A 55,076-nucleotide genomic window follows, 5' to 3' on the forward strand; every position below is an offset into this window, starting at 1 on the left:
AGATCGTCCACGAGTGGAGATCATCTACCCCACCTCAACGATCTACCAAGTGAGACACGCTCTAACTCACGAGCTGGGGAAAACGGTACGTCCGGCACCGCCCCACCACAGTGGTCGAGTCGTTGTGTGCTCACCTTGGCCGTCTACCGGTCAACATCTGCTCACGTCCCCGCCGGGGACCGAACAAAAACGTGACCCTTCTCAAGTTACCAGCGAGTAATGGTGGCGCTGTCACGCCGCTAGCCTGGCATTTGTGCAGCCAGAACACCCCTCGGGTCAGGTGGCTCCGCCCCAGCCGCACCCACAGGCGCCACCGGTCGGGACCGTGCTCCCCTCGCATTACCGCCGGTGCTATGGCTGCGGCCCGGACCACGGTGCCGGGCTGCGGATGCGACTCACCGTGGGTCAACAGGCTTCGATCCACGCCCAGCTCGAGGTGACCGATGACCACCAGGGCGCCCCGGGCCTGGCCCACGGCGGGTTGCTGGCCTGTGCACTGGACGAGGCCCTGGGCACGGTGGCCTGGCTGCTCGGCACGCCCGCGGTCACCGCCCGGCTGGAGACCGAATACCTCACCCCGGTGCCGGTCGGCTCGGTACTGCACATCCACGCGCGCTGCACCGGGGTGACCGGGCGCAAGATCTCGCTGGTGGCAGAGGGCCGCCGCAACGGCCCCACCGGATCCCCCGCGGTACGCGCCACCGCACTGTTCCTCGCCGTGGACCTCGAGCACTTCACCACCCACGGGCGGGTCCACGACGTCGCCCAGGCCATGGCCGACCCCGACTTTGACACCATCCGACGAGCGTTCGGCATCAACCCCTGACACCCGAACGGCGCGCCCGGGGTACGGGTGGTGTTGCTGGCCGGTCGGCCCGACCGGGGTGCGATCATCCCGGCCCGCGTACCGATCGCGCGGATCAGCCGCCGCCACACCGTGCTCGACGTGCCCCTGTCCATGCCAGGCGCCGACCCGACGACTCGGGCCGTCCGCTCCCACCGAGCGGGCCTCGACCGGCTGTGGGCCCACCCTCTCGGGCGTTCTCGCAGCTCACGGGGATGTCGACGTCGTGGCCGGCCCCCTGGTGGGGCGCCGGGTCTCCCGGGGCGGATAGCCTGCGGCCAGAGATCACAGGGTAACGCGATGGCACCAGGATGAGACCAGCATGACCGCAACCCCCTCCTCGGCCGCACTGCGTCGGCTTCCGGTCGTGGTCGGCGTGCTCATCGTGGTGGCGGTGGTGGGTGGGCTGCTGTGGACCGGTCCCGTACGGTGCCTGGACGGCCCCGCGGACGCTGCGTCGGGAGTGGTCCTCGCAGGTGCCCTGGAGGGCGCAACGCCTCACGTCATCCAGGCGGAGCGCAGTACCGAGACCGCTGTCGTGCCGGAACCGGTCACCGATTCCCCCACACCTGACTGTTCGCCCCGCGGTGAGCACCACTCGTTCGCCACAGCGACGCGGCTGAGCAGCAGCGACAACACGGCGCCGATACGGCCGGTGGCGCACCATCGCGCCGGGCCTGTTGGCGCGGCCCGAGTCCCTCCTCCTGCCCTTGGGCCCCCGCCACAAGCCGTCGACCTCACCCTTCTGTCGGTGCTCCGGCTGTAAACGACTGTCGCCGGTCCTCGTGCGGCCGCACCGGGCTGCGTGGCGGCAGTGGTGGGGCATGGCCTTGCCTGGCCACCAGGGGAACGTATTCCCGCTCCCGCGCAGAAACGGGATTACCGGTCGTTTCTCGTCGCCCTCGTGGCCATGCCGGGTGGTGTGCCCGACCGCGGGCATGGCCGGTTCCAAGTCCCCCACATTCCCCTTCTTCGACGTTCGTCAGGGAGTTCCTCGTGACCACCATCTCCGCGATCCGCGGCCGGTGTCAGCAGACCACTCGACGCCTCCACGCCCTGGGCTGGCTGCCCAACCTCGTCCTGCGGGTCAGCATCGGGTTCATGTTCGCCAGCGGCGCGGTCGGCAAGCTTGCCGATCTCGCCGCCTTCACGCGGCTGTTCGAACAGCTTGGCGTCCCCCAGGCGTCCTGGGCCGCACCGGTCGTGGCGTTGATCGAGCTGGTGGGGGGACTGGGCCTCATGGCCGGGGCAGCCACCCGCCTGAGCGCGCTGGCCTTGGCCGCCATCATGATCGGCGCCACCCTGACCGCAGTGGCCCCGCCCCTGCACGACAAGTACCCGACCACCTGGGACTTCCTCAGCAACCTCTTCTATTCCCCAGAATGGCTCCTGGCCTGCCTGCTGGCCTGGCTGGTCTGCGCCGGCGCGGGCAAGGCCAGCGTGGACGCCCTCGTCTCCCGCCGCATCGCGACGTCCCAGCACACCGGCCACCGGAGTCCTTGATGGTTATGTCCAGTGCGCCAACCGGCACACCCACGATCTACCCAACGCTGCTGTACCGGGATGTCAGAGCAGCGATCCAGCAACTCACGGAAGCTTTCGGTTTCACCCGGGCCGCGGTGTACGAAGGCGACGACGGCACCGTCGGGTACGCCGAACTGTCCTATGGCGACGGCACCGTGATGCTGAGCCCGAAGGCCACCGGCGGCATGGCCGACGACATGACCTCAGGTGCCGGAGCGACTGTCCTTTGTGTTCTGGTCGAAGACGCCGACGCACACTTCCAACAGGCACAGCGCGCCGGCGCGGAGATCCTCAGGCCACCCGCGGAGCAGCACGGCTCCCGTTCCTACACGGCCCGTGACGTCGACGGCAACATCTGGACCTTCGGAACCTACGCACCGGGAGCGAACCGGTCGACATAGTCGACCGCTCCGCCGCGGACCAACCCGGCCGCTGCCGTGCGCGGACTCGTCGGCCCCCTGCGATTCCCAAGGCACGCCGTCGACGTCGGCACTCGGCGAGGCTGTCGGCCGTGGCGAGCGCAGGGGGCGATGTGGTCGATGTGAGGGGACGGTGACACGCAACAGGCGAAGTTCAACACCCGGCGCAACGAAAGGGTAGGACGAGGAGGGATGGAGCGTCTTGCGTCTTGTTGAGGTTGCTCCCGGCGTGGAGCTGTGGATCCAAGACACCGGTGACGAGCACGCCCCGCCGTTGCTGCTGATCGCGGGTGCGAACGCGTCGGGTCTGACATGGCCCAAGGAACTGGTGGACGCGCTCGCCCGGCACCACCGCGTGATCCGCTACGACCACCGGGATACCGGCCGTCCGACATGGGGGCCTTCGACGCGCATCCCTACGACGCAACCGACCTCGCCAACGATGCGGTCGCCATCCTCGACGCCCTGGACGTGCACCGCGCCCACGTCGTGGGCTTGTCCCTTGGCGGCAATCTCATCCAGTTGCTGCTGCTTGACCATCGCGACGGACTGCTGTCCGCCACGGTGGTGGGCGCCCGCGCACTCGGCACTTTCGCCGCGGCCCGGACACGCCGGATCTGCCCGGTCCCGACCCGAGGATGTTCCGTGTGTTTGCGCAGGTTGGCAAACCCCGTGACCGCGAGGCGGAGATCACCTGGCGGGTGGAGGAGTTCTGGCGGCTGCTCAACGGACCCGTGCTGCCCTTCGACGCCGAGTGGTTCCGCCGGTTTGAGGAACGACTGATCGACCACACCGGGAGGCTTGACTTCCCCACCACGCACAACCTCATCTTCCCCACCGGGCTCGACCGCGCGACCGAACTGGCCAACGTCAGCACCCCGACGCTGGTCATCGACACCCCCGAAGACCCGGTCAACCCGCCGCCCCACGCCCGCCACCTGGCCTGCCTCATCCCCACCGCCCGGCTGGTCACCATCCCGGGCATGGGACACGCGCTCAGCCCCGCGATCTTCTCCCCGCTGACCGAGGCGATCCTCACCCACACCACAACGGTTGATCGTCACTGACCCTGACCTGGCGAGTTCGGCCCCCACCCCCACCACAACGGGGCCGCAACCGCCCAACAGCGGAACGGCCCCGAAGGGAGCGGTTCGCACAATGACTAATCGGTGGACCAGACGGTCCCCATAAGAACCACCCGGTGTTGGTCGGCACCCACCGGGACCACGCTGGGCCGCAAGAAACTCGCACCGTGGGGGTCTGGGGGCTCGGCCCCCCAACATCATGAACCGGCGACGCGGTCCGCGCTTTCCGCGGACACACGTCCCCTGAGCCGGTGGGGCCGGTGGGATTCGAACCCACACTGGCACGGACCTAAACCGTGTGCCTCTGCCAGTTGGGCTACGGCCCCGTGCCCGGCGGGCCGGTTCGGCCGGGCCGGGCACGATCAGCGTAAGGTGTCGGTCGCGCGGGCGGGCGCGGGACCCGGTGTTCCGGTGTCCCCCACTGGTCGACCGGGCCCGGTCGACTACGGTTGGCGCAGGTAGGCACCGGTGCGAGGAGGACACGTGGCGCGGGACCCCGAGACCATCCAGCGCGAGATCGAGCAGGCGCGTGACGCGCTGGCCGCCACGCTGGACGAGTTGGGCACCAGGGCCAACCCGCAGCGCCTGGTGTCGGCGGGCAGGGCCGAGGTACGGGCGAAGCTGGACGACCCGAAGGTGCGGTACCCGCTGATCGCGTTGGGTGCCCTGGTCGTCCTGGTCCTGTTGCGCAAGCTCTTCCGCTGAGCCCCTTTTCCGCCAACCGGGGGTAACCCCCGAGCCCTGCTCGAGTCGGGCTGGGAAGGTCCGGTAGGCAGTCCGGCCCGTCCCGGGGTGTCAGCGCAGTGCCGGCAGCAACACCCGGTCGACCAGGCCGGCCACGAACATGGCGTCCAGCGGCTCGCCGCTGAGCATCAGCCGGTACACCAGCGCCCCGCCGGCCAGTTCCACGACTAGCCGCACCGGCGCGTCCGGCCGCACCTCGCCGCGTTGCCGGCCACGCTCCAGGATCCGGTCCAGCACGGCGTGCTGGGAGGCCAGGAACGTGTGCCGGAAGGCACTGGCCAGTTCGGGCTCGTGCGGCAGTTCCCCGACCAGGGCCTGGGCCGCCTTGCCGATCGGCCCGGTGAGGAAGGTGCCGAAGCTGGTGAGGAACTCGCGCAGGTCGCCGCCGACCGACCCGGTGTCCGGCTCGGGCAGGTTCCGGCTGGCCAACTGGTTGGTGGTGTCGATCACCAGGTCGAGCTTGGACTCCCAGCGCCGGTAGATGGTGGCCTTGCCGGCGCGGGCCCGGGCGGCCACCGCGTCCATGGTGAGCGCGCGGTACCCGACCTCGGCCATCACCTCCAGCGCGGCCTGTCGCAGTGCCTCGTCCCTGCTCGCGTCGCGCGGACGGCCGCGCTGGGCTGCTGCGCGCGGCTCGTCCTGGGCCGCCGTGGCCAACACTGCCTCCTCCTGGCTCACCGTGCCGGGCACGATCAAGCTCGTCCGGCGCAGCACATCCTAGGCCGCTCCCGATCGCGGCGGTGAGCTGGGACGATGCGCCACGCGGCATGAGTTTGCGCCGGCAAGAGTCTAGCCACGCCCGCCGACGGGCTCGCCCTCCTGCACCGCCTCGTCCGCGAGCACGGCCTCGTCGGCCTCGTCGGCCTTCTCGGTGTCCGGCTCGGTGCTCTCCGTAGCCGCCTCTCTCCGGTCGGCCGCGGGCTCCTCCCACCACCCGGCGGGCAGCTCACCGTGGCGGGCCTGCAGGTAGGCCGCGGTGAAGTCGAAGGCGTTGCCCTCCAACAGGTGCACGACCGTGCGCCGATCCGCCTGCGGGACCAGTTCCTCGACGATCTCCTCGGCGCGGTCGCGGGCCGCGACGAGCCCGGACGCCTCGGCGGTGCGTTCCTTCTCGCCCGCGGTGACGACGACCTTCCAGTCCTCGCCCGCGGGCTCGTAGTTGACGGTGACAGGCGTGTTCGCCATGGCTCCCCCTCCCCCGTGCGCGCGTCCCACCCCCGGGACACGCCACTTGCCAATCCCCAAATTAACCCGTTCGAGTTAAGACACGTTACCCGTCCGGGAGGTCTTCCGGCCGATCGGCGTCGGCCCCGTCCGCAACGTCTTCACACTGCACGAGCATCAACTCGTGCTGGCGCAGATATTCCCGGGCGCCGGAATCGCCGACGGCCGCCGCACGCACTCCCGCCCAGTGCTCCCGCCCCAGCAGCACCGGATGTCCTCGCTCGCCGTGGTAGCTGGCGGCGGCCAGGACCCCGGGTGCGCTGTGCGCGACGAGACGTCGCACGGCGTTCGGGGTGACCCCGGGCATGTCGACCGGCAAGACGACCACGGCCGGCACGGCCGGCCGCTCTCCGAGCACTCCCAGCCCGACCCGCAACGAGGACCCCATCCCCGTCGGCCAGTTCGGGTTGTCCACGATCACACAACCGGCCAGCGGAGCCCGTGCCCGCACCTCCTCGGCCGCGGCCCCCAGTACCACCACCACGGGGTCGCAGCCGCCCGCGCGCAGAACCTCGGCCGCCCGCGTGACCAGGAGGGAGCCGCGGTACCGGACAAGAGCCTTCGGCATGCCAAAGCGGCGCCCCGCCCCGGCGGCCAGCACGAGACCCGCCGGAACAGTCACACCGACCTCGCTCCCCGGCGCCGCGGCATCACGGTGTGCGTGCGGCCGGGACGCGGTCATGGTGGATCGGGCCTTCGGTCGTCGCCAGCGGCGTGCCACTGCCTCCCCGCCGGGTGGCGATGATCTCGGCGGCGATCGACACCGCCGTCTCCTCCGCCGTGCGCGCACCCAGGTCCAGGCCGATCGGTGCGTGCAGCCGCGCCAGCTCGGTCTCGGTCACCCCGGCCTCGCGCAGTCGCCGCACCCGGTCGGCGTGCGTGCGGCGCGACCCCAGTGCGCCCACGTACGCCAGCGGGCGGCGTAGTGCCTCCGCCAGGACCGGCACGTCGAACTTGGCGTCGTGGGTCAGTACGCACACGACGGTCCGCTCGTCGGTCCCGGTGCGTGCCAGGTACTTGTGCGGCCACTCGACGACGACCTCGTGTGCCTGCGGGAAGCGGACCGGTGTGGCGAACACCGGCCGTGCGTCGCACACCGTCACGCGGTAGCCGAGGAAACGCCCCATGGCGGCAACCGCTGCGGCGTAATCGATCGCGCCGAAGACCAGCATGCGCGGCGCGGTTACCCACGACTCGACGAAAACAACACACTCGGTCGTCCCGTCGTGGCACACCGTGCGCAGCCCGGTCAAGCCCTGTTCGAGCATGGCCCGCGTTTCGGCCACCACGACCGAGTCCAGCTCGGGCAGGCCCGTTGATCCGCTGTCGTGAGCTCCGAAGACCGCCAACGCGCGCCCCACCAGCTCGGCAGGGCCGCCCACCACCCGTGCCAGCGCCACCTGCTCCCCGGCTTCGGCCGCCACGTGCTCGGCGGCCACGGCCACCCGCAGCGCCGTCACGATCGCCGGGGCCTCGACCAGCTGCACGAACACGTCCAGCTCGCCACCGCAGGACAGCCCGACGGCGAAGGCGTCCTCGGCCGAGTAGCCGAAGGATTCCCGCCGTGGCTGCCCGTCCGCGAGAACCTCTTGGGCCAGCTGGTAAACGGCGCCCTCGACGCAGCCTCCGGACACGCTCCCGATGACGACGCCGTCGGCCCGCACGGCCATGGCGGCGCCCAGCTCGCGCGGCGTACTGCCGCGCACGGCCACGACACTGGCCACGGCGAACCGTTCGCCCGCCGCGACCCACTCGACAAGCTGCGCTGCGATGTCCTTCATCGCGACCTCCAGGTCAGGCGGTCCCGGGCGGCGAGCGCCGCGGGCCACCGGAAGGACCCACGTCCAGCACACACCCCGCAGCCGGAAGTTGCCACCGTCGTCAACCCCCGATCGCGGCCATCGGCCGCTCCGGTTGCTCGAAGTCGGGCTCGGCAATGCGGTGACCGGCGCCTTTGCCCGCCACCGCGGCCAGCCACAGCTCGGCCAGCTTCGCGTCGGAGGCGCCGTGACGCAGCGCGCCCCGCAGGTCGGTCTCGGCCGTGGCGAACAGGCAGGCCCGCAGCTGGCCGTCCGCGGTGAGCCGGAGCCGGTTGCACGAGCCGCAGAACGGCCTGCTGACCGGGGCGACCACGCCGACGGTCGCCGGGCCGCCGTCCGCCGCGCGCACGCCGTCGAGCAGGTAGGTCTCGGCAGGCGCGGACCCGCGGCCCGGCACGGGGGTGAGCGACCAGCGGGCGGCCAGCCGGTCCAGCACCTCGGCCGCGCCGACCACCGCGTCCGGAGTCCAGTCGCGTTGCGCGTCCAGCGGCATCTGCTCCAGGAACCGCACCTGGTAGCCGTGCTCGACGCAGAACTCGGCGAGGTCGACGACCTCGTCGTCGTTGACGCCCCGCTGCACGACCACGTTGACCTTCATCGGGTGCAGCCCGGCGGCGGCCGCCGCGGCGAGCCCGGCGAGCACCTCGTCTAGCCGGTCCCGCCGGGTGAGGTGGTGGAACCGGTCCCGGCGCAACGTGTCCAGCGAGACGTTGACGCGGTCCAGGCCGGCCCCGGCCAGCGGCCCGGCGAGCCGGGCCAGCCCGACCCCGTTGCTGGTCATCGCCAGCGCCGGCCGCGGCCGGAGAGCCGCCAGGGCACGCACGATGTCCACCAGGCCGCGGCGCAACAGCGGTTCGCCCCCGGTCAACCGGATCGAGGTGATCCCCAGCTCGCGCACGGCGAGCCCCACGGCACGGACGACCTCGCCGTCGGTGAGCAGACTGGCCTTGCTCAGCCACGGCAGGCCCTCGGCGGGCATGCAGTAGCGGCAGCGCAGGTCGCACTTGTCGATCAGGGACACCCGGAGGTCGGTGTGTACCCGACCGAACCGGTCGACCAGGGGACGAACAGCCATTGTTCCTAGCCCTTCAGCAGTGCCTCGATGGGCTCCACCGCGAAGTACACGGCGAACAGCGCGGCGATAAGCGTCATCACCCAGCCGGCCTCACGCCACTTGCCCTTGAAGGTCTTCACGAGCACGAAGGCGATCAGGCCGGCACCGATGCCGTTGGTGATGGAGTAGGTGAACGGGATGACCGCCGCGGTGAGGAACACCGGGATCGTGTAGTCGCTGTCCTGCCACGGAATGTGCCGGCACTGCGCCACCATCATCCCGCCGACCACAACCAGTGCCGGTGCCGCCGCCTGCGCCGGCACCACCGCGGCGAGCGGGGTGAACAGCAACGCGGCGCCGAACAGCAGGCCGGTGACCACACTGGACAGGCCGGTGCGCGCACCCTCTCCGACACCGGCCGCCGACTCCAGGAACACCGTGTTCGGCGAGGAGCCGGTGGCACCACCCGAGACGGCGCCGGCGCCGTCGACGAGCAGGATCCTGCCCATTCCGCGGACCTTGCCCTTGTTGTCGGTCAGCTTGGCTTCCGAGCAGACGCTGGTGATGGTGCCCATCGCGTCGAAGAACCCGGACAGCACCAGCGTGAACAGGAAGACCGTCGCCGTGATGACGCCGGCGGTCACGAAGCCGCCGAACAGGTCTACCTGACCGAACAGGCTGAAGTCGGGACTGCCGACCACGCTGTCCGGAACCTTCGGTTCCACCAGGCCCCACTCGGGAATGCGGAACATGGTGTTCAGGCCGATCGCCAGCAGGGTGGCGACGACGATGCTGATGAGCACCGCGCCCGGCGTCCGCCGGGACACCAGTACGATCATCAGCAGCAGGCCGACGCAGAACACCAGGATCGGCCAGCCCTCCAGGTGCCCGTCGAGCCCCATGCGCACCGGCACCGTGGAGTTCGCCGAGTCCGGCGTCCTGGTCACGAAGCCGGCGCTGACCAGCCCGACCAGCGCGATGTAGAGCCCGATGCCGACGGTGATCGCCGTCTTCATCGGCGCCGGGATGGCGTTGATGATGCGTTCCCGCACCCCGCTGATGGCCATCAGCACGATGCAGACGCCTTCCAGGACCACCAGGCCGAACGCCTGGGCCCAGGTCATGGCCGGCGCCATCTGGAAGGCGACCACGCCGTTGATGCCCAGGCCGGCGGCGATCGCCAGCGGCGCCTTGCCGACCACGCCCATCAGCAACGTCATGACGGCCGCGGACAGCGCGGTCGCGGTGGTCAGCTGCTCGGTGGTCAGCCGGGCGCCGGTGATGTCGGCCGAGGCGCCCAGGATGAGTGGGTTGAGCAGGATGATGTAGGACATCGCCACGAACGTGGTGACGCCGCCGCGGATCTCGCGGCTGAGTGTGCTGCCGCGAGCGCTGATCTCGAAGAAGCGGTCGAGGACCGACCATCGGGTCTCGGGCGGAGCCGCAGGTGGCTCCCCGGTATGGACATCGGTGGTTCGGGTGTCGTCGCGCAGGGTCAACGTGCCCCTCCCATGCCGGTGGGTGTGCTCGGTTCCGACTTCCCTTCGGCCCGTCGGGAGCGTCGGTCTCGGGCACGGTTTGGTTTTTGTTCCGGTGCTCCGGTCAGCACCGTGCGGACCGTCCTGGTCCGCGCCGGCCCCGCTGCTGGCGGGGACCGCGGCGGCTAGTACTCGACCCGGTCGGGGCGGGCCAGCCAGGCGTTGAACGGAGCGTTGCGCTCCGCGTACGGGACCTGCTGGACCGGTACCGACCAGTCGTCCCGTGGGGTCTCGAAAAGGTGGTAGAAGGCGAGGTCGTCGAACCCGGCCGCGGCGGCGTCGTGCCGGTCGGCCGCGTAGACGACCCGGTCGATCCGCGCCCACAGCGCCGCGGACAGACACAGTGGACACGGCTCGCACGAGGTGACCAGCACGCAGCCGTCGAGCTTGAAGTCGTTGAGCCGCTTGCATGCATTGCGGATCGCGACCACCTCGGCGTGCGCGGTGGGGTCGAGCGTCGGGGTGACCTGGTTGGTACCGACGGCCACCACCTCGCTGCCGCGGGCGATCAGGGCACCGAAGGGACCGCCGCCGGTGGCGACGTTGCCGGTGGCCAGTCGCACGGTTTCGGTCAGCAGGGTCCGCTCGTCCTGGGTGGTCGGTTTGGAAACCGGGAGCGCCACGGTGCTCCTCCTCAGGGTTGGTGGGTGTGGTCGGCCCGCCCTGGTGCGCCGGCGGGGCGCACCAGGGCCACGATGGGGATCGGTCAGGTTCCGGTGATGTGCTCCGGTCGTACAGGTACTCGGGGAAGCGCGTTGCCGGTGGCGGCGCGGATCGCGGCCACGATGGCGGGTGTGGACGAGATCGTCGGTGGCTCACCCACGCCGCGCAGCCCGTAGGGGGCGTGCGGGTCGGCCAGCTCCAGCACGTCCACCGTCATCGGTGGCATGTCGAGGATCGTGGGGATCAGGTAGTCGGTGAACGACGGGTTGCGCACCTTGCCGTCAACGACCTGGATCTCTTCCATGACCGCAAGGCCGAGGCCCTGTGCGGAGCCGCCATGGATCTGCCCCACGACCGCCTGCGGGTTCATCGCCTTGCCCACGTCCTGTACGCAGTCCAGCTGGACGACCTTCACCAGGCCCAGCTCGGTGTCGACGTCGACGATGGCCCGGTGGGCGGCGAAACCGTACTGGACGTGCGCGTTGCCCTGTCCGGTCTCGGAATCCACCCGGTAGGTGGGCCGGTGCCGGTACACCTCGGTCTCCTCGACGACGTCGTCACCGAGGACGTCGACGAGGTCGGCGAGCACCACGCCGCTGGCGTCAACCACCTTGCCGCCGGCCAGTTCCAGGCCGTCCGGACCGTGCCCGAGCTTGCGCGCCGCCAGCTCGAAGATGCGTTGCCGCACCGTCTGGCACACCTTCCTTACGGCACCACCGGTGACGTAGGTCTGGCGGGATGCCGAGGTGGAGCCGCCGTTGCCGACGGTGGTGTCCATCGGCGCCACGGTGACCCGCTCGATTCCCAGCTCGGAACGGACGACCTGCTGCTTGACGGTGACCAGGCCCTGGCCCACCTCGGCGGCTGCGGTGTGCACCAGTGCCGCCGGCTCGCCACCGACCGTCTGTACCCGCAGCCGGGCGGTCGAGTAGTCGTCGAATCCTTCGGAGAAGCAGATGTTCTTGATTCCCACGGCGTATCCCACGCCGCGCACCACGCCCTCACCATGGGTCGTGTTGGACACACCGCCGGGCATGTCGCGGATGTCGACCGGTTCCTCGCGGTTCTCCGGCGGCATCGGCAGCCTCCGTAGCCGCCGCATCAGCTCGGCGACGGGCGCGGGGGAGTCGATCACCTGTCCGGTGGGCATGGTGTCGCCCTCGGCGATGGCGTTGTGAACCCGAATCTCCACCGGATCCATGCCGAGCCGTTCGGCGAGCTTGTCCATCTGCGACTCGTAACCGAACGCTGCCTGCACGGCCCCGAAGCCGCGCATCGCGCCACAGGGCGGGTTGTTGGTGTACACGCCCCAGCAGTCGACCGCAACATTGTCCACTCTGTACGGTCCAACGCCGAGGGTTGCCGCGTTGGCCACGACGGCCGGTGTGCTGGACGTGTAGGCGCCCCCGTCCAGGTAGATCTTGGCGCGGACGTAGACCAGTCGACCGTCCTTGGTGGCACCGTGCTCGTAGTAAAGCTTGGCCGGGTGCCGGTGCACGTGCCCGAAGAACGACTCCTCGCGGTTGTACACCATCTTCACCGGCTTTCCGGTGTGCAGCGCGAGCATGCACGCGTGTACCTGCATCGACAGGTCCTCGCGTCCACCGAAGGCACCACCGACGCCGGCCAGGGTGAGGCGCACTTTCTCCAGGGGCAGGCCCAGCGCGTTGGCCACCTGCTTCTGGTCCACGTGCAGCCACTGCGTGGCCACGTAAAGGTCGACCCCACCGTCCTCGGCCGGAACGGCCAGGCCCGACTCCGGGCCGAGGAACGCCTGGTCCTGCATGCCGATCTCGTACTCTCCCACCACCATCACGTCGGCGGTGGCCTCCGGGTCACCCCGGCGGATCTTCAGGTGCCGCACCACATTGCCGTCCGGGTGCAGTGGCGGGCCTTCGCCCTTGGCCGCCGCCACCATGTCGGTGACCGGTGGGAGTTCGGCGTACTCGACCTTGATGCGCGCCACCGCGCGCCTCGCGGTCTCTGGGTGGTCGGCGGCTACCAGCGCGACCGACTCGCCCTGGTAACGGACCCGGTCGACGGCCAGCACCGGCTGATCCGGGTGTTCCAAGCCGTAGATGTTCTCGCCCGGAACGTCCTCGTGCGTCAGTACCGCGTAGACGCCGGGAGTACGCAACGCCTCGGTGAGGTCGATGGACAGGATGCGGGCGTGCGGGTGCGGGCTGCGCAGGGTCGCGCCCCACAGCATGTCCTCGTGCCACAGGTCCGACGAGTAGGCGAACTCGCCGCGGACCTTCAGCGTGCCATCCGGTCGCCGGGGGCTTTCCCCGATACCCCCGGTGACCGCGGTGCTCAACTCCCGGACCGAGTCGCGGGCGGAGGTTCGCTGGGTCATCGGGCCACCTCCCGTGTGATGTAGGCGCTCGTGGCGCGCAGCCGGCGGGCGAGGTCGGGTTCGTCGAGAGTGCGCACCTCGCCGTCGGCGACGACGGTGCGGCCCCCGACGAGAAGTAGGGCCAGCGGTGCCGGCGGGCCGAGCACCAGCGCGGCCACCGGGTCGGCGATCCCGGCGTGCGCCAGCCCGTCCAGCCGCCACACCGCGAGGTCGGCGAGCTTGCCGGGCTCCAGCGAGCCCAGCTCGACGTCCCGGCCGAGGCAGCGGGCGCCGCCCATGGTGGCCAGGTACAGCGCCGTACGGGGCGACAGCGCGGTGGAGCCGTCGTGCTGGCGGGCGAACAGCAACGCCTGGTGCAGTTCCTCCAGCAGGCCGCAGGACTCGTTGGAGGCCGCGCCGTCCACCCCGAGCCCGACCGGTGCCCCGGCGTCGAGCAGGCCTCGTACCGGGGCGATGCCCGCGCCGAGCCGGCCGTTGGAGGTCGGACAGTGCGCGACACCGGTTCCGGTGGCACCGAACCGTTTCACCGCGTCGTCGGACAGGTGCACGGCGTGGGCCAGCCAGACGTCCTCGGCCAGCCAGCCGAGCTGGTCGGCGTACTCGGCCGGGGTGCAGCCGAACTCCTCCAGGCACCGTCGCTCCTCGTCGGCGGTCTCGGCCAGGTGCGTGTGCAGCCGGACTTCCTTGCGGCGGGCCAGGTTCGCCGCCTGCTCCATCAGCTCACGGGTGACCGAGAACGGCGAGCACGGGCCGACCGCGATGCGGATCCGGGCGCCTGGCGCCGGGTCGTGATAGGTGTCGATGGCCTGCTCGGTGGCGACCAGCGCGACCTCGGTGTCCTCCACAATGTGGTCCGGCGGTAGCCCGCCGTGGGACTCGCCGCGATCCATCGAGCCACGAACCGCGTGCAGCCGGACACCCACGTCGTCCGCGGCGGTGACCAGCGCGTGGATCTGGTCACCCCCCTCTCGGGGGAAGAGGTAGTGGTGGTCGGCCGCGGTGGTGCAACCGGTGCGGGCCAGCCAGGTGAGGCCGGCGGTGGCCGCGACATGCGTTGCCGCGGCGTCCAACCGTCCCCAGACGGGGTAAAGCGTGGTCAGCCACTCGAACAGGGTGGCGTTCTGGGCGAGGCCACGGGTTACCCACTGGTAAAGATGATGATGCGTGTTGACGAAACCGGGCGTGACGAGGCAGCCACTGCCGTCGACGCGCTGTGTGGGCGTCTCGGTGGTGGGGGCCGGTCCCTCGCCCACGGCGACGATGTGCTCACCCTCAACGACCACGTGCCCGGAGCGGTACTCCGTGCCCGCGGCGTCGACGGTGGCGATCGCCGCGTTCTCGACAACGAGGCGCCCGGTCATTTCGAGTCCTCAGTGGACGGTGTGACCCGGGCCGCGGCCAGCCGCACCGCGTCCATGATCTTCTCGTATCCGGTGCAGCGGCACAGGTTCCCGGCCAACGCCTCTCGGATTTCGGCGTCGGAGGGTTGGTTGTTACGTCGGACGAGGTCGTGCGCGGCGACCAGCAGGCCCGGTGTGCAGAACCCGCACTGCACCGCGCCGGCCGCCACGAACGCCTCCTGCACCGGGTCGAGCTGCTCGTCGTCGCCGGCGAGCCCTTCGACGGTGCGCACCTCACGCCCCTGGACCTGCCCGGCCGCCACCAGGCACGCACACACCGGCACGTCGTCCAGGTAGACCGTGCAGGAGCCGCACTCGCCCTGTTCGCAGGCGTTCTTCGAGCCCGGCAGGCCCAACCGCTCCCGCAGCACGTAGAGCAGGCTCTCGCCCTCCCAGACGTCGTCGGCTTCCCGCTGTTCGCCATTGACGGTGAAGGTCACGCGCATGCCGGCCAGCTCCCTCCGCAGTAGTCCTGCCACACCCAACCGAGCGTGCGGCGGGCGAGGACGGCCAGCGCGTGCCGGCGGTAGGCCGCGCTGCCGCGTACGTCGTCGATGGGGGATGCCGCCTGGGCCACCAGTTCGCCGAACCTCCGCCGGACCGAGTCGGTCAGCGGGCGCGGTGCCGACCACAGGCCGGCCGCTGTCAGCTCGCCCGACAGGAACTCCTCGGCGGCACTGGCCCGGCGCGGGGTCGGGGCTGCCGACCCGATCCCGGTGCCCACCCGCTGCTGTTCGGGGTGCAGGGCCAGGCCGAACGCGCACACCGCGATCACCATCGCGTTGCGGGTGCCCACCTTGGCGAACTGCTGCGGCCCGCGGGCCACATCCAGGTGGATGGCGGCGATCAGCTCGTCGGGTTCCAGGGCGTTCCGCTTGACGCCGGTGTAGAACTCGGCGGCCGGGATCATCCGGGTACCCCGCACGGACGCCACCTCGACGACCGCGTCGGCCGCCAGCAACGCCGGATGGGAGTCACCGGCCGGCGAGGCGGCTCCCAGGTTCCCACCGACCGTGCCCCGGTTGCGGATCTGGGGGGATCCGACGGTACGGGAGGCCATCGCCAGCCCGGGCAGCTCGTCGCCCAGCTCGGTAATGACCCGCGCGTAGGGCACGCCGGCGCCCAGGCGTACCCGACCGTCCTCTTCGGACCATTCGGCCAGCTCCGCGACCCGGTTCAGGTCCAGCAACGCCTCCGGCCTGCGGTGGTCGAAGTTCAGCTCCACCATGACGTCGGTGCCGCCGGCCACCGGCACCGCACCCGGACGCTCGGACTTGATCCGCAGCGCCTCGGACCAGCTCGTCGGTTGCAGGAAGTCCATCATGGACACTCCTCGAGGGAAGTCAGGACCAGGCCAGGCCGGCCGGGGGTGCGTCGTCGCGCTGGACCGTGCCCTCGATCAGGCCGTACGGCCGGTCGTCGGCGTGGAACACCTCGTTGGGGTTGTCCAGGCCGAACGGCGCCAGGTCGACCAGGAAGTGGTGCTTGTTCGGCAGGCTCAGCCGCACCTCGACGATCTCCGGACAGTTGGTCAGCACCCGCTCCCCCATCGCGTACAGCGTCTGCTGCAGCGAGAGGCTGTGGGTCTCGGCGAATGCCTCCAGCAAGCTCTGCCGGGCGGTGGTGTAGGACTTGCCCCAGTCGGTGCCCTCGGCCGCGGCGTGCCGCCAGGTCGCGTCGACCGCGGTGGCCAGGATGCGGTCGTCGGTCTCCTTCAGCGTGGTGTAGCCGTCCTTGATGTAGCCCCAAAACTCCGATCCGGTGGAGTTGAGGACGATCAGGTCCGTGATCCCGGAAACCACCCACGCCTGCGCACCGTCGTAGTTCACCACCGTGGTCCGGGTTCCCTCTCCGGAACGGGCGAACGAGTGGTGCGCGGGCGAGCCACCCACCTCCAGCCGCGTCCACGGGTACTGCCCGACGCTGACCCGGGCGCGCTGGATGGAGGGCTGGGAGTTGACGAAGTGCCGCGCCAGCCGCAGCGCGTACGACTCGATCTCCCCGATCCCGTCCCGGGCGAACGCGAAGACCGTGTTCTTCTGCGTGTCGGTGGGGAGCACCTTGTCGTTGGCACCGGTCAGGTGCGTGTCCGTCATGTCGCCGGACAACGCCACGCTGACGTTGAGGTCGGTGATCCGGTGCCCGTCGGGGTCCCGGTCGATGCGGACGAGGCGGTTCTCCGCCTTGCCGTACTGGTTCGGGCCCAACACGATCGACATGCGTCAGCTCCCTCGGTACGTGGAGTAGGCGAACGGGCTGAGCAACAGGGGAACGTGGTAGTGCTCAGCCGGGTCGGCGATCCGGAAGGTGACCGTCACCTCCGGGTAGAAGGCGTCGGCACCCAGGTATGTGCCGGTGTCGAAGACGAGGCGATGCACGCCGGCACCGGGGTTCCAGCCGGTGATGCGGCCGTCGTCGTTGGTGTTCGCGCTGGCGACCAGCTCCCAGCCGTCGCCGGCGGCCTGCTCCAGGCGGACGGCCAGGCCGGCGGCGGGGCGCCCCCGCGCGGCGTCCAACACGTGCGTGGAGAGGCTCATTCGCCCACCAACCTCCCGAGTCGCAGGGCCACGATCCGGCGCAGCTCCTCGCGTACGACCGCACGCTCGGTCTCGACGTCGTTGTGCAGCCGGGACCGGAGCTCGGCCAGCACCTCGGCGGCGCTCCGCCCGGTGGCACAGATCAGGAAGACGTGCCCGAACCGCTCCTCGTAGGCGAGGTTTCCCGCCAGCAGCTCCTCGGCAACCGACTGGTCCGGCGTGGCCGCGGCGGCCTGTTCCTGTCGGGACCAGCGCGCCTCCCGGTCGGTGCCCCGGGTCCGCTCGCCGATCCGCGGGTGCGCCGTCAGCGCCCGCAGCACCCCGTCCCAGTCCAGCTCGGCAAGGGCCGCATCGGCCGCGTCCCGCAGCCCGGCCAGGTCCGGGTAGGGGCGCCCGGCCGCGAGCCGGTCGGCCCACTCCGGGACCGCGCAGCAGGCCAGCAGCTGCTCGACCGCCCCCGACCGGGGCAGCGCGTTGAACCGGTCGACATCACCCGCGGTTACCGCACCGGACAAGGCCCGCTCACCTCCTGTTTCCACCCCGTGCATCGATGTGAGTGAGTACACACACGGTCGAGTGAGCGAGCTAGGGCTGGAAGGCATGAAACCGGGTGGTGCCGGACGGTGGGCTTTTGTGGTTTCCTCCAATGCCGATGCGGCCGGGGAGGTGAGGGCTCGTGCTGCTACGCACCCTGCTGGAGGCACGGGAGCTGAAACTGTCGGTGTTGGTCGGCGCGGACGCCCTGGACCGGCCGCTGCGCTGGGCCTTCACCACCGACCTGCGCGACCCGCGGCGCTACCTGTCCGGCGGTGAGCTGGTGCTGACGGGGATGATGTGGCGCCGCGGCCCGGCCGACTCCGAGCGCTTCGTCTCCGCCGTGGTCGAGGCCGGCGTGGCCGCGGTGGTGGCCGGCACGGCCGGTGTCGGGGCGGTCCCCGAGGACATGGTCGAGGCGTGCCGCCGGTACGGGCTGCCGCTGTTGGAGGTGGCCGAGGACATCTCCTTCGCCACCATCACAGAGCGGGTCATCCTCACCCTGGCCGCCGAACGGTCCGGCCAGGCCAGCGAGCAGGCCACCGCGCTGGAGCGGCACCGCCAGCTGGTCACCGCGGTGGCCGAGGGCGGCGGGCTGGGCGAGCTGCTCCGGCTGGGCGCGGCCGAGCTGGGCGCGGACTGCCGGGTGGTCACCCCGACCGGGCGCCTGGTCGCGGGCACCGGACCGGAGCTGCTGCCCGGCCAGCGCGCCGAGCTGGCGCGCCGGTTCCTGCTGGCCGACCGGCTCCCGCGCACGGTCCGGCTGCCCGGGCACGGCCCGGTCGGGCTGCTGGCCGCCGGTGCCCGCGGCGGCAACCGGCTGACGAGCTGGGCGCTGGCCGTCGACGGCGACCTGGAGCGGCGGCCGGAGCCGCAGCGGGCGCTGGCCACCGAGCTGGCCGGCCTGGTCGGCCTGGAGCGGGTGCGGGCCGAGGAGCGGCGGCGCATCGAGAACCGCCCGGCCGCGACGCTGGCCCGGCTGGTGCTGACCGAGGGCGGCGGGCACGCCGAGATCGCCACCCGGCTCGGCGCGGCCGGCTTCGACCCCGAGCTGCCGCTGCGGGTGCTGTCCGCCGAGGTCGTCGGCGTCCCGGTGGCCTTCGCCGGAACTCTGCTGGACGAGCTGGTCGCCGAGCTGGTGCCGCACGCGCTGGTCGCACCGACCGGGGAGGAGGCGCTGGCCGTGGTGGCCGCGCCACCGGACCGGCTGGGTGCCCTCGTGGGCCAGCTGCGGGAGGGCGCGCGCGTGGTCCAGGCCGGGCTGGGCGCGGCACGACTCGTGATCGGGGTCAGCGGCCCGGTCGCCGTGGCCGGGGTCCGGGCCGCGGCGGTGGAGGCCCGCAGTGCCCGCCGGCTCGCGGTGCACCGCGATCCCCGGGGCGGGGTCTTGTCCGGCGAGGAGATCGCCTCCCACCAGCTGCTCCTGGCGACGGTGCCGGACGAGCTGCGGGACTCGTTCCGGGCCCGGCTGCTGGGCCCGCTCCGGGAGTACGACGCCGAGCACGGCAGCGATTTGGTCCACACGCTCCGGGTGTTCCTGGACTGTGCGTGCTCCTGGACCCGGACGGCGGCGCAGCTCCACCTGCACGTCAACACGCTTCGGTATCGGATGGGGCGGATCGAGGAGCTGACCGGGCGGCGGATGAGCTCGTTCGCCGATCGCGTCGACCTGTTCCTCGCCCTGGAGCTCGGGCCGACACCGCAGCCCTGACCCCACGGATCGGGCCTGTTTCTTCAGCGGTGCTGTCACGGCGCGGGGTCGAGCAGCACTGTCCGGAGCAGGTCGACGGGAAAGGGCCGAGGGCTGCTCGCCGCCGGGCACACCAGCGACGACGGCCGTATCACTGACCGGCCCCGGCGCTGGCATGCTCTGTCCCATCAGCACGATGGCGTCCCGTGGCTGGGACGGACGCAGCTGAGGCTAGGGACGCTCGGCCTCGTAACGGCGCTCGAAAGTCGGCTCGGCGTGCACGCCGCTGGCGCCGGCGCATGCCCACGGTGCTCCGTCCTTGTCCACCAGGTGGAGCTTGCCCTCGATGACCCGCTGGGCTCGGGTGGAGACACCCTCCGGCATGCGCACGACGCCGAGCCGGCGGGCACCGGACAGGTCGGCGAGCTTGGTGATCTCCTCGGCGGAGGTGTTCAGCCCGGGTGCCTCCACGTGCACCTCGAGCACCTCACCCGTCTCCAGGTCGTAGATGGCGTACCCGACCATGCCGACAACCTCCTCCTGTACCCCTGGGCCCGACCGGGTGTCGGGCCTCGTTGCGGCGTCGCATGCACACCGGCCGGTCAGGTGATGTCGTAGACGACGCCCTCGGCCCGGTGCAGTCCGCCGGTGCCGCGGAGCTTGATCGTCACGCGGGTGCTGTTGCTGAGCACCTCGGTGAGGCCGAGACGTTTCACGCTCTGCTCCACGTCGAGCCCGTCGTCGCGGACACCGCAGCGCACAAGGTGGCCCGACCGCCGACACACCGTCGAGATGTACACCTGCCCCGCGTCGCCACCCTGCTTCGCGACCAGCGCCCCGGTGACCAGGTAGATGCGGTTCGGGTCGAGGGTGAGCGTCAGGGAACCGGTGATCTTGCCCTGGGTCCAGATCCAGTAGGTCTGGTAGACGAACATCGCGACCTCCCTGCGCCCAGGTCAAGCCTGGGTTCCACCGCGGGCGGCGGCAACGTGAAAGCCCCCTATCACCCTTTCGGAGCAGGGAAAGTCCGCCGGTGGCGGGCAGGAACCCGGTTTCCCCGACCCGTGTCCGCCTCGGCGTGCGCGCCATCCGGGTGGACCTTCTTTCACTTCAGGGAAACCGCGGCCCGCCGACCAGCAGGATCGAACACCGGACCGCACCCGGCTCAATTGTCCAATGTGGAGCTCGGGCGGGACGTCCGTTGGGAACAGATGGGGGAAGAATGCGACTGCGACCACTCGCCGCTGTCGGCGCCCTGCTCGTCGCCGCCGGCCTGCTCGTCGCACCCACTGCGACGGCGACCACGGCGACCACACAGGAAACCGGGCTGGCTCAGGTCGACCGTGCGATCTTGCAGAAAATTGCCGACGAGGCGGTGCGGGGCGCGCCGCCCGGTGTCATCGTCCGCGTCGACGACCGGCGCCAGGGCACGATCCGGGTGCGGTCCGGCCTGGCCGATCTCGACACCGGACGGCCGGTAACACCGAATTCCCACTACCGAGTCGGCAGCATCACCAAGACGTTCACCGCGGTCGTGGTACTCCAGCTCGTTCACGAGGGGCACCTCAGCCTCGACGACAAGGTGGACAAGATCCTGCCCGGCATGGTGCGTGGCAGCGACAAGATCGCGGTCCGTCACCTGTTGAACCACACCAACGGCCTCTACACCATCCCGGACACGGAGCTGGCGAAGCGGATGCTCTCCGACCCGAAGCAGCCGACGACCGCGGCCGACCTGGTGGCGTACGGGAACCGCAAGGGCGCAGCACCCAGCCCGGACGGGAGCTGGGGCTTTGAGCCCGGTACCAAGCAGGTCTACAACAACCTGGCCTTCAACGTTCTCGGCCTGATCGCCGAGAAGGTCACCGGCCAATCGCTTACTTCCCTGTACCAGCAACGAATTCTGCGTCCGCTGCACCTGCACGGCACGAGCCTGCCGTCAACGCATCAGCTCCCCCGTCCGCACGCCCGGGGCTACACCGAGTGGAAGCAGTGGGACGTGCCGTTCGGTGACTTCACCGACTGGCACCCGTCGTGGGGTGGTGCCGCGGGCGGCATCGTGTCGACTACCAAGGACCTCAACCGCTTCTACCGCGCGTTGGTTCAGGGGCGGCTGCTTCCCCCACAGCTGCTGAAGGAAATGCGTACCCCGTTCTCGGGTCCCTCCCACCTCGGCAAGTACGGTTTCGCATTGGCGATCGAGGATCTGTCGTGCGGCGTGACGGTGAACGGACACGGTGGTGGGGTTCCCGGTTTCGAGAGCCTGTCCCTCACCTCCCAGGACGGCTCCCGGCAGATCAGCGTGTCAGTCAACTATCTCGGTGACGGCCCTCGCTCCCCCGCTGTCGTCACCGCCTTCCACAACCTGCGGCAGAAGACCTTCTGCGGTTAGGCCGGCAAGTCGCGACACTGGTGTGAGTCCGCCGGTTCGTGGTGCTGTTCCTGCTGGTGCGGCACCACGAACCCGCCTGCCGGGGGTGTTCGGCCACGACGGATGGCACAAGTCGCTGCCCTCACTTCGCGGGCAGGTTTCCCAGCACCATGCGCGTGACCTCGTTCGCCCGGCGGCACCGTTCGTCGTCGTCCGGTCGGGGGCTCGTCGGTTCCGTGCTCGTGGGTTCCGTGCGGGACACGACGTCGAGCATCTGCCCGGTCGCGACATCCACCGACAGCGTGCAGACCTCGGTGCGGTCCGCGTCGGGGATCCTGACCTCCACCGCCGGGTAGCCCTCCACCGTAAGCTCCCGCCGCGTTCCGCGGAGCTGGTCCGGGCCCACGGCCGCCAGCCCGCGCGTGGTCGAGAGGACCACGCCCACGACAGCCGGTCCTTCGCCGCGGAAGGTGCAGGCGGCACTCTCGAACTCCTGCCCGGCGCGACCCGCCGGTGGACGGTCCATCCCGAGCCGCCCCAGCTGGTCGGCCGTGAGAACCGAGCAGGGGTCGACGCCGTCCAGGCGGAGCTCACGGGGCCGGGTGGCACCCGGTGTGCCGTCCCCGGATCCGGGGGCAGGCGCACCGACCACCCCCGTCGCGCAACCGGAGACGAAAAGCACCGCGGCGAACAGTCCCAGCCAGCGAGTCATCGCATCAGCCCAGATCGCACCAATCCGCCTCGGTGCCTCCCTCGGCACCACGGGCAGCACGACGCAGCTGGGCGAGAATGGTCCGGATCTGCTCCTGGTAAGCCGTGACCGCGGCGAACACCGAGTGCGCCTCGGTGGGCGGCGTGGCCGGAGTTGTTGTGACGTCGAGGTCTTCGGTGACCGGTTGCGGCCGCAGTCCTCTGCACACATCGTCGAGCAACGGTGACAGCCGGTCGAGCGTGCCCTGGAACAGTGCCATCGCCGCCGGGAGCTGCTCGCGGTCGAACTGGAATGCGGCGACCGGTTCCTGCGGATCCCCAGCCATGAAACACGCTCCGCTCGGCAGTCGGACATCAGACCTGAAGCAGACATGATCCGCCGAATTGGTAGGGGGCTGGTTGGGCCGACCGGTCACCGCCCGTGCCCGACGTCCGGCACGTGCCGGGGTCTTCGCGGAGTGCTCGGCGAACCTTCGCCGGGCTCACCTGCGGTGGGCGCACACCGACGAGATCGACCAGGACAGACAGCCGCGCCGTAATGTGGCCCTTAATGTGGCCCTTGCCGAACCGGTTCTGCTGGTCGTGGCGAACACCGCGTCACGCGGGAGCGATCCCGGCGGCAACGGCCAGCCGTTTGGTGTCGACCACGACCAGTCGGCCGCCGACCAGATCGACCACACCCTGCCGGCGCAGCCCGGCGAGTGTGGCCGTCAACGAGCTGCGTGCCATCGCGAGCGCGTGCGCCAGTTCGACGCTGGTCAGGGGCACCGTGGCCGTGACCCCCGCCGGCGGGTCGGCGGCGCGGTGCAGGTGGAGCAGGGTCCGGGCGACCTTCTCCCGGACGGGCAGGCCGGACAGCTCTGCCGTCAGCGCGGCGGTGGCCTGCGCATTGCCGGTGAGGTAGTGGTCGAACATCTCGGCCAGGCGCGGGCGCCGGAGCAGTCCGCGGAAGGTGCCCACGCCGACGGCGAAGGTGACGCACGCGTCGACCGCGATGACGCTGTCCGTGCAGGTACCGCCCTCCACCGCGGCGGCCTCGCCGGCCAGGTGCCCGGGGCCGCGGAGCGCCAGCAGCAGCCGCGTGCCGTCGGCGCCGGTGCGCACCACTGTCACGCGGCCGGTCTCGACCAGCAGTACCTGGGCGGCGGGTTCCCCCTGCCGCAGGATGACGCGACCGGGTCGGTGCCGGGTGGGCAGCCCTACCCGGCGCAGCTCGTCGGCCAGCCCCGGGTACACCCGCATCCGCACCGTGTCCACTCGCCCGCCCATCGACTTCCTCCCGCGCACTCGGCAACCAGGTGCAAGGCCGTGCAGTGCCGGCGGGTGTGCGGCGAGAGCGGAACGACCAGCGGGCCCCCACCCCTGCCGTCAGCGGGCTTCCGACACGTCCCGCACCGCGTTGCGCACGGCGGCGACCAGGGCGCCGTGGTTCGCGCGGGGTCTGTCGGTCGTCATCGTGCGGTAGTTCTCCCGCCGGCGTCACGTGGCCGAAACGCGACCAGGTTCCCGCGGGTGGCCGGCATCGCACCAGCGCCCGAGTGGTCGACCTCTCATTCACTACTCCTGATGGAGTAGTGATGCCAGGGCGGTGGCCGGACGCGTGGGGGTACCGCGAGGACATTCGGGGGAAGATCCGGTGGGGACGCGCTTCTACGTGGGCACCGCCGCCGCGATCGTCGGCGTGTGGCTCGGCGCGCTGCTGGTGGCGACATCAACCGGACACCGGCACCGGCCGTGGTCCGGGTCGGCGAGGCCACGATCACCCCGTCACCGTCGAACTCCCCCGACCCCCTCGTCACCCTCGACGGATAACGTCGGGGCATGACCGAGCAGAAGCGCCTCGAGCCCGGCGACACCGCGCCCGCGTTCACCCTGCCCGACGCCGACGGTGAGCCGGTGCCGCTCGCCGACTACCGGGGCCGGCACGTCCTCGTCTACTTCTACCCGGCGGCGGGCACGCCCGGATGCACCAAGCAGGCGTGCGACTTCCGGGACAACCTGCGGGATCTCGAGGGCGCGGGCTATGCGGTGCTGGGCATCTCGCCCGACAAGCCGGACAAGCTGGCCCGGTTCCGGGACGCCGAGGGGCTGACGTTTCCCCTGCTGTCCGACGCCGACCGCTCGGTGATGACCGAGTGGGGCGCGTTCGGCGAGAAGCAGAACTATGGCCGCACGGTCATGGGCGTCATCCGCTCCACGTTCCTGGTCGGCCCGGACGGCACCATCGAGCGCGCCATGTACAACGTGCGCGCCACCGGTCACGTGGCGAAGTTGCGCCGGGACCTGAAGATCTAACTAGGGTATCGCGCTTCAGTACTGAGTGACGGCATCCAGCCCACGCCTGGTCGCGTCCAGTCCCGCCCGCCGTTGCCTGCAGCCTTGCCCCGTCGCCGGGTCCTGGCCCCCTGGGCCGACGTCCGGCGCGGCGTGGCTCGACCGAGCCGTGTCGTGCCGGTGTCGATCCGGCCGGTGGGCCACCATCGTTGCTCAGCCGGTACTCAGCGCCCGGAGTTGATGATCTGCTCGGCGATCTGCGTGGCCTGGTCGATCGGGATGGCGAAGCCCAGGCCCACGTTGCCACCCTGCTGGTCCGCGGGCCGGTTGGCGGACACGACGCCGACGACCCGGCCGTCGAGGTCGACCAGCGGGCCGCCCGAGTTGCCGGGGTTGACCGGGGCGCTGGTCTGCACGCCGCGGTAGGACACCGGCGTGCCCAGGTCGGTGGTGCTGCTGACCTTGCGGTCCAGCGCGCTGATGATGCCGGAGGTCACGGTGCCGGACAGGCCGAACGGCGAGCCGATCGCGGCGACCTGCTGCCCCACCTTCAGCGAGCCGGAGGAGCCGAGCTGGGCCGGGGTGAGGTTGTCGACGCCGTCGACCTTGAGCACGGCGAGGTCGTTGCGTCCGTCGGTCCCGACCACCTTGGCTTCCTTCTTGGTGCCGTCGGGGAGGGTGACGGTGATCGTGCCGCCGGCCTTGGCCACGGTCTCCACCACGTGGTTGTTCGTGAGGATGTAGCCGTCCTTGGTGAGGATGATCCCGGACCCCTCGCCCCTGGCGATCGGCGAGTTCGTGCGGATGTCGACCGTGCTCCTGCTCGCGGTCTCGGCCGCCTTCTGGAAGTCGGCCGGCTGGTTGGCGGAGGCGTTGTTGACCTCGTTGCTCTGCGGGAGCGTCACCGAGCCGGAACCCTGGCTGGCTGCCACGGCGTAGCCACCGGCGACGCCGACGCCGCCGGCGAGCAGACCGGCGGCCAGGACCATGGCGGCGAGCCGCTTGTTGAGTTGCTGCTTGGGCTGGGCCTGGGGCTGCGGCCCGGGCTCGGTCGCCGGGTTCGAGGGCGTGAACGTGGCGTAGGGGCTGGACTCTTCGCGCGGTTGCCCCGCCGGGGGCTGGTTGTGCGTCGTCATGGCTTCACCATCGGTGGTCGACCTGAGAACAAGCTGATGAGCACCTGGGGAGGTGCTACGTATTCGCCCCGTGTTGGCCCTGGCACGGTCTCGGCGGACCCCGACCGACTCGGCGCCGCCGGCCTGACCCCCGGCTCGGCCCCGAAGCGGGCACCTCGGCCGATCGGCCGAGGAACTCGGGCCCGGCGGCCGAGGTACGCCGCTTGCCCCGTGCGGGAAGGTGGGGGCATGCCAATCCCGATGAGCCCGGTGTTGCGGGCACACGGCCTGCGGAAGAGCTTCCAGGGCGCGGTGGCGCTGGACGGTGTCTCCCTCACGGTGAAACCGGGGGAGGCGGTGGCCGTGTGCGGGCCGGCCGGGGCGGGCAAGTCGACGTTGCTCCGCTGCCTGGCCGGCGACCTGCGCCCGGACCGGGGCCGGGTGCTGCTGGCCGACGGCCGGCCGGTGGACGGCCTGGACGTCGTCACCCGGCGCCGGCTGCGCGTGGTGCTGCGGCACGACGAAATCGACCCGCGGCGTACCGGCGCGGACAACGTGGCGTTGCCGCTGGTGCGGGGTGGGGTACGGCCGGACACCGCGCGGCAGGCGGCGCTGGCCCTGCTCGGGGCACTGGGGCTGTCCGGACTCTCCGGGCGGTGGACCTGGCAGCTTTCGGAGGCCGAGGCGCAGGCGGTGGCGATCGCGCGGGCGCTGGTGGTGAACCCGTCGGTGGTGTTCGCCGATGAGCCCACCGCCACGATGGCTCCGGCGGCTGGGCACGCGGTGACCGAGCTGTTGGTGCGGGCGACCACCCGGGCCGGGGCGGCGCTGGTGTTGGCCACCCGGGACGCGCAGGCCGCGCGCTGGTGCCGGCGCATCGTGGACCTGCACAAGGGCCGGATCATCGAGCCGACCCTCCCCAGCTTCGCCGCCCTCGCCGGCTGACCGCGCTCGCACCCCCGGACAGGGCGGGTCGCGGCTTGTCCGCTGCCGCACCCTCGGGCCGTGGACACGGCGATCTTGGGCGTGCCCGACCGCACCCTTCGGCGTCCCATCAGTGTCAGAAGCTGACAACGAGCTTGCCGAACTGGTCGCCTTGTTCGAGGTCGGCCAGTGCCGTGGGTGCATCGGCGAACGGGTAGACGTGGTCGACGATCGGCCGGAGCTGGTGGGCGGCAACGAAATCGAGCATCGCCGTGAACTCCTCGGCACTGCCCATCGAGGTACCGACGAGGCTGATCTGCTGGAAGAACAACCTGCGCAGGGACACCGCGACCTGGTCGCCGGTGGTCGCGCCCAGCGTCACCATCCGACCCCCGGCGCGAAGAACGGACAGGCACGACTCGAAGGCGGCCACCCCCACCCCGTCGACCACCAGATCGACGGGTCGGCGCAGTTGGGCCCGCCACTCCGTTCCGGTGTCCAGCGCGGAGCTTGCGCCCAGCTCGATGGCCCGCTGACGCTTGGCCTCGCTTCGCGAGGTCACGCTGACCTCGGCGCCAGCCGCCTTGGCGACCAGCAGCGCGAGCGTGGCTACCCCGCTGCCGATGCCGGGGAGCAGGACGTGCTGGCCGGCACCCAGGTGGCCGCGGGTGAACAGCGCGCGGTAGGCGGTGAGACCCGCCAGCGGCAGTGCCGCCGCCTCGGCCCAGTTGAGGTGGACCGGCTTCGGTTCGACGTTCTCGGCCGGCACGAGCACGTATCGCGCCATGGTGCCGTGCCTCGGCCCGCCCAGGATCTGTGGCACCTCGGGGGTTTCGTCGGCGCGAGCCCAGTCCAGTGACGGGTTGACCACGACCTTGTCGCCGAGGCGCACCTTGGTCACGTCGGGCCCGACGGCACTCACGACACCGGCGCCGTCGGAGCCCAGCACGAGCACCGGATCGTCCTCCCCGCGCTGCCCCACAATGAACAGGTCCCGGTGGTTGAACGCGGCGGCATGCAGCTCGACCAGCACTTCCCCGGAACCCACGCGGGGTACGGGCACCTCGGCCCGGGACACGCCAGCGAGGCCGGACGGCCCGTGGTGGACGAGAGCGGACATCGTCGACGCGTTCTCAGCGGCTTCACTCACGTTCCCTCCGACCACCCGTGATCGTCCTTTATTCCGCAGTACGGTTCTCACACAGGCAGCACAACCGGCTCAGGGGAAGAACCTCTGATCACCCGGTACCCGTCGCGCGGCCAGCCTTCTACTCGCATCGCAATGCGTTTCCGGAATACCAACGAGAATCAGGCACTGCGAGACATCCGAGTTGTGATCACCACAACCCCGAACCAACCGGGGACATGGGAGAACCTCGGGTGCGGGCGGGGCCAGGGGGCTCGAACCCTCCCGGCGCGATGGCCGCCCATGAGGTCCACCGAGGCCCCCACCCGACAACGGGAATCATATTCGCTTACGTAAGAAACTGACGACTCCCTGGTCGGGTGGCCTCTCCCGGTCGGCCGAGCCGGTAGGGTCTGGCGCCGATCATCGACGCGCGGAAGGGTTCGGTGATGGCGGCTACTCCCCTGCAACGACGCCGGCTCGGCCTGGAACTGCGTGCGCTCCGCGAGGCAGCCCGACTCACCGCACAGGAGGCGGGCCAACACATCGGCCGTAGCCACGCGACCATCAGCAACATCGAGCGCGGCAAGCATCGGGTCACCAAGACCGACCTCTCCGCCCTGCTCGAGCTCTACGACGCCACACCTGAGCTCCGCGCGCTGTTGCACAACCTGCGCTCCGAAACCCCGCGGCGCGGCTGGTGGGCCACCTACCGGCTGCCCTCCTGGTTCGAGACCTACGTGGGTTTCGAGTCCGAAGCCGCACTGGTGCGGGAGTTCGAGCTCGAGCTCGTCCCCGGCCTGATGCAGACCCCGGGCTACGCCCGCGCCGTGCACGTGGTCGGCAGCCACCTCACCGCCCCCGACGAGGTCGGCCCCCAGGTCGCCGCCCGACTGCAACGTCAGCGCCGGCTCTTCGCCAACCCACCGCTGACGTTGCACGCCGTCGTGAGCGAGGCCGCGGTCCGACGCGTCGTGGGCGGCCGGAAGACCATGGCGGAGCAACTCGAACACGTCCTGGAGTTGGCAGAGCTGGACAACGTGCGGTTTCAGGTCCTGCCGTTCGCCGCCGGTGAGCACGCGAGCATGGCCGGAACCATGGTGTTGTTGCGTTTCCCCGAAAAGCACGACGCCGATCTGGCCTATATCGATCACGCGCTCGGTGGGCACATGATTGATTCCCCCTACGAAGTGGCCACGCTCGGCGTCTTGCTCGACGCCCTGCAGGACGCTGCACTCTCGACGCGGAAGTCCCGCGAGCTCGTCGAGTCCATTCTCGAGGAGCTGCGCCGGGCCTAGCGAGAGAAAGGGGTACGGGTGCCTGGTCTCTCCCGCGTCGTCTGGCGTAAGAGCAGTCGCAGCCAGGCCGGCAGCGTCTGCGTCGAGGTGGCCAGCCTCGACACCGGACGGCCGATCGCGTCGACCCCGAGGGCAGGCCGGGAAAACCGCGCCTGCCGTGGGGGAACCGCGGTCCGCGACAGCAAGAACCCAACCGGACCGGCCCTACTGTTCCGACCGATGGAATGGACCGCCTTCCTCTGGGCGGTCAAGGGTGGACGGTTCGATCCCGCCTGAACACGAACTCGAACACGAAAGTGAGGGACGCCCGCCCCGGGCATCCCTCACTTTTCTTCCGGCTCAGACCAGTTCGCGCAGACGGGGCAGCAACGCGTTCAGCGCGCGGGAACGGTGGGACAGGGTGTCCTTCTCCGCCGGCGCCAGCTCGGCGGACGTCCGTTCCTCCCCTTCGGGAACGAAGATGGGGTCGTAACCAAAACCATTGGTACCACGGGGATTTCGGACGAGCCGGCCACGCCATTCGCCCCGCACCACGACTTCTTCACCGTCCGGACGGACCAGCGCGGTCGCGCACACGAAGGCCGCGCCGCGCCGTTCGTCGGGGACGTCGGCGAGCTGGTTGAGCACCAGTTCCAGGTTGGCCTGGTCGTCGCCGTGCCGGCCGGCCCAGCGGGCGGACAGCACGCCCGGCATGCCGTTCAACGCCTCGACCGCCAGCCCGGAGTCGTCGGCGATCGCGGGCAGTCCGGTCGCGCGAGCCGCGTCCCGCGCCTTGGCCACGGCGTTCTCCTCGAACGTCGCACCGGTCTCCGGCGCCTCCGGAAACGGGGGCACCTCGTCCAAACCGACGATCTCGATGCCCTCGACACCCGCCGTGGAGAGGATGCGCCGCAGCTCCGCAAGCTTCTTGGCGTTGCGGGAGGCGAGCAGCACGCGGGTCACTTCCGCGCCTCCGGCAGCGTACCGGGGTAGGGCGCGGACAACGCCTCCTGCTGCAACCGGGTCAGTTCGAGACAACCCGCCAACGCCACGTCCAGCATCTTGTCCAAAGTGGACCGCGCGAAGGTGGCGCCCTCACCGGTGCCCTGCACCTCGATCAGCGTGCCGGCGTCGGTGGCCACCACGTTCATGTCGACCTCGGCGCGGGAGTCCTCCTCGTAGGGCAGGTCGAGCCGAACCCGACCGTCCACGACGCCGACGCTCACCGCCGCCACCGAGCAGGACAGCGGCCGCGGGTCGTTGAGCCGACCGGCAGCGCCCAGCCAGGTCACCGCGTCCGCCAACGCGACGTAGCCGCCCGTGATGGCGGCGGTGCGGGTGCCACCGTCGGCCTGGATGACGTCGCAGTCGACGACGATCGTGTTCTCACCGAGCGCGGCCAGGTCGATGCACGCGCGCAGCGAGCGGCCGACCAGGCGGCTGATCTCGTGCGTACGGCCCCCGATGCGGCCCTTCACCGACTCGCGGTCGCTGCGGCTGTGCGTGGCCGACGGCAGCATCGCGTACTCGGCGGTCACCCAGCCCAGGCCGGACCCGGCCCGCCACCTGGGTACGCCCTCGGTGACGCTGGCCGCGCACAGCACCCGGGTGCGGCCGAACTCCACCAGCACCGATCCCGCCGGCCAGTCCTGGTAGCCCCGGGTGATGCGGATCTGTCGGAGCTCGTCGTCATTCCTGCCATCGGCTCGAACCACGGGTCAAGCCTATGCGCCGGCCCCGTCGCCCTGGTCCGGGGTCGTCCGCCGTCCTGTCACGCCCTCACCCGGTGCTCGGTGCCGGGCTCGGCGAGGCCGATCGCCCCGGTGAATGCCGCACGCGCCTCGGCCAGGACCGCCTGCCGGTCGGTCCACGGCGCGACGTGGGTGAGCACGAGCCGGCGCGCCCCGGCCCGCGCGGCCAGTTCCCCGGCCTCCCGGCCGGACAGATGCAGGTCCGGCGGGTTGTCCTCCCGGTGCGTCCAGGTCGCCTCCGCCAGCAACAGGTCCGCGTCCCGTGCCAGCTCGACGACGGCGGAGCAGGTGCCGGTGTCTCCGGTGTAGGCGAGCACCGCCCCGTCGTGCTCGATCCGGAAGCCGTACGCCTCGCACGGGTGCACCACGCGCGCGGTGGTCACCGTGAGGGTTCCGATGCGGAACGTGTTGTCGTCGAGCACCCGGAAGTCGAACACGTCGGACAGGTCGGTGCCGAGCCGCTCCTCGTCGCTTGGCGCGTATGCCGCGGCGAGCCGGTCCGCGGTCTCCACCGGCCCGTACACGGGCAGCCGGTGACCCGGCCGGCGCTCCGGGTGATACCGGCGGAGCACCGTCAGCGCGCTCATGTCCGCGCAGTGGTCGGGGTGCAGGTGGGAGAGCAGTAGGGCGTCCAGGCTGAACGGGTCGCGGCGCGCGGACAGCGCGGCGAGCACACCGTTGCCGAAGTCCAGAGCGGCTTGAGTGCCGCCGGCCTCGACCAGATAGCCGGAGGCGGGGACATTCGGTCCGGGGACGCTGCCGGAACAGCCGAGGATGGTGAGGATCACGAAACGGAGCCTGGCACGGCCGCGGCCGGCCCGACTGTGCCACCGGTCACAGCGCCGAGCTCGGGGCCGAGGAACCTGCGGGCGAGCCGGGCGAACGGAGCCGGGTCCCCGGTGCAGGTGAACTCGTGCCCGTCGACGGCGGGTTCCTCCCGCAGCAGGTCGTGCTCGACGAGCACGCGGAAGACATCCTTGGCCGTCTCCTCCGCGCTGGACACCAGGGTGACGCCGTCCCCCATCACGATCTGCAGGACGCCGGTGAGCAGGGGGTAGTGGGTGCAGCCGAGCACGAGCGTGTCGACCTTGGCGCGCTGCAGCGGCTCCAGGTAGCTCTGGGCGAGTCCGAGGATCTGGCGGCCGGAGGTGACACCGCGCTCGACGAAGTCGGCGAACCGCGGACAGGCCGCACTGGTCACCTCGATGTCCCGGGCGGCGGCGAAGGCATCCTCGTAGGCGCGGGAACGCACGGTCGCGTGGGTGCCGATGACCCCGATCCGGCCGTTGCGGGTGCTCGCCACCGCACGCCGCACCGCCGGCAGGATCACCTCCACCACCGGGACCTGGTAGCGCTCACGCGCATCGCGCAGGCACGCGGACGAGGCCGAGTTACAGGCGATGACCAGCATCTTCACCCCACTGGCCACCAGCGAGTCGGCCACCGCGAGCGCGTGGCGGCGGAGGTCGGCGATCGACCTGGGACCGTAGGGGGCGTGGGCGGTGTCACCGACGTAGCGCAGGCGCTCGCCGGGGAGCTGGTCGGCGATGGCGCGGGCGACGGTGAGCCCACCGACCCCGGAGTCGAAGATCCCGATGGGGGCGTCGGCGTGGGTCGTCACGCTCTCACACGGTACCGGGCAACGCGGGCCGCTTCGGCTTGTCGGACCTGGTGACGAGCCATGCGGCGAGCACGCCGCCCACCGCGCCGAACAGGTGACCCTGCCAGGAGATGCCGCCCTGGGTGGGGAGCACGCCCCACAACATGTAGCCGTAGTAGAAGAAGAGCGCGGCGGCGAGCAGGATCTGCAGGAAGCTGCGGTTGAAGAACCCGCGCACCAGCAGGTACGCGAACAGGCCGAAGATCAGGCCCGACGCCCCGATGTGGGTGGTGCCGGGGCCGCCGGTCAGCCAGGTGCCGATGCCGCTGGCCAGCCAGATCACCGAGAGCACCGCCACGAACTGCGCGATCCCGCCCGACATCGCGAGGAAACCGAGCACGACCAACGGAAGCGTGTTCGCGCCCAGGTGCTCCCAGTTGAGGTGCAGTAGGGGTGCGAACAGGATGCCGTCCAGGCCGCTGAGCTCCAGCGGCTTGATGCCGCCCCACCCGATGAACCGGTTCTGGAAGCCGAGAACGTTGACGAACTCGATCACGTAGAGGGCGGCGGCGAAGGCCAACATCATGATGGCGGACCGCATGGGGTGGGGCGGCCACACCCTGGTGACCGCGCCGCGTCCCGTGCGGGAGACCTGCGTCGGTTCCACGTCGACCACGGTACGGGTGGCGACGCGCCGCGGGATCAGGGTCTTCCCCGATTCGGCCCTGGGTAGGGTGCGGCGCATGGGTGATCAAGGGACCCTCGACGTGGCCGTGCGCACCGAGGCCGTGCTGGGCGTGGGGCCGACCTGGGACTCCCTGTACTCGTCGCTGCTCTGGGTGGATGCGCTCAGTAGCCGCGTGTTCCGGTTCACTCCGGGTCCCGACACCAACGCGTCACTGGACATGCCGCAGCACGTGGGTGCGGCCAAGCCACGCACGGTGGGTGGCCTGGTGATGAACCTGCGGGACGGGGTCGCCCTGGTCGACCGGGACGGGAGCCGCCGGTGGCTCGTCTACTGGGCGCGCGAGGGAATGCGCGGCACGGACGCGGGTGTCGACCCCGCCGGGCGGCTGTGGGCGAGCACCTCGCGCTACGAGAAGAACGACGGCAGGAAGAGCGGGAAGGAACGCAAGGAGAGCGCCCAGCAGGCGCAGCAGCTCGGCGGGTGGCTGACCCAGGTCGAGCCGGACGGGTCGGCCCGGGTCGTGGTGGACGGGGTGGGGATGGGCAGCGGGGTGGCGTGGAGCCCGGACGGGCGGCTGCTCTACTACGTGGACTCTCCGACCCGGCGGGTGGACGTCCTGGTCTTCGACCCGACCACCGGCGCGGCCGGTCGGCGCCGGCCGCTGTGCGAGATCGAACCGGAGGCCGGGTGGCCGGCAGGCGTCTGCGTCGACTCGGACGGTTGCGTGTGGGTTGCGTTGTGGGACGGCTGGGCCGTGCGGCGCTACACGCCGGAGGGGCGCCTGGACAGGGAGTTGGCGGTGCCGGTGGCGCGGCCGACGGCGTGTTGTTTCGGTGGGGATGACCACAGCGACCTGTACGTGACGACCGCACGCGCCGGGTTGTCACCAGAGGTCCTGGCGGAGCAGGAGCTGGCAGGTTCGTTGCTGGTGATCACGAACGTGGGCAACGGCCTGGCCACCCCCGCCTTCGCGGGGTGACGCGCCGCGATCCGTTGAGCCGCTGCGGCACCTACCATGCGGGTGGCTTGGCCTGCGCCGAGTAAAGCAACGAGGCAGTACCCTCGGCTTGTTCCACCAGCGCAGGCGCCGCCCAGAAAGAGGACACGATGGCCTCGCTGCCCAGGCCGGAGCACCCGCTACCCTGGCCCGACCACTTGTTGACCTTGGAGGAGTTCCTGGAGCTTCCCGAGGACAACAGCCGTCGCTTCGAGGTCAAGGAAGGTGTCCTCATCGTGGCCCCTCGCCACCTCGCGAAGCACCAGCGTGCGGCCAACCGGTTGGCTCAACGCCTGAACGACCAGCTTCCGGATGAGTGGGAGGGCGTCACCGAGATCGATGTGGTTGTGCGCCCGGGTTTTCCGCCCGATGTACGAGTGCCCGATGTTGTTGTAGTCCGGTCCAAATGGATCGATGACGACATGCGAGTGGCATCTCCCGAGGACGTTCTGCTCGCCGTGGAGGTCATTTCGCCCGGTTCGCGGGACACCGACACCGTGCTCAAGCCCGTTGAGTATGCGGAGGCGGGCATCCCCTATTACTTGGTGATCGACCTTGATCCACCAGTTTCGTTGACGGCCTATCACCTGGCTGGAGATCTCGGCTACCAGGAAGCGCCCGCCGTGACGGGCGAGTTCATCACCCAGGAACCGTTTTCGCTGCGAATCGACCTCACGAAGCTGGCCGGAAGCCGCTGACGAAGCGCGGACCGCAGATGCGGTCCGCGCTTACCGAGAACAACTCTGGGCGGTCAGGCCCAGAGCTGGCCTTCGAGGCGTTCGGCGGCCTGGTCGAGGTCGCCCCCGTAGGCCCCCGTCGACAGGTACTTCCACCCGGCGTCGGCCACCACGAACACCACGTCTGCCTGCTCTCCCGTGCCGGCGGCCTTCTCCGCCACGGCCAGCGCGGCGTGCAGCACCGCCCCGGTCGAGATCCCGGCGAAGATTCCCTCCTCCGCCAGCAGCTGCCGGGTCCGGCGCAACGCGTCCCGGGAACCGACCGAGAACCGCCCGGTCAGCACCTCCGGGTCGTACAGCTCGGGCACGAACCCCTCGTCGAGGTTGCGCAGGCCGTACACCAGCTCCCCGTACCGCGGTTCGGCCGCGATGATCTGCACGTCCGGCTTGTGCTCGCGCAGGTACCGGCCAACGCCGACGAGCGTGCCCGTGGTCCCCAGCCCGGCCACGAAGTGCGTCACCGTGGGCAGGTCACGCAGGATCTCCGGGCCGGTGGTGCGGTAGTGCGCGGCGGCGTTGGCCTGGTTGCCGTACTGGTACAGCATCACCCAGTCCGGGTTGGCCGCGGCCAGCTGCTTGGCCAGCGCCACGGCCATGTTCGACCCGCCGGCTGCCGGCGAGGAGATGATCTCCGCGCCGTAGGCCGTCAGCAGCTGGCGCCGTTCCGGCGAGGTGTTCTCCGGCATGACGCAAACCAGCCGATAGCCCTTCAGGCGCGCGGCCATGGCCAGCGAGATGCCGGTGTTGCCCGAGGTCGGCTCGAGGATCGTGCTCCCGGGACGAAGCCGGCCCTCGCGCTCGGCCGTCTCGATCATGGCCAGCGCGGGCCGGTCCTTGATCGAGCCGGTCGGGTTGCGGTCCTCCAGCTTCGCCCACAGTCGCACGTTCTCGGCGGGCGACAGCCGCGGCAGCCCCACCAGCGGGGTGTCGCCCAGCGCGTCCAGCAGCGAGTCGTAGCGGGCCATGAGCGAAACACTCCTCCCTCGGGCGCGGGTGCGCCCCGGTGTTATCGCATGCCGCCGGCGACGGCGGGCAGGATCGTCACGTTGTCGCCGTCGTTGACCGGCGCGGTCAGGCCGCCGGCGAACCGCACGTCCTCGTCGTTGACGTACACGTTGACGAACCGGTGCAGGTTGCCGTTCTTGACCAGCCGGTCCTTCAGTCCGGAGTGCCGGCTCTCCAGGTCGTCGATCAGCTCGGCGAGGGTGGTGCCGGACGCCTCGACGGACTTCTCCCCTCCGGTGTGCGTCCGCAGGATGGTGGGGATCGAGACGGTGACGGCCATGGGTGGAACCTCCTTGTCCACAGTGAACTCGAACGCGGGAGGCGCGGCGGGCGCGCCAGACGCGGCACGGGCTGGCAGGGCAGCCGGCACGCGCGGGACTCAGCGACAGTCGGGAACGTCGTCCACGCCCGTGTGGGCGAACATGTAGGACTCGACGACCTCGACGGGCTCCTCGGTGACCACGCCGTCGACGATCCGGTACGAGCGCAGCTCGTGCTCGTGCGGGTCCCGCGTGGAGACCAGCACGTAGTGCGCGTCCGGCTCCGATGCGTAGGAGACGTCCGTGCGGGAGGGGTATGCCTCGGTGGCGGTGTGCGAGTGGTAGATCACCACCGGCACCTCGTCGTTGGCGTCCATCTCCCGCCAGACCCGCAGCTGCTCGAGCGAGTCGAACCGGTAGAAGGTCAACGAGCGCTCGGCGTTGGTCATCGGCACGAACCGCTCCGGGCGGTCCGACCCCGCCGGGCCGGCGATCACACCACACGCCTCGTCCGGGTGGTCGCGGCGGGCATGCGCCACCATCGCGTCCACCAGGTCGCGTCGGATCACCAGCACGGCACCCATCCTAAAGGTCGATGGAAGGCGTCCTAGCGTGTGAGAACGTGCACTACCGGTGCGATGTTCCCCGCCCACGAGCTGGTCAGAGCCTGGTCGCGGCAGCCGGGTGGCGCAACCGGCGGCATCGGTTGGACCGTCAGGGGGTACCGAGACCCACGGGACACCCGACCGGCCGTGGCCCGACCCACCCGCACTACTCGGATCGAGTGAACGCCGACAGGTAGACCTCCCGGTAGGCCGGAACCTCGCCCACACCCCGTGCGGCGAGCAACGCATGCACCACGGCCCGTGTCACCACATCGGCAGCCGCCCCGCACACGACGTCCAGCGCCCCGGCCCTGGTCACGCTCGCGAAGACGTCGGTGTCCCCGCCCAGGTCGCGGGCGCCGGTCGCCAGGGTGAACAGGGTGTCGCCGTCGAACATCGAGTGCGCCGGGCGCAGCGCCCGAGCCAGCCCGTCCTGAGCCACGGTGGCGACCCGCCGGCACTCGGCCTTGGTCAGCGCCAGGTCGGTGGCAATCACGCCGAGCGTCGTGTTGAGCGGCTGCTTCGTGTGCACCAGCGCGGCCCGCGCGGCCTCGACCTCCCCTTTCTCCGGGGCACGCAGCCCGAACTCCCCCGGCAGCCCGAGCTGGGCCGCCCAGGGCAGGCCGCTGGCCAGGTCCACTGCCTCACCCATCGCGTTCAAAGCCACCAGCGCGCCCAGCACGGCACCGTCGGGCAACACCACGCTGGCCGTGCCGACCCCGCCCTTGAGGGAACCGACCGTGGCTCCCGTGCCCGCGCCGACGCAGCCCTGCGCGACCGGCCCCGCGGTGGCCGCCTCGCACGCGGCGTAGCCGAAGCCCGCGTCGGGGCGGTTGTCCCACTCGCCCCTGCCGAGGTCGAACAACACCGCCGCCGGCACGATCGGCACGACCTGGTGGGGCGCGGGGCCGACCGGGAAACCGTGCCCGCGCTCGGCCAGCCAGCGCATGACGCCGTCCGCCGCAGCCAACCCGAACGCGCTACCCCCGCCCAGGCAGATCCCGTGCACCTGCCCCACCAGCCGGGTGGGTTCGAGTGCCTCGGTCTCCCGGGTGCCGGGGCCGCCACCGCGGATGTCCACCCCGCCGACCGCGCCCTCGGGGGTTAGCACCACGGTCACCCCGGTCGCCCAGCCGTCGCCAAGGTGGTGATGGTGCCCGACGAGCACGCCGGGAACGTCGGTGATGGCGTTGCGTGGTCCGGGTCGCGGGTCCTCCGGCGGCGGGCTCACCCGGCGGCCACCGCCTGCACCAGGCTCTCCTGCACCCAGGTCAGCCACTGGTACACGCCGTAGTGCGGGCCACGGGGATCGTCGTCAGGCAGCATCTCGGGCATGTCATCGCTGACGTCCAGCGCGGTGCCCAGCGCGAGCCGCACGTCGTTGAGCGCGGACAGCCATGCCTCGGCCTCGCTCTCGCTGAGGCTCACCTCGCCGCCGTCCCGGGGGCAGGTGTTGAGCACGGTCCCGGCCGCGCCGGTCTTGTGGTCCAGCAACGCGGGCTCGTGCAGCGAACGCATCGCCGCGGCGGCGTTGACGTCCTCGGCGGCCGAGGGCAGCGGATCACCGTCGACGTCGGTCTCGATGCGGTGGAAGTCCGGCAGCAGCCGGCCCAGGATCGGGTCCTCCGGCGGCGTGGAGTGGCCGGTGCGAATGCCGGTCAGCGCCGCCAGCTCGTCCCGCGGCTGCTCCTCGGCACGCGCGTCGAGCATGTCCTTGATCTGGCCGACCATGCCGCGCACCAGCGCGGCCTCCTGCTGGTCGAGCACGCCGACGATCTGCGCGCCGTCGCGCTTCCAACCCCTCATCCGTGTGCACCCAGCCGTCTCACGAGTCGCGTTGCATGGTGGCCCACAGGCCGGCGGCGTGCAGCTTCGCCACATCGCCCTCGACCTTTTCCTTGGAACCCGAGGAGACGATCGCCCGGCCCTTGTGATGCACGTCCAGCATCAGCTTGGTGGCCTTCTCCCGGCTGTAGCCGAACAGCTTCTGGAACACGTACGTCACGTAGGACATCAGGTTGACCGGGTCGTTCCACACGACGGTCAGCCAGGGTCGGTCCTCGGCCCCGACCTCGTCCGTGGTCGGGTCGACCTGCGTCCGCTCCTGCTCCACGGGCGTGGTCATACCTCCATGGTGGCATGCGTACACAGTGGGGTCGCCGAGATGGTCGGATCGGGGTCGCCCGGGGCGGTGACGTTCTAGGCTCACCGGTTATGACCATCCCGTCGAGCACCGCTCTGTTCACGGACCATTACGAGCTGACGATGCTGGCCAGCGCGTTGCGCGATGGCACCGCCGAGCGCCGGTGCGTGTTCGAGGTGTTCGCCCGCCACCTACCCGACGGCCGTCGCTACGGGGTGGTGGCTGGCACCGAGCGGTTGATCCGCGCGTTGGAGAACTTCCGGTTCACCGAGGCCGAACTGGACCGGCTCGGCAAGTCCGGGGTGGTCGACGACAACACCCTGCGGTGGCTGGCCGACTACCGGTTCCGCGGCGACGTCGACGGCTACCCCGAGGGCGAGTTGTACTTCCCGGGCTCGCCGATCCTGGCTGTGGAGGGCACGTTCGCCGAGGCGGTCGTGCTGGAGACGATCACGTTGTCGATCCTCAACCACGACAGCGCCATCGCGTCCGCCGCGGCACGCATGGTGTCGGCCGCCAACGGGCGGCGGATGATCGAGATGGGCTCGCGGCGCGCACACGAGGAGGCGGGGGTCGCTTCCGCCCGGGCCGCCTACCTCGCAGGTTTCACCGCCACGTCCAACCTGGAGGCGGGCCGGCGCTACGGCATCCCCACCGCCGGCACCTCCGCGCACGCCTTCGTGCTGCTGCACGACGACGAGGAAGCGGCCTTCCGCTCCCAGGTGACCACGCTGGGCCGGCAGACCACCCTGTTGGTGGACACCTACGACATCACCGCGGGCATCGAGCGGGCGGTCCGGGTCGCCGGACCCGAGCTGGGCGCCGTCCGCATCGACTCCGGGGATCTCGGGGTCCTCGCGCGGCAGGCCCGCGAGCAGCTGGACACGCTGGGTGCGCGCAACACCAAGATCGTGGTGTCGGGAGACCTGGACGAGTTCGCCATCGCGGCGCTGCGGGCCGAGCCGGTGGACGCCTACGGGGTGGGCACGGCGGTCGTGACGGGTTCCGGGGCGCCCACCGCGGGCATGGTCTACAAGCTGGTGGAGGTCGATGAGCGGCCGGTGGCCAAGCGCAGCTCCCACAAGGAGTCCAAGGGCGGCCGCAAGGCCGCGCTGCGGCGGCACAAGCCCACCGGCACCGCGATCGAGGAGGTCGTCTACCGCGCCGCCGGACCGCGGCCCGAGCGCGGGGAGCACGATCGCGATCTGCAGATCCCGCTGATTCGCGGTGGACAACGGGTGTCCGGTTTGCCCACCCTGGAAGAGAGCAGGGAGCGGTTGCGCCGGGGGCTGGTGAGCGTCCCGTGGGAGGGCCTGAAGCTCTCGCACGGCGAGCCGGTCATCCCCACGGTGTTCATCACCTGAGGTGAGGGGGTGCCCGCGATGGCCAGGGCACTGATCGTGGTCGACGTCCAGAACGACTTCTGCGAGGGCGGCGCACTACCGGTGGCCGGTGGTGCCGAGACCGCGTCCGCGATCTCCCGGCACCTCGCCGAGGGCGGTTACGAGTACGTCGTCGCCACCCGCGACTACCACATCGATCCGGGCACGCACTTCAGCGCCGAGCCGGACTACGTCGACTCCTGGCCCCGCCACTGCGTGGTGGGCACACCGGGCGCCGACTTCCATCCCAACCTGGACACCGGGCAGTTCGACGCGGTGTTCGCCAAGGGGCAGTACGACTCCGGTTACTCCGGATTCGGCGGCGCGGACGAGAACGGCAGGCGGCTGGCCGACTGGCTGCGCGACCACGACGTGGACAAGGTGGACGTGGTCGGCATCGCGACCGACCACTGCGTGCGGGCGACCTCGGTCGACGCCGCCCGCGAGGGCTTCGACACCCGGGTCCTGCTCGACCTGACGGTCGGCGTCGCCGAGCCCACGGTCGAGGCCGCCCTCGCGCAGATGCGGGACGCCGGGGTGCAGCTTTCGGGCACGCCCCACGTGGTGGCATGAGTCCCGGCGGCGTTACTGTCCCGTTCGCCCGTGCCCCTGGGAAGTCTTCACGGGGATGGCTAACAATGCCCGCCCCCTACTTTCCAGTTTAATTGATCTTGAATGGGGTGCGCAAGATCACAGAGGAGGGATCTTGGTGCGCTGAACCGCCGTCCGCGGAGCACCGGGCATGGGTTTCGCCCGCGCGGTGACACCGCGATGCGTGTGGTGCGTGCCAGAACTGGGCTACGGATCGCCGTGACCAACGCCCATCCGCCGGGAAATGGCGTGTGGTCACAAGGGAAAGCGCGAATTGTCCCTTACTGCCCCGAGATTCGGCCGACCGCCACTGGTGACACGCATGATCTTCGTCACGGTATGCAAGGTTCTTTGTTGCTTCCCGACAACGTCCGCTGACGGGTTGGCGAGTTAATGTCCGATCGGAAACCGGCGGTCCACCCGCCGTCGAGCCCACCAACCGTGGAGGTCCTCGTGTCCGTTGCCGTACGCCCGGTCGGCATCACGCGCCCGCGCGTGGTGCTGGCCGACCTCGTCCCCGGCGCCCTGGCCCGCGACATCGCCCTGGTGGCCGCCGGCGCCGGCCTGACCGGCCTGCTCGCCCAGGTCGCCCTCCCGGTGCCGGGCACCCCGGTGCCGGTCACCGGCCAGACCTTCGCCGCCCTGCTCGTCGGTGCCGCGCTGGGCTGGCAGCGGGGTGCGGCGTCGATGGCGCTGTACCTGCTCGCCGGCATGGCGGGGGTGCCGTGGCTCGCCGGGGGTGCGTCCGGCTGGGCCGCAGCGAGCTTCGGCTACGTCGTCGGCCTGGTGTTCGCCGGTGCCCTGGTCGGCGCGCTCGCCGGCCGCGGCGGTGACCGCACCCCGTTGCGCACGGCCGGCACGATGGTTCTCGGCAACCTGGCCATCTACGCCGTCGGCGTGCCGTGGCTGATGGCGGTCACCGGCTTCGACCTCGCCAACGCCCTGGCCAGGGGCGTGCTGCCGTTCCTGCTCGGCGACGCGCTCAAGATCGCGCTCGCGGTCGGGCTGCTGCCCGGCGCCTGGAGCCTGGTCCGCCGGTTCCGGGGCTGACCGGCCACCGTGCCCGCTCCGCGCACCCTCGTGCGCCAGGGGTGCGCGGAGCGCCTGGCGGTTCAGCACGTGCTGGTGGCGTCGTCGTTCGCGCCGGAGGCCAGCGGCCGGACCCGGTCGAGGTCCACCACCGTCGAGCGCAGCTGGTAACGCACGGCCCCCCTGGCGTCGAGTACCGAGGCGTTGACCTGCACCCGGCCGGCCGCGGCGAGGTCCCCCCAGCGCTCGACCTCCCAGCCGGGCGGCTGGCCGAACAACGCCACGCGCAGCGGCGGGTTGGAGATCCTGGTGCGGGCTCGGGCCAGCTCGCCCTCGGCCGAGCGGTTCGTGATCACCAGCTCCACCTCGTCACCCACCGAACAGGCGCCGAGCACGGCCACCACCGCGTCGTTCTTGTCCCGGCCAACCAGGATCCGCCCCCGCTCCTCCGGCTGGCAGCCGGTCAGCGCGAGCGTGGTCACGGCCAGCAGCGGCAGCCATCGGCGAACACGGGGAACGGACACGAGATGCATCCTGGCGTGCTCCATCCGGCCGAACGCCCCCCTGAGACCGTCCCGTGAGGGAACCGGCATCGGATCGTCTTCCCCGACGACACTGCCCCCACCCGCCTCGGGATCGGTAGCGTCGGCGACCATGATCGACGACGACCGTCCCGCGTTACCCGCGGCCGCGCGGGCCGCCGCGGCCGAGCACCTGGCGCGGCTGGACAGCGCCGCCCCGGGCCTGGTGCGCGGCCTGCACGTGATCGGCTCGGCGGTGCTGGACGACTACCAGCCGGGACGCTCCGACCTGGACGTGGTGGCCGAGCTGGCCCGCGAACCGAACCCGGCCGACCTGGCCGCCCTGGCGGGCGCGCACACCGGCCCCGGCATCCACGTGGAGGCGCTCTACGTCCGACCCGGCGAGCTGGCGGGACCACCCGAGGAGGCGGCCGGCGGTCCGTGGGTCAACTCGGGCGACTTCAACGCCACCGACCGCTCCTTCTGGCTCAACCCGGTGACCTGGCTCCAGCTCGACCGGTACCGGGTGACGGTGCGCGGGGACGAGCCCCGCCCACCCGTCGACATGGCCCGGGTGCGGGACTTCTGCCGGGGCAACCTGGCCTCTTACTGGGCGTCCCTGCTGCAGCAGGTGGAGCTGCTGCTCGCGCTGCGCTCCCCGGGCGAGGAGATGCTGGCACAGTCGATCATGTGGGTGGCTTTCGGGCCGCCCCGGCTGTGGCACACGATCACCACCGGTGAGGTCGTGAGCAAGACGCGCGGCGCGGAGCTGGCCATGTCGGCCTGGCCGGATCTGGCCGGACCGCTGCGGGAGCTGGTCGCGGTGCGGGCGGGCGCGAAGAGGGTTCTCACCACCGAGCACGCCAGGGCCGCCGTGGATCTCGGTCGCCGGATCCTGGCCGAGGCTGGCGTGTCCTGACGGCTCCAGGCGGTAGCGTCACCGGTCGTGTCGTCCCCCACCCTGGAGTCCGCCAGCAACGCCACCGGCAGCGCCGAGGTGCCGGGGGTCGGTGACCTGCTCGCCGCGGCCGTGGCCGCACTCGGCGGCGCGGAGCGGCCCGGCCAGGTCGCGATGGCCGAGGCGGTGGCCCGGGCGATCCGCACCGGCGAGCACCTGGCGGTCCAGGCGGGCACCGGCACCGGGAAGTCGTTGGCCTACCTCGTGCCGGCGCTGCGACACGCCCTCACCGAGGATGCGACCGTGGTGGTCTCCACCGCGACCATCGCGCTGCAGCGCCAGCTCGTCGATCGCGACCTTCCCCGACTGACCGAGGCACTCGCGCCGATGCTGGGCCGCAAGCCCCGGTTCGCGATCCTCAAGGGCCGGCGCAACTATCTCTGCCTGCACCGGCTGCACGAAGGGGCACCCGAAGAACCGGCCGAAAAGGGCCTGTTCGACCCCCGCGCGGTGTCGGCACTGGGGCGGCAGATGCAGCGGCTGCACGAGTGGTCCTCGGAGACCGGGACCGGCGACCGCGACGAGCTCGTGCCAGGGGTGAGCGAACTGGCGTGGCGGCAGGTCTCGGTGACCGCCCGGGAGTGTCTCGGCGTCTCCCGCTGCCCGGTGGGCACCGACTGCTTCGCCGAGCGAGCACGGGCCGAGGCCGGTCGGGCCGATGTTGTGGTCACCAACCACGCGCTGCTGGCGATCGACGCACTGGAGGGCTATCCGGTGCTTCCCGAGCACGACGTGGTCGTGGTCGACGAGGCACACGAGCTGGTCGACCGGGTGACCTCGGTGGCCAGCGCCGAGCTGTCGGCGGCCGCGATCACCGCCGCGGCCCGGCGCTGCGGGCGCCTGGTGGACGAGCAGATCGCCGACCGGCTGGCCGAGGCCGGCGACGGGCTGGCGCTCGCACTCGGCGAACTCTCCCCGGGCCGGCTCGACGAACTGGCGCAGCCGCTGGCCGGGGCGGTTGCGGCGGTGCGCGACGCCGCGCACGCCTGCATCACCGCGCTCGGCCCGGAGCGCAGGGAGGACGTCGAGGGCAGCACGGCTCGCAAGCTCGCCCTGGCGTTGCTGGAGGAGGTGCACGACACGGCGGTGCGACTGCTCACCGCGTTCAAACCGCCGGAGTCGGAGCGCTTCGACGTGGTGTGGGTGTCCGGCGGGATCAGCCAGGACCAGGTGCGGCCGGCCACGCTGAAGGTGGCACCGTTGACCGTGGGCGGGTTGTTGCGGGAGCGGTTGTTCGGGCCACGCTCGGTAGTGCTGACATCGGCGACGCTGACGCTGGGCGGCACGTTCGACACGCTGGCCCGGCAGTGGGGGTTGCCACCGTCGCCGGTTCCGGCCCGATCAGCACCGGGCGCCGCGACCGAGAAGGAACCACCTGCGGACGACACCGGTTCGCCCGATGTGGATGGTCCACGGTGGACCGGGCAGGACGTCGGCTCACCGTTCGAGTACCGCCGTAGCGGGATCCTCTACCTGGCAAGGCATATGCCACCGCCGGGACGGGACGGCCTGCCGCCGCAGTACCTCGACGAGCTGGCGGGGCTGGTCGAGGCGGCCGGTGGCCGCACCCTCGGTCTGTTCTCCTCCATGCGCGCGGCCAAACAGGCCACGGAGGCGCTGCGGGAACGGATCGACTTTCCCGTGCTGTGCCAGGGAGACGACTCGACCGCGTTGCTGGTCAGACAGTTCGCCGAGGACACCCCGACCTGCCTGTTCGGAACCCTGTCGCTGTGGCAGGGGGTGGACGTGCCCGGTCCGTCCCTGCAGCTGGTGGTGATGGACCGGATCCCGTTCCCACGCCCGGATGACCCACTGGCCTCGGCCCGCCAACGTGCCGTCACCGCCCGCGGTGGCAACGGTTTCCTTTCGGTGGCCGCCACACACGCCGCTCTGCTGCTCGCCCAGGGCGCGGGCCGCCTGCTGCGATCCACCGACGACCGCGGCGTGGTCGCGATCCTTGACCCGCGCCTGGCCACCGCGCGCTACGGGAGCTTCCTAAGGGCTTCCCTGCCGCCGTTCTGGACAACCCACGATCCCGAGGTCGTCCGCTCCGCTCTCCGCCGGATCAATGGCTGAGCTCCGCCGGTTCCGCCCTGGAGAGGGCGAAACCGGCGGGGCGTGGTCGAGCGATCTCATCGTCAGCCGTGGCGGCGGACGGTGTACTGGCGTGGGTTACCGAGCGGACGGGGCTGGCTTCGCACCGGACCCCAGCCGTCGAAGCGGACTCCCTTGCCCGCCTTGCGCCGTTCCCGCCTGCTGAGCGGCACCTGGTCGCCGTCGCCGGTCGTGGCGTCAACGAGGGGATTTCCGTTCTGGGTCAATGTGATCCTCTGCTCCGGCACATCGGTACGGGGACGGTTGGTGGCGGTGTTCCGTTCCGGGCGTACAGCCATGGATGGCCTCCTCTGGTTCGAACGCTGAGGTGCCAGCACGAGGACTTCACGAAGCGACGAGCGGAGGTGGGTATCACCAGCATCGACGAGCGGCACCGCACAGCGGCGGGACATGGTTCGAGAAAGAGGTGGCGTCACAGCCGGAATGCGGCTGGCGCGGCGCTGACAGCGCGGGAACATCCTCAGAGGATCATGCCAGGAACCGTACAGGGCGCGTATCCCCCCGCGCACGGCATTTTTGACCAGGGCAAACAGCACCCTGCTACGCCACCCACAGCCGTTCGGCGATCCCGGTCGCGGCGTCATAGCCCACCACGCCGCCGCGACCTCGCCGGCACAGGTCCTGCGGTGCTGCCCCAAGGTCAGGGAACGAACCGGATCTGCGGGCCGCACGTATAGCGCCCACTCACCGGGCCGCACACATACGTCCAGCCTTCCTTGACGGTGCCGGTGTAAGGAACGTTTTGCGCGAACGGCCAGCTCCTGCCGTCTTCCCTCCGTGCAAAGGCGACGTTGGTGGTACCGGTGGTCGTCACGAGCTCCAGGAGCAGGTCGGTGTCACCTCGGTGCCGGCCGAAGTCCCGGAGGGTGCCCTTGAAGTGCACCGTTTCGGGCCGGACGTGAACGTGCCGCGGAATTCACTTTCAGCGTAGGTGGCGTGCACGGGCGCCGCAGACGCAACCGAGGCGGACAACGTCATCGCCCCGACCACGGCACCGGTCACAATCCCCGCACGACGTACCGCGCGCCCCATCATGGGCTCTCCTTCCCCCAGTACCGACCACCTCGGCCGGTCAGAACGAGCCCATCGAAGGTGGCCGCCGCGGTCAATCGCCCTGAACGGCCAACAGCCGCCCCATCCAGCCCTTGCACGCTGAGTGTCGGTGTCATGGCCAGGTGGCGAGAACGGTGACCGTGCCGGGGGCAACCTCCGTGAAGCCCGCGTCGCGCACGGCGGCGACACGGCGGGAACGCCACGCCCGCTCCGGTTCCTCGCCCGGTTGCAGGTCGGCCCAAGTCGACTTGTCGGCCTGTCGCACCACGCACGGGAAGCCCGCCTCGGCCCACTTCGCCAGCTCGTCGCCGGCGCCGCTGGCATCCAGCAGTGCGGCCAGGATCATCGTGGCGTGCCCGACCTGAGCGGCGGCCTTCCCCACCGTCATCGGCACCGCGGGGCTCAGCCACAACACGGACACCCCGGCGGGCGGGGGCCCGGGCTCGTCCAGGGGAAGCTCGGTGCCCGAGATCTGCAGCTTCGCCACCTCGCGCGGCACCTCGACCACCCGGCCCGGCAGCAACGCGCGCACCTCGGCTCCCCCGCGGCACACCGTCACCCCGGGCAGTTCGGTGACCGCCCGCCACTGCGCGCCGCGGGCTCGCCGCGCGACCTTCCGGATCCGGCCGCGAACCCAGGTGTCCACCGGCTCGTACCACTGCCCGCCCGGCGCCGCCCGGTCGTCCAGGCACACCGCGAGCGCCGCGGACGCGGCGGCCGCAAGCAGCTCGGATCGCGGCGGCAGGGTGGCCTTCTCGATCCGCAGCACCACCGGCATCGCCCGCACCTGGTCCGGGTCCTCCTCGGAGGTGTCGTCGACCCGGGACCGGCCGAGCCAGTCGGCATAGCGGGCGGCCAGCGGCTCCAGGATCGCGAAGCGAGTTCCCATCAGATGCGCTGCAGGTCCAGTCCGTCGGCGGCGTCGGCCGCCTCCACTTCGGCCCGGGTCACCCCGAGCAGGAACAACACCGCGTCCAGGTACGGGTAGGACAACGCCGCGTCGGCCACCTCGCGCAGTGCGGGCTTGGCGTTGAACGCCACGCCCAGACCGGCCACGGACAGCATGTCGATGTCGTTCGCCCCGTCGCCCACGGCGACGCACTGGGCGAGCGGGACGCCATACCGCTCGGCGAAGCTGCGCAGCGCCGCGGCCTTGCCGGCCCGGTCCACGACGTCGCCGACCACCTGGCCGGTCAGCCGCCCGTCGTGCACCTCCAGCTCGTTGGCCGCGCAGAAGTCCAGCCCCAGCTCGTCCACCAGCCGCTGCACGACCTGGGTGAACCCGCCGGAGACGACGCCGCAGCGGAAGCCGAGCCGCTTGAGCGTGCGGATGGTGGTGCGCGCCCCCGGGGTCAGCTCCAGGGTCTCGGCGACCTTGTCGAGCACCCCGGCCGGCATGCCCTCCAGCAGGGCCACCCGCCGCTGCAGGGACTGGGTGAAGTCCAGCTCCCCACGCATCGCGGCCTCGGTGATCTCCCGCACCTCTGCCTCGTGCCCGGCGTGCGCGGCCAGCAGCTCGATCACCTCGCCCTGGACCAGGGTCGAGTCCACGTCGAAGACGACCAGCCGCTTGGCCCGCCGGGAGAGCCCGGCCCGTTCCACCGCGATGTCGATACCGGCCCGCACCGCCACCTCGGCCATGGCCGAGCGCAGCTCGGTGTCGGCGTGCGGACTGTCCCCCGCCGCCGACACCAGCAGCTCCAGCCCGGTCACCGGGTAGTCGGCCACCCGCCGGATGGCGTCGATGTTGGCGCCCAGCGCGGCCAGCCGCCGCGCGACCTCGGTGAAGGCGCGAGCGGTCACCGGCCGGCCGAGCACCACCAGCACGTGGCTGGAGCCCAGCCGCGCCGCCATCCGGGCCTCGGCGTTGACCTCCACGTCCACGTGCATGCCCACGCTGGCCATGGCCTGCTCGACGGCCTCCTGCAGTCCCTCCGGGTCGTGCTCGGTGGACACCAGCACGCCCAGCACCAGGCGGCCGCGGATCACCACCTGCTCGACGTCGAGGATCTCGACGCCGTGCCGGGTGAGCGCGGCGAACAACACGGAGGTGACCCCGGGCTTGTCGGGCCCGGTCACGGTCATCAGGACGGTGGTGGCGTGCGGCACGGTCACGAGCCGGCTCCTGTCGGTGCGGGTCGGGCGTCGCCCGGCGTCGGGTTCGACAATGCGGCGAGCCCCGGTACACCCAGTGTGGGTGACCGGGGCTCGCCGTCGAGCGGGTGGGTCGGGCATCGACCCGGGCGGGTTACTTCGCCTCGGGGTCGCCGCCGGCCCGCTGGTCGGTCCGCGCCGCGGCCGCGGCCAGCTCCGGGTGGTCCGGGTTCGGCACCGGCTTGCCGGACAGGCCGACGTGGCCCTCCAGCCGCATGCGCTCGGCCATGTGCGGGTAGTGCAGTTCGAAGGCGGGCCGCTCGGAGCGGATCCGGGGCAGCTCGGTGAAGTTGTGTCGCGGGGGCGGGCAGGAGGTGGCCCACTCCAGCGAGTTGCCGAAACCCCACGGGTCGTCGACCTGGACGATCTCGCCGTACCGGTAGCTCTTGAACACGTTGTAGATGAACGGGAGCATCGAGGCACCGAGGATGTAGGCGCCGATCGTCGAGATCGTGTTGAGCGTGGTGAACCCGTCGGTGGGCAGGTAGTCGGCGTAGCGCCGCGGCATGCCCTCGTTACCCAGCCAGTGCTGGACCAGGAACGTGCCGTGGAAGCCGATGAAGGTGGTCCAGAAGTGCAGCTTGCCCAGCCGCTCGTCCATCAGTCGCCCGGTCATCTTCGGGAACCAGAAGTAGATACCGGCGAAGGTGGCGAAGGCGATCGTGCCGTAGAGCACGTAGTGGAAGTGGGCCACCACGAAGTAGGTGTCCGAGACGTGGAAGTCGATCGGCGGGGCGGCCAGCAGCACGCCGGACAGGCCACCGAAGAGGAACGTCACGATGAAGCCGACGCTGAACAGCATCGGGGTCTCGAAGGTGAGCTGCCCCTTCCACATCGTGCCGATCCAGTTGAAGAACTTCACGCCGGTCGGCACGGCGATGAGGAAGGTCATGAAGGCGAAGAAGGGCAGCAGCACCGCGCCGGTGGCGTACATGTGGTGCGCCCACACCGTCACCGACAGCGCGGCGATCGCCAGCGTCGCGTAGACCAGGCCCTTGTAGCCGAACAGCGGCTTGCGACTGAACACCGGGAAGATCTCGGACACGATGCCGAAGAACGGCAACGCGATGATGTAGACCTCGGGGTGGCCGAAGAACCAGAACAGGTGCTGCCACAGGATGACGCCGCCGTTGGCCGGGTCGAACACGTGCGCGCCGAGGTGCCGGTCGGCGAGCAGGCCGAGGATGGCGGCGGTCAGGATCGGGAACGCCAGCAGCACCAGCAGGCTGGTGATGAGGATGTTCCACGTGAAGATCGGCATCCGGAACATCGTCATTCCCGGAGCGCGCAGGCAGACCACCGTGGTGATCATGTTGACCGCGCCGAGGATGGTGCCCAGACCGGACACGGCCAGGCCGCTCAGCCACAGGTCGGCACCCATGCCCGGGGAGTGCACCGCGTCGGACAGCGGGGTGTAGGCGAACCAGCCGAAGTCCGCGGCGCCGCCCGGGGTGAGGAACCCGCTGAGCACGATGAGGCTGCCGAACAGGAACAGCCAGTAGGAGAAGGCGTTCAGCCGCGGGAACGCCACGTCGGGCGAGCCGATCTGCAGGGGCAGCACGTAGTTGGCGAACCCGAACACGATGGGCGTCGCGTAGAGCAGCAGCATCACCGTGCCGTGCATGGTGAACAGCTGGTTGAACTGCTCCTGGGACAGAAACTGCAGACCCGGGCGCGCCAGCTCGGTGCGCATCAGCAACGCCATGACGCCGCCGACCAGGAAGAAGGCCATCGACGTGACGATGTACATGATGCCGAGCTGCTTGTGGTCCGTGGTGCGGAACATCCGCAGCAGGAACGAACCCTTTGCCGTCTGACGCGCCGAGTACGGGCGCGTCGCGATCGGCTGAGGGGCAACGGCCGTCACGGTGCCTCCTGCTCTCACCTGGTGGAACTCAAAAACCCGCGGGGCACCCCGGCCGCTGGGCGGCCCGATGCCACCCCGGATCGTAAACCGCGGTCCTGCGTCGATTGCGTGGGGGCTGCGGCACAGTGTTCCGTTCTCGCACGTCGCAGGCGTTCGTAGTTACCCAGCTCACACCGGGATGCTGCCGCCACGGGTCCAACCCGGACGGTGTGGATCGCTATCCTGGCGGGCTGTGGGTGACCCGGGAGCGGTGTGGCGGCGCGGTCGCGACGCCACGCGGACTGCTCCTTGTGCTCCTCGTGGCAACGCTTGGTCTCGGACTGTTGGCGATGCACCAGCTGGCCGAGCCGGACCAGACGCACACCGGGCACACGACGACTGGCGTCCACATTCAGCACCAGGCGGGCACCGGTTCGTCATCCGCTGTCCGCTATGCCCCGGTTCCGCCGACTTCCGATGGAAGTAGCCACACCGGTCTCCATCTCTGTGTGGGGCTGGTAGTCAGCGCGCTCGGCCTGATCACCCTGCTGCTGCTCGGCCACATTGGTGTCGGAGCACTCGTGCAGTTCCCGGCGCTCGCCGGGTACGACCGGCCACTCCCATCCGGCCGGGCGCCACCTGTCCCGCGGCGTCTCTCCACTTTGTGCGTGTGGCGGCTGTGATCGGCTCACCAGCACCCCCGGCGTTCGTTCGAGCGGATTCGCACGCCGGGCGAGCTGGGCCGATCGCGTCCACACATCCACGCACGAAGTCGAGGAGAGAACCGTGCGTAAGCAAATCGTTGATGCGCTGCTGGCGACCGGCGTCCTGTTCGCGGCCGCCTGTGGTGGGGCCGACGAGAAGGCGACGAACGCGGGCGGCACAACCACGACCGCGGCGGGTGCCGCATCGTCGTACGGTCAGCAACGAGGCCGACGCCGCGTTCACCCAGCAGATGATCCCGCACCACGAGCAGGCCGTGGAGATGGCGAAACTCGTGCCGGACCGCAGCAACAACCCCGAGTTGCTCGACCTCGCCAAGCGAGTGGAGCAGGCACAGCAGCCGGAGATCGAGAAGATGACCGCCTGGCTGCGGGACTGGGGTGCCGAGGCGCCCACGGCGGCCGGTGGGCATGGGGACCACGGTATGGCCGGGATGATGAGCGACAGCCAGATGACCGAACTATGGAAGGCCACCGGCACCGAGTTCGACCGCATGTGGCTACGCATGATGATCGAGCACCACAAGGGCGCGCTGGAAATGGCGCGGACCGACCGGGAGCGGGGCACGAACGCGCAGGCCAAGGAACTGGCCAAGAACATCATCGATGGCCAGCAGGCCGAGATCGACGAGATGAACGCGATGCTCGGCTGAGGGCACACGGGGTGGGCACGCCCCGTCGTGCCCACCCCTCCCCCACCGCTTGTCCCGGCCTTGGCACGTCCTGGAAAGTGCGTACTGAGGGCAGCCAGGCTCACTGATCGTGGCTCGAGACGTCGCACGAGCCGCTGACAGCCGAGATCGACGATCGGTCGGGTCGATCGCAGGTTTTCCATGCGCCTTGCGTCGTGATCCTGGGCGCCTGACCCGGTACGACCCCTACCCAGACGAACACGCGCCCCAGGAGCGTCACGGGTCGTCGCCGGTGGAGACGGCCCCGGTCAGACCGGCGGCTCGGGGTCGTACTCCATGATCTCGCGGACCTCCCTGGCCCGTTCGACCCCGGCCAGCCGCGCGACCAGGTGCAACGCCATGTCGATCCCGGCCGAGATGCCGGCCGAGGTGATCACGTCGCCGTCATCGATGAAACGGACGTTCCGCCGCACGTCGACCGTGGTGTCGGTGGCCGCGAGCTCCTCCAACACCCATCGGTGCGTGGTCGCGGGCCGGTTCCGCAGCAGGCCGGCGGCCGCGTAGACGATCGCGCCGGAGCACACGCTGGTGAACAGCGGCGTCTGCGACCGCCGTTGCCGAAGCCAGTCGAGCCACCGCTCGTCCTTCATCACGTCCCGGGTCCCGGTACCGCCCGGGTGGACCAGCACCTCCAGTGGCGGGCAGTCGTCGAGCGAGTACTCGGCGTGCACCCTGAGCCCCATCCAGCACCGCACCGGTGCGGCCTCGGCCGCGACCGTGAAGACCCGGTACCCGTCCTCGGGGTGACTGCGGGTCCAGATCTTGAGCACCTCCCAGGGGCCGATCGCGTCCAGCTCCTCGACCCCGTCGAACAGCAGGATGCCGATGCCCCCGGGCTGCTGGTCTCCGGCTGAAGGCGCGTCGTCTGGCCCGGCCGGGCCGGCGGGCAGGGTATGCGGCCGCGGACTTCCACGTTCCATGGGGTGGAAGCCTTGTCCGGGCCGGCCGTCGCAGCGAGTGGCAAGATTGCCGAGGTGCGCAAAAATCAGGTCACGGCCCAGCCGCACCGGGTCGTGGTGGTGGCGTTGCCCGAGGTCGTCGCCTTCGACCTGTCGATCGCCGCCGAGGTCTTCGGTAACAACCAGCGCTACGCGTTCCGGTTGTGCACTCCGGGTTCGCGGCGGGTGCGGACCTCGACCGGCTTCGCCGTCACCGGGACGGTCGGTCTCGCCGCCCTGGACGGTGCGGACACCGTGATCATCCCGGGCTACCGCCCGCCGGCCAGGCCCCTTCCGGACCGGGTTCTGTCCGGGTTGCGCGCCGCGCACGAGCGGGGAGCCCGCGTCGTGTCGATCTGCACGGGCGCGTTCGCGCTGGCCGCAGCCGGGCTGCTGGACGGCCGCCAAGCAACGACGCACTGGTGCTACACGCGGGAGCTGGCCGAGCTCCATCCGAAGGTGTCGGTCGTCGACAACGTCCTCTATGTCGACCAGGGCGACATCGCCACGAGCGCCGGCGTCGCCGCCGGCATCGACCTGTGTCTCCACCTGGTCCGGACCGACCACGGACAGAAGGTGGCCACCACCCTCGCGCGGGAACTGGTGGTCGCGCCGTTCCGCGGGGGCAGCCAGGCGCAGTACGTGGAACGCCCGCTTCCGGCCAGCTCGCGGGAGGATCTCGACGACGATGGCCTGGGCCCCACGCGAAGCTGGGCGCAGCAGCGGCTCGGCGACCCGCTGACGTTGCGAGACCTGGCCGACCACGCGGGCTACAGCGTCCGTACCTTCTGCCGCCGGTTCCAGGCGGAGACGGGGACCTCGCCGCTGCGCTGGCTGCACGAGCAACGCCTGGCCCTGGCGCTGCACCTGTTGGAAGAGACTGTCCTGCCGATCGATCAGATCGCGGCGACCAGCGGATTCGGCACCGCCGCCAACTTCCGGATCCACCTGCGCCGGGCCACCGGAACCACCCCGACGGCCCACCGTCAGGCGTTCCGGGGCTGACGGGCCCGAAAAGACCGGTAGGCCCGATCAAGAGGTCTCGCCCCTCGACCGGACCTACCGGGCCCGTCCATTCGGCCTCTTCAGGATACCTCGCGCGGCCCGCGTAGGGCGGTGGCTGGCGGTCCTGCCACCGGGCGCTGCTCCCGGTCGGTGGCTCCGCCGGCGGCCTCGTGACCTCGACCCTTTGCGCTGGAGGCAACATCGGCACCACCCTCGAGGCAACGGCCGACCGGAACGGCAGGTTGCGGCGGCGCGGCACGAGCGAGTGGAGCGTTATGACCCATGCCCTGATCATCGGCGGTGGGATCGCCGGTCCGGCGACCGCGATGGCCCTTGCGAAAGCGGGTATGGACGCCACGATCTACGAGGCGTACCCCACCGGGGCCGACGACATCGGCGCCTTCCTGAGCATCATGGCCAACGGCCTCGACGCGCTGCGGGCGATCGAGGCCGAGCAGCCCGTGGTCGACAACTCCTTCGCCGGTGACAGCGTCATTTCGTGCAACGCCAGTGGGGCGCGGCTCGACGAACGGTCCCTCGTCAAGGAGACAGCGGTCGGCCCACGGGGACCTCGCACCCTCACCCGCGCCGGGCTGTACCGGGTGCTGCACACCGAGGCCGGTCGCCGCGGGATCACCATCGAGCACGGCAAGCGGCTTACGGATGCGGTAGTCGGCTCGAACGGTCGTGTTGTTGCCTCTTTCGCCGACGGCAGTCAGGCGGAAGGCGACCTGCTCATCGGTGCGGACGGCATTCACTCGGCCACGCGCGCGATCATCGATCCCGAGGCACCGAGGCCCCGCTACACCGGCGTGAACGTCGCCTACGGCTACACCGACGAGAGGTGGGTGGCTTCGGCGACGAACTCGTACCACATGATCTACGGCAACCGCGCGTTCTTCGGCTACACAACCGCACCGGACGGTCAGACGTGGTGGTTCGCCCGAATCCAGGGTGAGGAACTGTCCAAAAACGACATTGCCGTCACTCCGAGCGCACAGTGGAGACAGTGGACGCTCGGCTTCTTCACCGAGGACGGGACGCCCGCCGCGGA

The 55,076-nt window shown here is 70.8% G+C and carries 61 protein-coding genes, 1 tRNA gene and 2 pseudogenes (1 of these 64 running past the window's edge); 25 read left to right on the top strand and 39 right to left on the bottom strand.

Features of this window, described 5'->3' with window-relative positions; genetic code table 11:
• Positions 1-388 precede the first annotated feature (388 nt).
• The 6 genes and pseudogenes from IEY55_RS04710 (at position 389) to IEY55_RS31865 (ending at position 3,854) form a co-directional block, all read left to right on the top strand.
• Positions 389-826 carry a PaaI family thioesterase gene (locus tag IEY55_RS04710; RefSeq protein WP_189054344.1) on the top strand — a complete coding sequence of 146 codons (438 nt, stop codon included), beginning with the start codon at positions 389-391 and terminating at the stop codon, positions 824-826.
• 340 nt (positions 827-1,166) lie between these two features.
• Entirely contained in the window at positions 1,167-1,610 is a 444-nt protein-coding gene (locus IEY55_RS04715) for a hypothetical protein (RefSeq protein WP_189054346.1), read from the top strand.
• Between the two features lie 230 nt (positions 1,611-1,840).
• Entirely contained in the window at positions 1,841-2,347 is a 507-nt protein-coding gene (locus IEY55_RS04720; RefSeq protein WP_189054348.1) for a DoxX family protein, read from the top strand.
• On the top strand, positions 2,347-2,769 hold the full coding sequence (locus tag IEY55_RS04725) for a VOC family protein (protein WP_189054350.1): 423 nt from the start codon (positions 2,347-2,349) through the stop codon (positions 2,767-2,769). The genes IEY55_RS04720 and IEY55_RS04725 overlap by 1 nt, the downstream gene beginning before the upstream one ends.
• 411 nt (positions 2,770-3,180) lie before the next feature.
• Positions 3,181-3,312: pseudogene (locus tag IEY55_RS31860) on the top strand (alpha/beta fold hydrolase); the annotation flags it as partial.
• 122 nt (positions 3,313-3,434) lie between these two features.
• Entirely contained in the window at positions 3,435-3,854 is a 420-nt protein-coding gene (locus tag IEY55_RS31865) for an alpha/beta fold hydrolase (protein ID WP_229686057.1), read from the top strand.
• 270 nt (positions 3,855-4,124) lie between these two features.
• Here IEY55_RS31865 and IEY55_RS04735 read toward each other — a convergent pair.
• Positions 4,125-4,198, bottom strand: a tRNA-Leu gene (locus IEY55_RS04735).
• A gap of 157 nt (positions 4,199-4,355) precedes the next feature.
• Between IEY55_RS04735 and IEY55_RS04740 the strand changes: the two genes are divergently transcribed.
• Positions 4,356-4,577: a DUF3618 domain-containing protein gene (locus tag IEY55_RS04740; protein WP_189054352.1), complete on the top strand. Its 222-nt coding sequence runs from the start codon at positions 4,356-4,358 to the stop codon at positions 4,575-4,577.
• Between the two features lie 90 nt (positions 4,578-4,667).
• On the opposite strand, the gene IEY55_RS04745 is transcribed toward IEY55_RS04740, so the two are convergent.
• The 14 genes from IEY55_RS04745 to uraD all read right to left on the bottom strand — a co-directional run bounded on the left by IEY55_RS04745 (position 4,668) and on the right by uraD (position 17,723).
• Complete coding sequence (locus IEY55_RS04745; protein ID WP_229686058.1) at positions 4,668-5,306, bottom strand: TetR/AcrR family transcriptional regulator; 639 nt, start codon at positions 5,304-5,306, stop codon at positions 4,668-4,670.
• Positions 5,307-5,405: 99 nt separating this feature from the next.
• Positions 5,406-5,801 carry a hypothetical protein gene (locus IEY55_RS04750; protein WP_189054354.1) on the bottom strand — a complete coding sequence of 132 codons (396 nt, stop codon included), beginning with the start codon at positions 5,799-5,801 and terminating at the stop codon, positions 5,406-5,408.
• Positions 5,802-5,886: 85 nt separating this feature from the next.
• Complete coding sequence (locus IEY55_RS04755) at positions 5,887-6,462, bottom strand: nucleotidyltransferase family protein (RefSeq protein WP_268239276.1); 576 nt, start codon at positions 6,460-6,462, stop codon at positions 5,887-5,889.
• Positions 6,463-6,490: 28 nt separating this feature from the next.
• Complete coding sequence (locus IEY55_RS04760; protein ID WP_189054358.1) at positions 6,491-7,621, bottom strand: XdhC family protein; 1,131 nt, start codon at positions 7,619-7,621, stop codon at positions 6,491-6,493.
• Positions 7,622-7,721: 100 nt separating this feature from the next.
• Complete coding sequence (moaA, locus tag IEY55_RS04765; protein ID WP_189054360.1) at positions 7,722-8,735, bottom strand: GTP 3',8-cyclase MoaA; 1,014 nt, start codon at positions 8,733-8,735, stop codon at positions 7,722-7,724.
• 5 nt (positions 8,736-8,740) lie between these two features.
• The gene (locus IEY55_RS04770) at positions 8,741-10,111 is read right to left on the bottom strand and encodes an NCS2 family permease (RefSeq protein ID WP_229686096.1); all 1,371 of its coding nucleotides are present in this window, start codon (positions 10,109-10,111) and stop codon (positions 8,741-8,743) included.
• Between the two features lie 266 nt (positions 10,112-10,377).
• Complete coding sequence (locus IEY55_RS04775; protein WP_308424717.1) at positions 10,378-10,875, bottom strand: nucleoside deaminase; 498 nt, start codon at positions 10,873-10,875, stop codon at positions 10,378-10,380.
• An 83-nt stretch (positions 10,876-10,958) separates the two neighbouring features.
• The gene (gene pucD / locus IEY55_RS04780; protein WP_189054362.1) at positions 10,959-13,271 is read right to left on the bottom strand and encodes a xanthine dehydrogenase subunit D; all 2,313 of its coding nucleotides are present in this window, start codon (positions 13,269-13,271) and stop codon (positions 10,959-10,961) included.
• Complete coding sequence (locus tag IEY55_RS04785) at positions 13,268-14,632, bottom strand: 8-oxoguanine deaminase (RefSeq protein WP_189054364.1); 1,365 nt, start codon at positions 14,630-14,632, stop codon at positions 13,268-13,270. Before IEY55_RS04785 ends, pucD begins: the two co-directional genes overlap by 4 nt.
• Complete coding sequence (locus IEY55_RS04790) at positions 14,629-15,117, bottom strand: (2Fe-2S)-binding protein (protein WP_189054366.1); 489 nt, start codon at positions 15,115-15,117, stop codon at positions 14,629-14,631. Before IEY55_RS04790 ends, IEY55_RS04785 begins: the two co-directional genes overlap by 4 nt.
• Entirely contained in the window at positions 15,108-15,992 is an 885-nt protein-coding gene (locus IEY55_RS04795) for an FAD binding domain-containing protein (protein ID WP_189054817.1), read from the bottom strand. Before IEY55_RS04795 ends, IEY55_RS04790 begins: the two co-directional genes overlap by 10 nt.
• A gap of 22 nt (positions 15,993-16,014) precedes the next feature.
• Positions 16,015-16,890 (bottom strand): factor-independent urate hydroxylase, encoded by an 876-nt coding sequence (gene pucL, locus IEY55_RS04800; protein WP_189054368.1) that lies wholly within the window; start codon positions 16,888-16,890, stop codon positions 16,015-16,017.
• A gap of 3 nt (positions 16,891-16,893) precedes the next feature.
• Positions 16,894-17,208 carry a hydroxyisourate hydrolase gene (uraH, locus tag IEY55_RS04805; RefSeq protein ID WP_189054370.1) on the bottom strand — a complete coding sequence of 105 codons (315 nt, stop codon included), beginning with the start codon at positions 17,206-17,208 and terminating at the stop codon, positions 16,894-16,896.
• Positions 17,205-17,723, bottom strand: a complete 519-nt coding sequence (gene uraD, locus IEY55_RS04810) for a 2-oxo-4-hydroxy-4-carboxy-5-ureidoimidazoline decarboxylase (RefSeq protein ID WP_229686059.1) — start codon at positions 17,721-17,723, stop codon at positions 17,205-17,207. The genes uraH and uraD overlap by 4 nt, the downstream gene beginning before the upstream one ends.
• A 161-nt stretch (positions 17,724-17,884) precedes the next feature.
• Here uraD and IEY55_RS04815 point away from each other — a divergent pair, with 161 nt between their 5' ends.
• A complete protein-coding gene (locus IEY55_RS04815; RefSeq protein ID WP_189054374.1) occupies positions 17,885-19,453 on the top strand; it encodes a PucR family transcriptional regulator in 1,569 nt (522 codons plus the stop codon).
• A gap of 210 nt (positions 19,454-19,663) precedes the next feature.
• Here the strand turns inward: IEY55_RS04815 and IEY55_RS04820 are convergent, their stop codons facing one another.
• Entirely contained in the window at positions 19,664-19,957 is a 294-nt protein-coding gene (locus tag IEY55_RS04820) for a hypothetical protein (protein WP_189054376.1), read from the bottom strand.
• A 77-nt stretch (positions 19,958-20,034) separates the two neighbouring features.
• Positions 20,035-20,367, bottom strand: coding sequence for a hypothetical protein (locus IEY55_RS04825; RefSeq protein ID WP_189054378.1), 333 nt, complete (start codon positions 20,365-20,367; stop codon positions 20,035-20,037).
• A gap of 287 nt (positions 20,368-20,654) precedes the next feature.
• Here IEY55_RS04825 and IEY55_RS04830 point away from each other — a divergent pair, with 287 nt between their 5' ends.
• Positions 20,655-21,824 (top strand): serine hydrolase domain-containing protein, encoded by a 1,170-nt coding sequence (locus tag IEY55_RS04830; RefSeq protein ID WP_189054380.1) that lies wholly within the window; start codon positions 20,655-20,657, stop codon positions 21,822-21,824.
• 121 nt (positions 21,825-21,945) lie between these two features.
• On the opposite strand, the gene IEY55_RS04835 is transcribed toward IEY55_RS04830, so the two are convergent.
• The 3 genes from IEY55_RS04835 to IEY55_RS04845 form a co-directional block, all read right to left on the bottom strand.
• Positions 21,946-22,515, bottom strand: coding sequence for a DUF3558 domain-containing protein (locus IEY55_RS04835; protein ID WP_189054382.1), 570 nt, complete (start codon positions 22,513-22,515; stop codon positions 21,946-21,948).
• A gap of 4 nt (positions 22,516-22,519) precedes the next feature.
• Entirely contained in the window at positions 22,520-22,840 is a 321-nt protein-coding gene (locus IEY55_RS04840; protein WP_189054384.1) for a hypothetical protein, read from the bottom strand.
• A gap of 271 nt (positions 22,841-23,111) precedes the next feature.
• On the bottom strand, positions 23,112-23,783 hold the full coding sequence (locus IEY55_RS04845) for a Crp/Fnr family transcriptional regulator (RefSeq protein ID WP_189054386.1): 672 nt from the start codon (positions 23,781-23,783) through the stop codon (positions 23,112-23,114).
• A 414-nt stretch (positions 23,784-24,197) separates the two neighbouring features.
• Here IEY55_RS04845 and IEY55_RS32485 point away from each other — a divergent pair, with 414 nt between their 5' ends.
• On the top strand, positions 24,198-24,326 hold the full coding sequence (locus IEY55_RS32485) for a hypothetical protein (protein WP_268239277.1): 129 nt from the start codon (positions 24,198-24,200) through the stop codon (positions 24,324-24,326).
• 9 nt (positions 24,327-24,335) lie between these two features.
• On the top strand, positions 24,336-24,809 hold the full coding sequence (gene bcp / locus IEY55_RS04850; protein ID WP_189054388.1) for a thioredoxin-dependent thiol peroxidase: 474 nt from the start codon (positions 24,336-24,338) through the stop codon (positions 24,807-24,809).
• Between the two features lie 203 nt (positions 24,810-25,012).
• Here bcp and IEY55_RS04855 read toward each other — a convergent pair whose 3' ends face one another.
• Complete coding sequence (locus IEY55_RS04855) at positions 25,013-25,924, bottom strand: S1C family serine protease (RefSeq protein ID WP_189054390.1); 912 nt, start codon at positions 25,922-25,924, stop codon at positions 25,013-25,015.
• A 285-nt stretch (positions 25,925-26,209) separates the two neighbouring features.
• Between IEY55_RS04855 and IEY55_RS04860 the strand changes: the two are divergent.
• Positions 26,210-26,848 (top strand): annotated as a pseudogene (locus tag IEY55_RS04860) (ATP-binding cassette domain-containing protein); the annotation flags it as partial.
• 115 nt (positions 26,849-26,963) lie between these two features.
• Here IEY55_RS04860 and IEY55_RS04865 read toward each other — a convergent pair.
• On the bottom strand, positions 26,964-27,977 hold the full coding sequence (locus tag IEY55_RS04865; protein ID WP_229686060.1) for a zinc-binding dehydrogenase: 1,014 nt from the start codon (positions 27,975-27,977) through the stop codon (positions 26,964-26,966).
• Between the two features lie 425 nt (positions 27,978-28,402).
• Between IEY55_RS04865 and IEY55_RS04870 the strand changes: the two genes are divergently transcribed.
• Positions 28,403-29,251: a helix-turn-helix domain-containing protein gene (locus IEY55_RS04870; protein WP_189054394.1), complete on the top strand. Its 849-nt coding sequence runs from the start codon at positions 28,403-28,405 to the stop codon at positions 29,249-29,251.
• 18 nt (positions 29,252-29,269) lie between these two features.
• Positions 29,270-29,527 (top strand): DUF397 domain-containing protein, encoded by a 258-nt coding sequence (locus IEY55_RS04875; RefSeq protein WP_189054396.1) that lies wholly within the window; start codon positions 29,270-29,272, stop codon positions 29,525-29,527.
• 63 nt (positions 29,528-29,590) lie between these two features.
• On the opposite strand, the gene rdgB is transcribed toward IEY55_RS04875, so the two are convergent.
• Genes rdgB through IEY55_RS04900 form a run of 5 tightly spaced genes read right to left on the bottom strand, consistent with a single transcriptional unit; the run spans position 29,591 to position 33,326 of the window.
• Entirely contained in the window at positions 29,591-30,193 is a 603-nt protein-coding gene (gene rdgB, locus IEY55_RS04880) for an RdgB/HAM1 family non-canonical purine NTP pyrophosphatase (protein ID WP_189054398.1), read from the bottom strand.
• Positions 30,190-30,945 carry a ribonuclease PH gene (rph, locus tag IEY55_RS04885; RefSeq protein WP_189054400.1) on the bottom strand — a complete coding sequence of 252 codons (756 nt, stop codon included), beginning with the start codon at positions 30,943-30,945 and terminating at the stop codon, positions 30,190-30,192. Before rph ends, rdgB begins: the two co-directional genes overlap by 4 nt.
• A gap of 56 nt (positions 30,946-31,001) precedes the next feature.
• Positions 31,002-31,769, bottom strand: a complete 768-nt coding sequence (locus tag IEY55_RS04890; RefSeq protein ID WP_189054402.1) for an MBL fold metallo-hydrolase — start codon at positions 31,767-31,769, stop codon at positions 31,002-31,004.
• Positions 31,766-32,602: a glutamate racemase gene (gene murI / locus IEY55_RS04895; RefSeq protein ID WP_189054404.1), complete on the bottom strand. Its 837-nt coding sequence runs from the start codon at positions 32,600-32,602 to the stop codon at positions 31,766-31,768. Before murI ends, IEY55_RS04890 begins: the two co-directional genes overlap by 4 nt.
• Before the next feature lie 4 nt (positions 32,603-32,606).
• On the bottom strand, positions 32,607-33,326 hold the full coding sequence (locus tag IEY55_RS04900) for a rhomboid family intramembrane serine protease (protein WP_308424718.1): 720 nt from the start codon (positions 33,324-33,326) through the stop codon (positions 32,607-32,609).
• On the opposite strand from IEY55_RS04900, the gene IEY55_RS04905 reads away from it, so the two are divergent.
• Together IEY55_RS04905 and IEY55_RS04910 are read left to right on the top strand one after the other, a co-directional pair.
• Entirely contained in the window at positions 33,325-34,248 is a 924-nt protein-coding gene (locus IEY55_RS04905) for an SMP-30/gluconolactonase/LRE family protein (RefSeq protein ID WP_189054406.1), read from the top strand. The genes IEY55_RS04900 and IEY55_RS04905 overlap by 2 nt on opposite strands.
• Before the next feature lie 179 nt (positions 34,249-34,427).
• Positions 34,428-34,964: a Uma2 family endonuclease gene (locus IEY55_RS04910; RefSeq protein WP_229686061.1), complete on the top strand. Its 537-nt coding sequence runs from the start codon at positions 34,428-34,430 to the stop codon at positions 34,962-34,964.
• 53 nt (positions 34,965-35,017) lie between these two features.
• Here IEY55_RS04910 and IEY55_RS04915 read toward each other — a convergent pair whose 3' ends face one another.
• From IEY55_RS04915 to clpS, 6 genes are all read right to left on the bottom strand, one after another.
• Entirely contained in the window at positions 35,018-35,968 is a 951-nt protein-coding gene (locus tag IEY55_RS04915) for a PLP-dependent cysteine synthase family protein (RefSeq protein ID WP_189054408.1), read from the bottom strand.
• 41 nt (positions 35,969-36,009) lie between these two features.
• A complete protein-coding gene (locus tag IEY55_RS04920; protein ID WP_189054410.1) occupies positions 36,010-36,288 on the bottom strand; it encodes a MoaD/ThiS family protein in 279 nt (92 codons plus the stop codon).
• A 99-nt stretch (positions 36,289-36,387) separates the two neighbouring features.
• Positions 36,388-36,852, bottom strand: coding sequence for a M67 family metallopeptidase (locus IEY55_RS04925; protein ID WP_189054411.1), 465 nt, complete (start codon positions 36,850-36,852; stop codon positions 36,388-36,390).
• Between the two features lie 187 nt (positions 36,853-37,039).
• Positions 37,040-38,104, bottom strand: a complete 1,065-nt coding sequence (locus tag IEY55_RS04930; protein WP_229686062.1) for a P1 family peptidase — start codon at positions 38,102-38,104, stop codon at positions 37,040-37,042.
• The gene (locus IEY55_RS04935) at positions 38,101-38,679 is read right to left on the bottom strand and encodes a DUF2017 domain-containing protein (protein WP_189054413.1); all 579 of its coding nucleotides are present in this window, start codon (positions 38,677-38,679) and stop codon (positions 38,101-38,103) included. The genes IEY55_RS04930 and IEY55_RS04935 overlap by 4 nt, the downstream gene beginning before the upstream one ends.
• A 19-nt stretch (positions 38,680-38,698) precedes the next feature.
• The gene (gene clpS / locus IEY55_RS04940) at positions 38,699-38,998 is read right to left on the bottom strand and encodes an ATP-dependent Clp protease adapter ClpS (RefSeq protein ID WP_189054415.1); all 300 of its coding nucleotides are present in this window, start codon (positions 38,996-38,998) and stop codon (positions 38,699-38,701) included.
• Between the two features lie 89 nt (positions 38,999-39,087).
• On the opposite strand from clpS, the gene IEY55_RS04945 reads away from it, so the two are divergent.
• The 3 genes from IEY55_RS04945 (at position 39,088) to IEY55_RS04955 (ending at position 42,039) form a co-directional block, all read left to right on the top strand.
• Positions 39,088-40,380, top strand: a complete 1,293-nt coding sequence (locus IEY55_RS04945) for a nicotinate phosphoribosyltransferase (protein WP_189054417.1) — start codon at positions 39,088-39,090, stop codon at positions 40,378-40,380.
• 18 nt (positions 40,381-40,398) lie between these two features.
• A complete protein-coding gene (locus IEY55_RS04950; RefSeq protein ID WP_189054419.1) occupies positions 40,399-40,971 on the top strand; it encodes an isochorismatase family protein in 573 nt (190 codons plus the stop codon).
• Between the two features lie 516 nt (positions 40,972-41,487).
• Positions 41,488-42,039: a biotin transporter BioY gene (locus IEY55_RS04955; protein WP_373289969.1), complete on the top strand. Its 552-nt coding sequence runs from the start codon at positions 41,488-41,490 to the stop codon at positions 42,037-42,039.
• 62 nt (positions 42,040-42,101) lie between these two features.
• Here IEY55_RS04955 and IEY55_RS04960 read toward each other — a convergent pair whose 3' ends face one another.
• Positions 42,102-42,542 carry a hypothetical protein gene (locus tag IEY55_RS04960; RefSeq protein ID WP_189054423.1) on the bottom strand — a complete coding sequence of 147 codons (441 nt, stop codon included), beginning with the start codon at positions 42,540-42,542 and terminating at the stop codon, positions 42,102-42,104.
• Positions 42,543-42,672: 130 nt separating this feature from the next.
• On the opposite strand from IEY55_RS04960, the gene IEY55_RS04965 reads away from it, so the two are divergent.
• Entirely contained in the window at positions 42,673-43,458 is a 786-nt protein-coding gene (locus tag IEY55_RS04965) for a hypothetical protein (protein ID WP_189054425.1), read from the top strand.
• A 27-nt stretch (positions 43,459-43,485) separates the two neighbouring features.
• Entirely contained in the window at positions 43,486-45,573 is a 2,088-nt protein-coding gene (locus tag IEY55_RS04970; protein WP_505735174.1) for an ATP-dependent DNA helicase, read from the top strand.
• Positions 45,574-45,635: 62 nt separating this feature from the next.
• Here the strand turns inward: IEY55_RS04970 and IEY55_RS04975 are convergent, their stop codons facing one another.
• The 4 genes from IEY55_RS04975 to ctaD all read right to left on the bottom strand — a co-directional run bounded on the left by IEY55_RS04975 (position 45,636) and on the right by ctaD (position 50,686).
• Entirely contained in the window at positions 45,636-45,890 is a 255-nt protein-coding gene (locus IEY55_RS04975) for a hypothetical protein (RefSeq protein WP_189054426.1), read from the bottom strand.
• Between the two features lie 887 nt (positions 45,891-46,777).
• Positions 46,778-47,554: a peptidyl-tRNA hydrolase gene (locus IEY55_RS04980; RefSeq protein ID WP_189054428.1), complete on the bottom strand. Its 777-nt coding sequence runs from the start codon at positions 47,552-47,554 to the stop codon at positions 46,778-46,780.
• Positions 47,554-48,750: a phosphoserine phosphatase SerB gene (gene serB / locus IEY55_RS04985; RefSeq protein ID WP_189054829.1), complete on the bottom strand. Its 1,197-nt coding sequence runs from the start codon at positions 48,748-48,750 to the stop codon at positions 47,554-47,556. The genes IEY55_RS04980 and serB overlap by 1 nt, the downstream gene beginning before the upstream one ends.
• Positions 48,751-48,913: 163 nt before the next feature.
• A complete protein-coding gene (gene ctaD / locus IEY55_RS04990; RefSeq protein WP_189054430.1) occupies positions 48,914-50,686 on the bottom strand; it encodes an aa3-type cytochrome oxidase subunit I in 1,773 nt (590 codons plus the stop codon).
• A gap of 209 nt (positions 50,687-50,895) precedes the next feature.
• On the opposite strand from ctaD, the gene IEY55_RS04995 reads away from it, so the two are divergent.
• Entirely contained in the window at positions 50,896-51,348 is a 453-nt protein-coding gene (locus IEY55_RS04995; RefSeq protein WP_189054432.1) for a DUF6153 family protein, read from the top strand.
• Between the two features lie 218 nt (positions 51,349-51,566).
• On the top strand, positions 51,567-52,040 hold the full coding sequence (locus tag IEY55_RS05000; protein ID WP_229686064.1) for a DUF305 domain-containing protein: 474 nt from the start codon (positions 51,567-51,569) through the stop codon (positions 52,038-52,040).
• Positions 52,041-52,327: 287 nt separating this feature from the next.
• Here the strand turns inward: IEY55_RS05000 and IEY55_RS05005 are convergent, their stop codons facing one another.
• Positions 52,328-52,999 carry a DJ-1/PfpI family protein gene (locus tag IEY55_RS05005; RefSeq protein ID WP_189054434.1) on the bottom strand — a complete coding sequence of 224 codons (672 nt, stop codon included), beginning with the start codon at positions 52,997-52,999 and terminating at the stop codon, positions 52,328-52,330.
• Positions 53,000-53,053: 54 nt separating this feature from the next.
• Between IEY55_RS05005 and IEY55_RS05010 the strand changes: the two genes are divergently transcribed.
• On the top strand, positions 53,054-54,022 hold the full coding sequence (locus tag IEY55_RS05010) for a helix-turn-helix domain-containing protein (protein WP_444543283.1): 969 nt from the start codon (positions 53,054-53,056) through the stop codon (positions 54,020-54,022).
• A gap of 275 nt (positions 54,023-54,297) precedes the next feature.
• Positions 54,298-55,076, top strand: the 5' portion of a protein-coding gene (locus IEY55_RS05015; RefSeq protein ID WP_189054438.1) for an FAD-dependent oxidoreductase. 418 nt of this gene lie beyond the right edge of the window; 779 of the gene's 1,197 nt are visible here — the first part of the coding sequence; its start codon is at positions 54,298-54,300; its stop codon lies off the right edge, out of view.

The organism is Longimycelium tulufanense, from assembly GCF_014645795.1.
GTDB classification, from domain to species: Bacteria; Actinomycetota; Actinomycetes; order Mycobacteriales; family Pseudonocardiaceae; genus Longimycelium; species Longimycelium tulufanense.

What these genes read in the sequence shown, in the direction of transcription:
- IEY55_RS04785 (WP_189054364.1), bottom strand. Translation starts at nt 14,632, where the DNA reads ATGACCGGGCGCCTCGTTGTCGAGAACGCGGCGATCGCCACCGTCGAC.
- IEY55_RS04820 (WP_189054376.1), bottom strand. Translation starts at nt 19,957, where the DNA reads ATGGTCGGGTACGCCATCTACGACCTGGAGACGGGTGAGGTGCTCGAG.
- IEY55_RS04975 (WP_189054426.1), bottom strand. Translation starts at nt 45,890, where the DNA reads ATGGCTGTACGCCCGGAACGGAACACCGCCACCAACCGTCCCCGTACC.
- IEY55_RS05005 (WP_189054434.1), bottom strand. Translation starts at nt 52,999, where the DNA reads ATGGAACGTGGAAGTCCGCGGCCGCATACCCTGCCCGCCGGCCCGGCC.
- pucL (WP_189054368.1), bottom strand. Translation starts at nt 16,890, where the DNA reads ATGTCGATCGTGTTGGGCCCGAACCAGTACGGCAAGGCGGAGAACCGC.
- IEY55_RS04900 (WP_308424718.1), bottom strand. Translation starts at nt 33,326, where the DNA reads ATGCGCCGCACCCTACCCAGGGCCGAATCGGGGAAGACCCTGATCCCG.
- uraH (WP_189054370.1), bottom strand. Translation starts at nt 17,208, where the DNA reads ATGAGCCTCTCCACGCACGTGTTGGACGCCGCGCGGGGGCGCCCCGCC.
- IEY55_RS04750 (WP_189054354.1), bottom strand. Translation starts at nt 5,801, where the DNA reads ATGGCGAACACGCCTGTCACCGTCAACTACGAGCCCGCGGGCGAGGAC.
- pucD (WP_189054362.1), bottom strand. Translation starts at nt 13,271, where the DNA reads ATGACCCAGCGAACCTCCGCCCGCGACTCGGTCCGGGAGTTGAGCACC.
- IEY55_RS04845 (WP_189054386.1), bottom strand. Translation starts at nt 23,783, where the DNA reads ATGGGCGGGCGAGTGGACACGGTGCGGATGCGGGTGTACCCGGGGCTG.
- bcp (WP_189054388.1), top strand. Translation starts at nt 24,336, where the DNA reads ATGACCGAGCAGAAGCGCCTCGAGCCCGGCGACACCGCGCCCGCGTTC.
- IEY55_RS04725 (WP_189054350.1), top strand. Translation starts at nt 2,347, where the DNA reads ATGGTTATGTCCAGTGCGCCAACCGGCACACCCACGATCTACCCAACG.
- IEY55_RS04945 (WP_189054417.1), top strand. Translation starts at nt 39,088, where the DNA reads ATGACCATCCCGTCGAGCACCGCTCTGTTCACGGACCATTACGAGCTG.
- serB (WP_189054829.1), bottom strand. Translation starts at nt 48,750, where the DNA reads ATGACCGTGACCGGGCCCGACAAGCCCGGGGTCACCTCCGTGTTGTTC.
- moaA (WP_189054360.1), bottom strand. Translation starts at nt 8,735, where the DNA reads ATGGCTGTTCGTCCCCTGGTCGACCGGTTCGGTCGGGTACACACCGAC.
- IEY55_RS04795 (WP_189054817.1), bottom strand. Translation starts at nt 15,992, where the DNA reads ATGGACTTCCTGCAACCGACGAGCTGGTCCGAGGCGCTGCGGATCAAG.
- IEY55_RS04760 (WP_189054358.1), bottom strand. Translation starts at nt 7,621, where the DNA reads ATGAAGGACATCGCAGCGCAGCTTGTCGAGTGGGTCGCGGCGGGCGAA.
- IEY55_RS04840 (WP_189054384.1), bottom strand. Translation starts at nt 22,840, where the DNA reads ATGGCTGGGGATCCGCAGGAACCGGTCGCCGCATTCCAGTTCGACCGC.
- IEY55_RS04925 (WP_189054411.1), bottom strand. Translation starts at nt 36,852, where the DNA reads ATGGGTGCCGTGCTGGTGATCCGACGCGACCTGGTGGACGCGATGGTG.
- IEY55_RS04710 (WP_189054344.1), top strand. Translation starts at nt 389, where the DNA reads ATGCGACTCACCGTGGGTCAACAGGCTTCGATCCACGCCCAGCTCGAG.
- IEY55_RS04915 (WP_189054408.1), bottom strand. Translation starts at nt 35,968, where the DNA reads ATGGCCCGCTACGACTCGCTGCTGGACGCGCTGGGCGACACCCCGCTG.
- clpS (WP_189054415.1), bottom strand. Translation starts at nt 38,998, where the DNA reads ATGACCACGCCCGTGGAGCAGGAGCGGACGCAGGTCGACCCGACCACG.
- IEY55_RS04835 (WP_189054382.1), bottom strand. Translation starts at nt 22,515, where the DNA reads ATGACTCGCTGGCTGGGACTGTTCGCCGCGGTGCTTTTCGTCTCCGGT.
- IEY55_RS04870 (WP_189054394.1), top strand. Translation starts at nt 28,403, where the DNA reads ATGGCGGCTACTCCCCTGCAACGACGCCGGCTCGGCCTGGAACTGCGT.
- IEY55_RS04905 (WP_189054406.1), top strand. Translation starts at nt 33,325, where the DNA reads ATGGGTGATCAAGGGACCCTCGACGTGGCCGTGCGCACCGAGGCCGTG.
- IEY55_RS04965 (WP_189054425.1), top strand. Translation starts at nt 42,673, where the DNA reads ATGATCGACGACGACCGTCCCGCGTTACCCGCGGCCGCGCGGGCCGCC.
- IEY55_RS04825 (WP_189054378.1), bottom strand. Translation starts at nt 20,367, where the DNA reads ATGTTCGTCTACCAGACCTACTGGATCTGGACCCAGGGCAAGATCACC.
- IEY55_RS04935 (WP_189054413.1), bottom strand. Translation starts at nt 38,679, where the DNA reads ATGAGGGGTTGGAAGCGCGACGGCGCGCAGATCGTCGGCGTGCTCGAC.
- IEY55_RS04980 (WP_189054428.1), bottom strand. Translation starts at nt 47,554, where the DNA reads ATGGGAACTCGCTTCGCGATCCTGGAGCCGCTGGCCGCCCGCTATGCC.
- IEY55_RS04790 (WP_189054366.1), bottom strand. Translation starts at nt 15,117, where the DNA reads ATGCGCGTGACCTTCACCGTCAATGGCGAACAGCGGGAAGCCGACGAC.
- IEY55_RS04715 (WP_189054346.1), top strand. Translation starts at nt 1,167, where the DNA reads ATGACCGCAACCCCCTCCTCGGCCGCACTGCGTCGGCTTCCGGTCGTG.
- IEY55_RS04950 (WP_189054419.1), top strand. Translation starts at nt 40,399, where the DNA reads ATGGCCAGGGCACTGATCGTGGTCGACGTCCAGAACGACTTCTGCGAG.
- IEY55_RS04855 (WP_189054390.1), bottom strand. Translation starts at nt 25,924, where the DNA reads ATGACGACGCACAACCAGCCCCCGGCGGGGCAACCGCGCGAAGAGTCC.
- IEY55_RS04920 (WP_189054410.1), bottom strand. Translation starts at nt 36,288, where the DNA reads ATGGCCGTCACCGTCTCGATCCCCACCATCCTGCGGACGCACACCGGA.
- IEY55_RS04830 (WP_189054380.1), top strand. Translation starts at nt 20,655, where the DNA reads ATGCGACTGCGACCACTCGCCGCTGTCGGCGCCCTGCTCGTCGCCGCC.